55 protein-coding genes (1 of these 55 cut by a window edge) are annotated in these 55435 nt (G+C 73.6%); 26 read left to right on the top strand and 29 right to left on the bottom strand.

From position 1 onward, the window contains the following. On the bottom strand, positions 1 to 291 hold the 5' portion of the coding sequence (fdxA, locus tag ACWENR_RS04400; protein WP_089005361.1) for a ferredoxin. The gene continues 36 nt to the left of window position 1, outside the view; the window shows 291 of its 327 coding nt (coding positions 1-291); the start codon lies at positions 289 to 291; its stop codon lies off the left edge, out of view. A 79-nt stretch (positions 292 to 370) separates the two neighbouring features. On the opposite strand from fdxA, the gene ACWENR_RS04395 reads away from it, so the two are divergent. Further along, entirely contained in the window at positions 371 to 1339 is a 969-nt protein-coding gene (locus tag ACWENR_RS04395) for a GNAT family N-acetyltransferase (RefSeq protein ID WP_452275640.1), read from the top strand. A 262-nt stretch (positions 1340 to 1601) separates the two neighbouring features. On the opposite strand, the gene ACWENR_RS04390 is transcribed toward ACWENR_RS04395, so the two are convergent. From ACWENR_RS04390 to mshB, 3 genes are all read right to left on the bottom strand, one after another. Further along, positions 1602 to 2072 (bottom strand): hypothetical protein, encoded by a 471-nt coding sequence (locus tag ACWENR_RS04390; protein WP_452275639.1) that lies wholly within the window; start codon positions 2070 to 2072, stop codon positions 1602 to 1604. 79 nt (positions 2073 to 2151) lie between these two features. Then, complete coding sequence (locus tag ACWENR_RS04385) at positions 2152 to 2589, bottom strand: hypothetical protein (RefSeq protein ID WP_452275654.1); 438 nt, start codon at positions 2587 to 2589, stop codon at positions 2152 to 2154. 17 nt (positions 2590 to 2606) lie between these two features. Next, entirely contained in the window at positions 2607 to 3533 is a 927-nt protein-coding gene (gene mshB / locus ACWENR_RS04380; RefSeq protein WP_452275638.1) for an N-acetyl-1-D-myo-inositol-2-amino-2-deoxy-alpha-D-glucopyranoside deacetylase, read from the bottom strand. 86 nt (positions 3534 to 3619) lie between these two features. On the opposite strand from mshB, the gene ACWENR_RS04375 reads away from it, so the two are divergent. Then, entirely contained in the window at positions 3620 to 5764 is a 2145-nt protein-coding gene (locus tag ACWENR_RS04375; protein ID WP_452275637.1) for a prolyl oligopeptidase family serine peptidase, read from the top strand. A gap of 187 nt (positions 5765 to 5951) precedes the next feature. Here the strand turns inward: ACWENR_RS04375 and ACWENR_RS04370 are convergent, their stop codons facing one another. The 5 genes from ACWENR_RS04370 to ACWENR_RS04350 all read right to left on the bottom strand — a co-directional run bounded on the left by ACWENR_RS04370 (position 5952) and on the right by ACWENR_RS04350 (position 12065). Further along, entirely contained in the window at positions 5952 to 7694 is a 1743-nt protein-coding gene (locus ACWENR_RS04370; RefSeq protein WP_452275636.1) for an ABC transporter substrate-binding protein, read from the bottom strand. 156 nt (positions 7695 to 7850) lie between these two features. Next, positions 7851 to 8837: an ABC transporter permease gene (locus tag ACWENR_RS04365; RefSeq protein ID WP_452275635.1), complete on the bottom strand. Its 987-nt coding sequence runs from the start codon at positions 8835 to 8837 to the stop codon at positions 7851 to 7853. Positions 8838 to 8846: 9 nt separating this feature from the next. Further along, positions 8847 to 9854, bottom strand: a complete 1008-nt coding sequence (locus ACWENR_RS04360) for an ABC transporter permease (RefSeq protein ID WP_452275634.1) — start codon at positions 9852 to 9854, stop codon at positions 8847 to 8849. After that, a complete protein-coding gene (locus ACWENR_RS04355) occupies positions 9851 to 10954 on the bottom strand; it encodes an ABC transporter ATP-binding protein (protein ID WP_452275633.1) in 1104 nt (367 codons plus the stop codon). The genes ACWENR_RS04360 and ACWENR_RS04355 overlap by 4 nt, the downstream gene beginning before the upstream one ends. A gap of 55 nt (positions 10955 to 11009) precedes the next feature. Further along, entirely contained in the window at positions 11010 to 12065 is a 1056-nt protein-coding gene (locus ACWENR_RS04350; protein WP_452275632.1) for an ABC transporter ATP-binding protein, read from the bottom strand. Between the two features lie 275 nt (positions 12066 to 12340). On the opposite strand from ACWENR_RS04350, the gene ACWENR_RS04345 reads away from it, so the two are divergent. The 4 genes from ACWENR_RS04345 (at position 12341) to ACWENR_RS04330 (ending at position 17170) form a co-directional block, all read left to right on the top strand. Beyond that, complete coding sequence (locus ACWENR_RS04345) at positions 12341 to 12889, top strand: Uma2 family endonuclease (protein ID WP_452275631.1); 549 nt, start codon at positions 12341 to 12343, stop codon at positions 12887 to 12889. A gap of 430 nt (positions 12890 to 13319) precedes the next feature. Further along, complete coding sequence (locus ACWENR_RS04340) at positions 13320 to 14126, top strand: hypothetical protein (protein WP_452275630.1); 807 nt, start codon at positions 13320 to 13322, stop codon at positions 14124 to 14126. A 13-nt stretch (positions 14127 to 14139) separates the two neighbouring features. Continuing rightward, positions 14140 to 16068, top strand: a complete 1929-nt coding sequence (locus ACWENR_RS04335; RefSeq protein ID WP_452275629.1) for a fumarate reductase/succinate dehydrogenase flavoprotein subunit — start codon at positions 14140 to 14142, stop codon at positions 16066 to 16068. 4 nt (positions 16069 to 16072) lie between these two features. Further along, entirely contained in the window at positions 16073 to 17170 is a 1098-nt protein-coding gene (locus ACWENR_RS04330; protein WP_452275628.1) for a succinate dehydrogenase/fumarate reductase iron-sulfur subunit, read from the top strand. Between the two features lie 76 nt (positions 17171 to 17246). Here the strand turns inward: ACWENR_RS04330 and ACWENR_RS04325 are convergent, their stop codons facing one another. Then, positions 17247 to 17687 carry a (deoxy)nucleoside triphosphate pyrophosphohydrolase gene (locus tag ACWENR_RS04325; protein ID WP_452275627.1) on the bottom strand — a complete coding sequence of 147 codons (441 nt, stop codon included), beginning with the start codon at positions 17685 to 17687 and terminating at the stop codon, positions 17247 to 17249. A 183-nt stretch (positions 17688 to 17870) separates the two neighbouring features. Here ACWENR_RS04325 and ACWENR_RS04320 point away from each other — a divergent pair, with 183 nt between their 5' ends. Both ACWENR_RS04320 and ACWENR_RS04315 read left to right on the top strand, forming a co-directional pair. Beyond that, positions 17871 to 18176 (top strand): 4a-hydroxytetrahydrobiopterin dehydratase, encoded by a 306-nt coding sequence (locus tag ACWENR_RS04320; RefSeq protein ID WP_452275626.1) that lies wholly within the window; start codon positions 17871 to 17873, stop codon positions 18174 to 18176. Between the two features lie 180 nt (positions 18177 to 18356). Next, positions 18357 to 18689: a hypothetical protein gene (locus ACWENR_RS04315; protein WP_452275625.1), complete on the top strand. Its 333-nt coding sequence runs from the start codon at positions 18357 to 18359 to the stop codon at positions 18687 to 18689. Positions 18690 to 18759: 70 nt separating this feature from the next. Here ACWENR_RS04315 and ACWENR_RS04310 read toward each other — a convergent pair whose 3' ends face one another. Further along, a complete protein-coding gene (locus ACWENR_RS04310) occupies positions 18760 to 19242 on the bottom strand; it encodes a VOC family protein (RefSeq protein ID WP_452275624.1) in 483 nt (160 codons plus the stop codon). An 86-nt stretch (positions 19243 to 19328) separates the two neighbouring features. Here ACWENR_RS04310 and ACWENR_RS04305 point away from each other — a divergent pair, with 86 nt between their 5' ends. Both ACWENR_RS04305 and ACWENR_RS04300 read left to right on the top strand, forming a co-directional pair. After that, entirely contained in the window at positions 19329 to 20213 is an 885-nt protein-coding gene (locus ACWENR_RS04305; protein ID WP_452275623.1) for a LysR family transcriptional regulator, read from the top strand. A 67-nt stretch (positions 20214 to 20280) separates the two neighbouring features. Next, positions 20281 to 20643 (top strand): PH domain-containing protein, encoded by a 363-nt coding sequence (locus ACWENR_RS04300; RefSeq protein ID WP_091103067.1) that lies wholly within the window; start codon positions 20281 to 20283, stop codon positions 20641 to 20643. On the opposite strand, the gene ACWENR_RS04295 is transcribed toward ACWENR_RS04300, so the two are convergent. The 5 genes from ACWENR_RS04295 to ACWENR_RS04275 form a co-directional block, all read right to left on the bottom strand. After that, on the bottom strand, positions 20636 to 22018 hold the full coding sequence (locus tag ACWENR_RS04295) for an RNA polymerase sigma factor (protein ID WP_452275622.1): 1383 nt from the start codon (positions 22016 to 22018) through the stop codon (positions 20636 to 20638). The two genes, ACWENR_RS04300 and ACWENR_RS04295, sit on opposite strands and share 8 nt — an antisense overlap. Next, entirely contained in the window at positions 22011 to 22346 is a 336-nt protein-coding gene (locus ACWENR_RS04290; protein WP_452275621.1) for a YciI family protein, read from the bottom strand. The genes ACWENR_RS04295 and ACWENR_RS04290 overlap by 8 nt, the downstream gene beginning before the upstream one ends. A 464-nt stretch (positions 22347 to 22810) precedes the next feature. Continuing rightward, positions 22811 to 23326 (bottom strand): pyridoxamine 5'-phosphate oxidase family protein, encoded by a 516-nt coding sequence (locus ACWENR_RS04285; RefSeq protein WP_452275620.1) that lies wholly within the window; start codon positions 23324 to 23326, stop codon positions 22811 to 22813. Positions 23327 to 23335: 9 nt separating this feature from the next. Beyond that, the gene (locus ACWENR_RS04280) at positions 23336 to 24337 is read right to left on the bottom strand and encodes a hypothetical protein (RefSeq protein WP_452275619.1); all 1002 of its coding nucleotides are present in this window, start codon (positions 24335 to 24337) and stop codon (positions 23336 to 23338) included. Between the two features lie 32 nt (positions 24338 to 24369). Further along, a complete protein-coding gene (locus tag ACWENR_RS04275) occupies positions 24370 to 24879 on the bottom strand; it encodes a suppressor of fused domain protein (protein WP_452275653.1) in 510 nt (169 codons plus the stop codon). A gap of 81 nt (positions 24880 to 24960) precedes the next feature. On the opposite strand from ACWENR_RS04275, the gene ACWENR_RS04270 reads away from it, so the two are divergent. After that, positions 24961 to 25170, top strand: coding sequence for a hypothetical protein (locus ACWENR_RS04270; RefSeq protein WP_452275618.1), 210 nt, complete (start codon positions 24961 to 24963; stop codon positions 25168 to 25170). Here ACWENR_RS04270 and ACWENR_RS04265 read toward each other — a convergent pair. The 3 genes from ACWENR_RS04265 to ACWENR_RS04255 form a co-directional block, all read right to left on the bottom strand. Next, complete coding sequence (locus ACWENR_RS04265) at positions 25152 to 25634, bottom strand: DUF3995 domain-containing protein (protein WP_452275617.1); 483 nt, start codon at positions 25632 to 25634, stop codon at positions 25152 to 25154. The genes ACWENR_RS04270 and ACWENR_RS04265 overlap by 19 nt on opposite strands. A gap of 55 nt (positions 25635 to 25689) precedes the next feature. Further along, entirely contained in the window at positions 25690 to 26151 is a 462-nt protein-coding gene (locus tag ACWENR_RS04260) for a hypothetical protein (RefSeq protein ID WP_452275616.1), read from the bottom strand. A 422-nt stretch (positions 26152 to 26573) separates the two neighbouring features. After that, entirely contained in the window at positions 26574 to 27194 is a 621-nt protein-coding gene (locus ACWENR_RS04255) for a TetR/AcrR family transcriptional regulator (RefSeq protein ID WP_452275615.1), read from the bottom strand. Positions 27195 to 27309: 115 nt separating this feature from the next. Between ACWENR_RS04255 and ACWENR_RS04250 the strand changes: the two genes are divergently transcribed. Together ACWENR_RS04250 and ACWENR_RS04245 are read left to right on the top strand one after the other, a co-directional pair. Beyond that, entirely contained in the window at positions 27310 to 28170 is an 861-nt protein-coding gene (locus tag ACWENR_RS04250) for an SDR family oxidoreductase (RefSeq protein ID WP_452275614.1), read from the top strand. Positions 28171 to 28290: 120 nt separating this feature from the next. Further along, positions 28291 to 28884: a hypothetical protein gene (locus ACWENR_RS04245; protein WP_452275613.1), complete on the top strand. Its 594-nt coding sequence runs from the start codon at positions 28291 to 28293 to the stop codon at positions 28882 to 28884. Between the two features lie 178 nt (positions 28885 to 29062). Here ACWENR_RS04245 and ychF read toward each other — a convergent pair whose 3' ends face one another. The 3 genes from ychF to ACWENR_RS04230 form a co-directional block, all read right to left on the bottom strand. Further along, positions 29063 to 30148 carry a redox-regulated ATPase YchF gene (ychF, locus tag ACWENR_RS04240; protein WP_452275612.1) on the bottom strand — a complete coding sequence of 362 codons (1086 nt, stop codon included), beginning with the start codon at positions 30146 to 30148 and terminating at the stop codon, positions 29063 to 29065. 135 nt (positions 30149 to 30283) lie between these two features. Next, the gene (locus ACWENR_RS04235) at positions 30284 to 31018 is read right to left on the bottom strand and encodes a Type 1 glutamine amidotransferase-like domain-containing protein (RefSeq protein ID WP_452275611.1); all 735 of its coding nucleotides are present in this window, start codon (positions 31016 to 31018) and stop codon (positions 30284 to 30286) included. A 107-nt stretch (positions 31019 to 31125) separates the two neighbouring features. Further along, positions 31126 to 31608 carry a hypothetical protein gene (locus tag ACWENR_RS04230; RefSeq protein WP_452275610.1) on the bottom strand — a complete coding sequence of 161 codons (483 nt, stop codon included), beginning with the start codon at positions 31606 to 31608 and terminating at the stop codon, positions 31126 to 31128. A 141-nt stretch (positions 31609 to 31749) separates the two neighbouring features. On the opposite strand from ACWENR_RS04230, the gene ACWENR_RS04225 reads away from it, so the two are divergent. Genes ACWENR_RS04225 through valS form a run of 5 tightly spaced genes read left to right on the top strand, consistent with a single transcriptional unit; the run spans position 31750 to position 40032 of the window. Further along, a complete protein-coding gene (locus ACWENR_RS04225) occupies positions 31750 to 33201 on the top strand; it encodes a DNA-3-methyladenine glycosylase 2 family protein (protein WP_452275609.1) in 1452 nt (483 codons plus the stop codon). Further along, positions 33198 to 33698, top strand: coding sequence for a methylated-DNA--[protein]-cysteine S-methyltransferase (locus ACWENR_RS04220; protein WP_452275608.1), 501 nt, complete (start codon positions 33198 to 33200; stop codon positions 33696 to 33698). The genes ACWENR_RS04225 and ACWENR_RS04220 overlap by 4 nt, the downstream gene beginning before the upstream one ends. A 48-nt stretch (positions 33699 to 33746) precedes the next feature. Continuing rightward, positions 33747 to 35564, top strand: a complete 1818-nt coding sequence (locus tag ACWENR_RS04215) for an ABC transporter ATP-binding protein (protein ID WP_452275607.1) — start codon at positions 33747 to 33749, stop codon at positions 35562 to 35564. Beyond that, entirely contained in the window at positions 35561 to 37411 is a 1851-nt protein-coding gene (locus tag ACWENR_RS04210) for an ABC transporter ATP-binding protein (RefSeq protein ID WP_452275606.1), read from the top strand. Before ACWENR_RS04215 ends, ACWENR_RS04210 begins: the two co-directional genes overlap by 4 nt. Positions 37412 to 37467: 56 nt before the next feature. Further along, positions 37468 to 40032: a valine--tRNA ligase gene (gene valS, locus ACWENR_RS04205; protein ID WP_452275605.1), complete on the top strand. Its 2565-nt coding sequence runs from the start codon at positions 37468 to 37470 to the stop codon at positions 40030 to 40032. Between the two features lie 22 nt (positions 40033 to 40054). Here valS and ACWENR_RS04200 read toward each other — a convergent pair whose 3' ends face one another. Next, entirely contained in the window at positions 40055 to 40768 is a 714-nt protein-coding gene (locus tag ACWENR_RS04200) for a TetR/AcrR family transcriptional regulator (RefSeq protein WP_452275604.1), read from the bottom strand. Positions 40769 to 40867: 99 nt separating this feature from the next. Here ACWENR_RS04200 and ACWENR_RS04195 point away from each other — a divergent pair, with 99 nt between their 5' ends. Continuing rightward, on the top strand, positions 40868 to 41620 hold the full coding sequence (locus tag ACWENR_RS04195; protein WP_452275603.1) for a siderophore-interacting protein: 753 nt from the start codon (positions 40868 to 40870) through the stop codon (positions 41618 to 41620). Between the two features lie 68 nt (positions 41621 to 41688). Then, positions 41689 to 42135: a DUF6640 family protein gene (locus ACWENR_RS04190; RefSeq protein ID WP_452275602.1), complete on the top strand. Its 447-nt coding sequence runs from the start codon at positions 41689 to 41691 to the stop codon at positions 42133 to 42135. A gap of 36 nt (positions 42136 to 42171) precedes the next feature. On the opposite strand, the gene ACWENR_RS04185 is transcribed toward ACWENR_RS04190, so the two are convergent. The 5 genes from ACWENR_RS04185 to ACWENR_RS04165 form a co-directional block, all read right to left on the bottom strand. Continuing rightward, positions 42172 to 42822: a hypothetical protein gene (locus ACWENR_RS04185; protein WP_452275601.1), complete on the bottom strand. Its 651-nt coding sequence runs from the start codon at positions 42820 to 42822 to the stop codon at positions 42172 to 42174. Positions 42823 to 42912: 90 nt separating this feature from the next. Continuing rightward, a complete protein-coding gene (locus ACWENR_RS04180) occupies positions 42913 to 43623 on the bottom strand; it encodes an ABC transporter permease subunit (protein WP_452275600.1) in 711 nt (236 codons plus the stop codon). A 4-nt stretch (positions 43624 to 43627) separates the two neighbouring features. Further along, the gene (locus tag ACWENR_RS04175; RefSeq protein ID WP_452275599.1) at positions 43628 to 44584 is read right to left on the bottom strand and encodes an ABC transporter ATP-binding protein; all 957 of its coding nucleotides are present in this window, start codon (positions 44582 to 44584) and stop codon (positions 43628 to 43630) included. Then, positions 44581 to 45462, bottom strand: coding sequence for an ABC transporter permease subunit (locus tag ACWENR_RS04170; protein ID WP_452275598.1), 882 nt, complete (start codon positions 45460 to 45462; stop codon positions 44581 to 44583). Before ACWENR_RS04170 ends, ACWENR_RS04175 begins: the two co-directional genes overlap by 4 nt. After that, on the bottom strand, positions 45455 to 46369 hold the full coding sequence (locus tag ACWENR_RS04165) for an ABC transporter ATP-binding protein (protein ID WP_452275597.1): 915 nt from the start codon (positions 46367 to 46369) through the stop codon (positions 45455 to 45457). Before ACWENR_RS04165 ends, ACWENR_RS04170 begins: the two co-directional genes overlap by 8 nt. Before the next feature lie 220 nt (positions 46370 to 46589). On the opposite strand from ACWENR_RS04165, the gene ACWENR_RS04160 reads away from it, so the two are divergent. From ACWENR_RS04160 to galT, 5 genes are all read left to right on the top strand, one after another. After that, positions 46590 to 48104, top strand: a complete 1515-nt coding sequence (locus tag ACWENR_RS04160) for a glycosyltransferase family 2 protein (protein ID WP_452275596.1) — start codon at positions 46590 to 46592, stop codon at positions 48102 to 48104. Between the two features lie 159 nt (positions 48105 to 48263). Beyond that, positions 48264 to 48812 carry a DM13 domain-containing protein gene (locus tag ACWENR_RS04155; RefSeq protein WP_452275595.1) on the top strand — a complete coding sequence of 183 codons (549 nt, stop codon included), beginning with the start codon at positions 48264 to 48266 and terminating at the stop codon, positions 48810 to 48812. 94 nt (positions 48813 to 48906) lie between these two features. After that, positions 48907 to 50436, top strand: a complete 1530-nt coding sequence (gene cysC / locus ACWENR_RS04150; RefSeq protein WP_452275594.1) for an adenylyl-sulfate kinase — start codon at positions 48907 to 48909, stop codon at positions 50434 to 50436. 104 nt (positions 50437 to 50540) lie between these two features. Next, positions 50541 to 51365 (top strand): DeoR/GlpR family DNA-binding transcription regulator, encoded by an 825-nt coding sequence (locus ACWENR_RS04145; RefSeq protein ID WP_452275593.1) that lies wholly within the window; start codon positions 50541 to 50543, stop codon positions 51363 to 51365. Beyond that, entirely contained in the window at positions 51362 to 52438 is a 1077-nt protein-coding gene (galT, locus tag ACWENR_RS04140; RefSeq protein ID WP_452275592.1) for a galactose-1-phosphate uridylyltransferase, read from the top strand. The genes ACWENR_RS04145 and galT overlap by 4 nt, the downstream gene beginning before the upstream one ends. Before the next feature lie 745 nt (positions 52439 to 53183). Here galT and ACWENR_RS04135 read toward each other — a convergent pair. Continuing rightward, positions 53184 to 54401 carry an NADP-dependent isocitrate dehydrogenase gene (locus tag ACWENR_RS04135; protein WP_452275591.1) on the bottom strand — a complete coding sequence of 406 codons (1218 nt, stop codon included), beginning with the start codon at positions 54399 to 54401 and terminating at the stop codon, positions 53184 to 53186. 136 nt (positions 54402 to 54537) lie between these two features. Between ACWENR_RS04135 and ACWENR_RS04130 the strand changes: the two genes are divergently transcribed. Further along, positions 54538 to 55344, top strand: coding sequence for an MBL fold metallo-hydrolase (locus tag ACWENR_RS04130; RefSeq protein WP_452275590.1), 807 nt, complete (start codon positions 54538 to 54540; stop codon positions 55342 to 55344). The last annotated feature ends 91 nt before the right edge of the window (positions 55345 to 55435 follow it).

The following is a 55435-nucleotide window of genomic DNA, read 5'->3' as shown; positions in this document are numbered from 1 at the left end:
GAAGGACGCGTCCTTCTCCACCTTGCCGATCTTCGAGGCGCCACCCGGGGAGCCCAGGTCCTCGAAGAACTCGTAGTTGGCGCCGGTGTAGTCCTTCCACTGCTCCGGGACGTCGTCCTCGTAGAAGATCGCCTCGACCGGGCAGACAGGCTCACAGGCACCACAGTCGACGCACTCGTCGGGGTGGATGTAGAGCATCCGGTTGCCCTCGTAAATGCAGTCGACCGGGCACTCCTCGATGCATGCCTTGTCGAGCACATCCACGCACGGCTCGGCGATGATGTAGGTCACCGGTCTTCTCCTCCGCAAGACACGCCGCGATCACCCGCGACGGTAAGAGCCTAGTATCTCGCCGGGGAGGGGGTCGATCGTGCTCCGACAGCAGGATGTGGGACACCGGATCGTGGTTCGCCGGATTGTGGGGATTCGCGAAGGCCGGCCCCTCTTCTCGGATGCCCTCGGCGAGCTGGTCGAGCTGAGCGAGACCCATCTCACTCTCGCCACGGCGCAGGGCCGGCTGCGGGTCCCGGTGGCGGAGGTGCACCGGGCCAAGCGGGTACCGCCGACCCGCCGGCCCACCGCCGCGGCCGTGGTCGAGCTGGAACTGGCCGCCGACGAGGCCTGGCCCGCCGCCGTCCGGGGGCGGCTGGGCGGCTGGCTGCTGCGCGCCGCCGACGGGTGGACGGGCCGGGCCAACTCGGCGCTCCCGGTGGGCGACCCGGACCGGCCGCTGCCCGCCGCGCTCGACGCCGTGGAACGCTGGTACGCCGACCTCGGCCTGCCGGCGATGGTCAACACCCCGCTGCCGCTCGCCGCCCCGGTCGGCGCCGAACTCGACGCGCGGGGCTGGGGCGCGCGCCGGCCCGTGCTGGTGCAGACCGTGCCGCTGGCGGCGCTGGCGGTGCTGCCGCCGGCCACGCCCGCGCCCGCCGGGTCGCCGCCCGTGGAGCTGGCCGCCGCGCCGTCGGACGACTGGCTCTCCGTCGCCGCCGGCCGCAAGGGTGGCCTGCCGGACGCCGCCCGGCACGTGCTCACCGCCGTGGACCAGGTCCGCTTCGCCCACGCGTACGCCGACGGCACGCTGGTGGCGATCGGCCGCGGCACGGTGACCGGGCAGGGGCGCTGGCTGGGGCTCAGCCTGATCGAGGTGCTGCCCGAGGCGAGGCGGCAGGGCCTGGCCGGCCGGATCATCCGGGCCCTGGCCGACTGGGGCGCCGCGACCGGCGCCTCGCGTGCCTTCCTCCAGGTCGAGCAGCGCAACACCCCGGCCGTGTCCCTCTACCGCACCCTGGGCTTCACCACCCACCACACCTACCTGACCCGCACCACCCCCCACTGACCCCCACCCCTGTCCCGGTGCCCCACCCCGCCCACCCCGCCCCCGCCCCCGCCCCCGCCCCCGCCCCCGCCCCACCCCGCCCGCCGTCCCGTTGATCATGGCGTTACCTTTGCCGGAAAGCGCTTTCAGTCACGGTAACGCCATGATCAACGCGGCGGGGTGGGCCCGAGGCGGCGCAGGCGCGCGGGGGTTGGGGTTCCGGGCCCGGGCCGGGGTTGGGCCGGGGCCAGGGTTGGGCCCGGGCCGGGCCCGGGGGGGGCCGTTAGCGGCGGACTACTCGGCGGGGCTTGGTGGCTCGCAGCTCGGCGTAGCGCTTGAGGGACTGCGAGCGGTAGTCCAGGCCGAGCGCCGTGAGCAGCAGGTAGCCGAGCAGCACGCCCACGCCGGCCGCCGCGAGGTAGAACCAGATCTGCGCGAAGAAGGTGCCGGCGCCCCCGCCGAACGGGTTCTGGCCCACCAGCAGCGGCCCCACCAGCACCGTCAGCAGCAGCGCGATCCCGACCGCCGCAGCCAGGTCCGCCCCCCAGGTGGCGACCGGCCGTCGCCTGCCCCAGACGAAGGCGACCGCGGCCAGTGCCAGCCCGATCACCACGAACATCCCGAGCGACACCCGGTCGGCGGCGGCGGTGGTGTCGTCGCCGTCGAAGCCGAACCGGGTGATCAGCCGGGCGACCAAGTTGACCGCGAACAGCGCGACCGCGAGCACCCCGATCGCGCGCCACCGCTCCCTCATCGCACGCCTCCCGCCGTACCAGCCCGCCCCCACGGCGGGCTTCCTGGCAGGAATGTCTACCACCGGAAGCTGGGTGTCGTCAGTCCCCCGGACGGACCGGTGGCGGGGCCAGGATCTGCCGGAAGCCCATCACCGCGAAGGTCATCGCGCCGGCCACGATCATCGTCAGGCCGACCCAGTTGTCGCCGGTGACGAGCAGGTCTCCCTCGGCGGTGCGGACCGCCGCGACCGCCATCAGGACGAACCAGGGCGTCGCCGGCAGCGCCACCGCCCACCGGCGGCCGACGGTCTCGTGCGCGAACCAGCTCAGCGCCACGTTCGCCGCGACGGCGAGCAGCACCGAGACGCCGATCAGGTGCCCGCCGACGCGGAGCGTGGCGAGCAGCAGCTCCAGGATCGCGGTCAGCACGCCGCCGACGACGGCGACGAGCCCGCCGGCCACCCGCAGGGCGAGGTCGAGCAGCGGCCGGGACCGTCCGGGGGGCGGCGGGGCGATCTCCTCGGGGACGACCGACATCGGCGCGGCGGGCGACGTCACCGGAGGCCGGTCGCCCCGACCGGGGACCGGTCCGGGCCGTCCGCGACGTCGAGCCCGGCGAAGAGGTCGTCCTCCCAGCCGTACGGCCCGCTTCCCGGGCCCTTCTCCCCCACGGCGAGGGTGTAGTACTCCACGCCCATGAACTCGCTGCCGAAGTTGCCGGCGATCGAGTAGAGCCAGGAGGTGTCGGGGATCTGGGTGGCGTGCGCCCGCATCGCCGCCTCCTTGGCGGCGTGCTGGTCCGTGGCGTCGATCCGCGCCGCGATCTGCGCGTCCGGGGTGCCGAAGGGCAGCTCGGAGACCTCGCCGATGCCGGCGAAGGGGTTGTCCGACGACTCGGCGAAGTGGGTCATGCCCGCCTCCAGCACGCTGAGCGGCATCGCCGTCCAGTAGACCTTGGCCGGGGCGAAGCCCTCGGCGGCGGCCAGCTCGTGCGCGCGCATCGCCACCCGGTGCGCCTGGATGTGGTCCGGGTGGCCGTAGAAGCCGTTGTCGTCGTACGTGATCATGACCTGCGGGCGTACCTCCCGCATGATCTCCACCAGGTGCCCGGCGGCCTCGTCGAGGTCGGCCTGCCAGAAGGCCCGGGGGTGCTCGTTGGTGGCGAGCCCCATCATGCCGGAGTCGCGGTAGCGGCCGGCGCCGCCGAGGAAGCGGTGGTCGGTGACGCCGAGCGCCGCGCAGGCCGCGTTCAGCTCGGCGATCCGCCACCCGCCGAGCTGGTCCGCCTCGGCGGCGGCGAGCTGGGCCAGCGCCGGCACGTGGATCTCGCCCTCCTCGCCCAGCGTGCAGGTCACCAGGGTGACGTGGGCGCCGGCGGCGGCGTAGTGCGCCATCGTCGAGCCGGTGCCGATGGACTCGTCGTCGGGGTGCGCGTGGACCAGCAGGAGGCGGCGGTCGGGCAGCGTCGTCACGGTGGTCACTCTATCCGGCGGTTCTCCTCCGCCGGCCCTGACGCGTCCAGGCAGGTCGGCCACATCACCACCGGCGCCGCTCTACGATCTGGCGTGTGGACTTTCCGGAGCTGGCCGCCCGCACCCGCCGGTTCAGCCGGGGAGCGCCGCGCGCGGTCTCCGTGGCCGACGACGGCTCCCGGGTGGTCTTCCTGCGCTCGGCCGGCCCGGAGGACCCGGCCGACGCGCTCTGGCTGCTGGACGTGGCGACCGGCGAGGAGCGGCTGGTCGCCGACCCGGCGGCACTGCTCGGCGCGGACGCCGACGTCGACGCGCTGAGCCCGGGCGAGCGCGCGCTGCGCGAGCGGCTGCGGCTGAGCGCCTCCGGCATCGGTTCGTACGCGCTCGACGGCGCCGGCCGGGTGGCGGTCTTCGCCCTGGCGGGCCGGCTGTTCCGGGCCGACCTGGTGCACGGCGACGTGGTCGAGGTGGCCACCGTCGGCCCGGTGCTCGACCCGCGGCCGGACCCCACCGGGCAGCGCCTGGCGTACGTCACCGACGCCGCCGAGGGGGTGCGCCGGGGCCAGCTGCGGGTGGTCGAGGGCGACGGCACCGACACGCTGCTGGCCGGCGAGGACTCCGGGGTGACCTGGGGGCTGGCCGAGCACATCGCGGCCGAGGAGTTCCACCGGTACCGCGGCTACTGGTGGGCCCCCGACGGGCGCTCGGTGCTGGCCGCCCGGGTGGACGAGTCCCGGCTGGAACGCTGGCACCTGCACGACCCGGCCGACCCGGCGAGCCCGCCGGCCACCGTCGCGTACCCGCGGGCGGGCGGCCCGAACGCCGAGGTCAGCCTGCACCTGCTCGACCTCGACGACGGCTGGGTCGACGTGCACTGGGACCGGGAGACCTACCCGTACCTGACGGCGGTGCACTGGGCCGACGGCGGCCCGCTCATCACCGTGCTGCGCCGTTCCCAGCAGCACGGCCTGGTGCTCGCGGTCGACCCGCGCACGGGTGAGACGCAGGTGCACGCGGAGCTGGCCGACCCGCGCTGGGTGGAGCCGATCCCCGGCACCCCGGCCCACCTGCCGGACGGCCGGGTGCTGGTCGGCGGCGAGCTGGCCCACGACGGCTACGACGCCCGCTGCCTCTTCGCCGACGGGACCCTGCTCACCCCGCCGTCGCTCTACGTGCGGCGGGTGGTCGGGCGGCTGCCCGGCGGCACCGGCCCGGCCGACCTGCTGGTGGAGGCGAGCGACGGGGAGCCGAGCGAGCGGCACCTGTTCCGGGTGCGCACCACCATCGGGGGCGGCGTCGACGCGCGCCGGATCACCACCGATCCGGGCTGGTACACCGCCGCGGTCGGCGGCGACGTGCTGGTGGTGGGCAGCGCCACGCTCGACCATCCGGGCACCCGGTGGACGGTGTGGCAGGGTGAGCGCGAGGTGGCCGTGCTGCGCTCGCTCGCCGCCACCCCGCCGTACTCCCCGCTGCCGCTGTTGGAGCGGGTCACCGACCGGCGGCTGCCGGCGGCGGTGCTCTATCCGGACAACTACGTCACCGGGCGACGGCTGCCGGTGCTGCTGGACGTCTACGGCGGGCCGGGCCACCAGGAGGTGCTCGCCGCCCGCTCGGCCTGGCTGGAGCGGCAGTGGTGGGCCGACGCCGGCTTCGCGGTGGTCACGATCGACAACCGCGGTACGCCGGGCGTGGCCCCGTCGTTCGAGAAGGCGATCCACCGTCGGGTGGCGGACGTCGTGCTGCTCGACCAGGTGGAGGCGCTCACCGCGCTGGCCGACAAGCACCCCGACCTCGACCTCGGCCGGGTCGCCGTGCGCGGCTGGTCGTTCGGCGGCTGGCTGGCCGGGCTGGCGGTGCTGCGCCACCCGGAGCTGTTCCGGTGCGGCGTCGTCGGGGCGCCGGTCACCGACTGGGCGCTGTACGACACCGCGTACAGCGAGCGTTACCTGGGCCTGCCGGACGACGGCGCGGACATCTACGCGCACCACTCGCTGGTGGAGCTGGCCGGCGAGCCGGTACGGGATCCGGCAGCGGCCCGGCCGCTGCTGCTGGTGCACGGCCTGGTCGACGACAACGTGGTGGCGGCGCACACGCTGCGCCTGTCGGCGGCGCTGCTGGCGGCCGGCCGCCCGCACTCGGTGCTCCCGCTGACGGGCGCCACCCACATGGCCGCCGGCGGCACCGCGGAACGCCTGCTCAGGCTGGAACTGGACTTCGTCCGCCAGCACCTGGGCTGAGCGCGCCCGCCGCGTCGGCCCGGACACGCGGGCCGCCAGCACCTGAGCGCACCCGCCGCACCGGCCCGGACGCGCGGGCCGCCAGCACCCGGGCCGAGCGCGCCCGCCGGACCGGGCCCGGACGCGCGGAGGCCCCGGCCGACGACGCTGTCGACCGGGGCCCGTCCGTGCGGTTGGTGCCCGCGGGTTACTGCTTGACGTACGCGTTCACGAAGGCCGGGTAGCCGAAGACGCTGGAGACGTAGACCCCGCCGACCTTGGAGCCGTGCACCAGGTAGGCCACGTCGACGTAGAGCGGCACGACCGGGGCGTGCTCCTTCATGATCCGCTCGTCGAGCTTGGCCCACTCCGGGCCCTGGTCGGCCGGCGGGAGGGCCAGGATCCGGTCGAACTCGGCGTTGATCGCCGGGTCGTTGAAGTACGACTGGTTGCTGTTGCCCTCGGCCTTGATGGTGCGGCCGTCGTAGAGCACCGGCAGGATCGAGGCGCCGCTCGGCCAGTCCGCCGCCCAGTTACCGATGTAGAGGTCCCAGGGGTTGTCCTTCTTCTTGACCTCGTCGAGCTTCGAGTCGTCCGGGATGTTCCGGACGGTGATCTTGAAGCCGGCGCGCTCCAGGTTGCCCTTGAGCTGGGTGGCGATCTGCTGCTCGGTCGAGCTGTCGGCCACGCCCAGGACCAGCGCCGGCGTCTGGCCGCCGAGCAGCTCCTTGGCCTTGTCCACGTTGCCGTTGGCGCCGGCCGGGTACGCGTCGTACGCCTTGAAGCCGATCGTCGACGGCGGCATCAGCGTGGTCAGCGGCGAGGCGACGGTCTGGCCGCCGACCGCCTTGATCAGGCCCTCGCGGTCGATGGCGTAGTTCAGTGCCTGGCGGATCTTCAGGTCCTTGACCCGCTGGTTGTTGATGACGAGCTGGTTGGAGCTCGGCGTCGGGGAGAGGATGCTCCGCTGCTTGAGCGCCGGGTCGTTGGCGACCTTGGCGACCAGCGCGGCGGGCACGAAGTTCCAGGCGACGGCGCTCTGGTCCGCGCCGTTGTCGGCGATGATCCGGTTGTTGGCGGCGTCGGCGGTCGGGCCGAAGCTCCAGACGAACTGGTCCGGGTACTGGTGCCGCACCGGGTCGGTCTTCGGGTCCCAGTTCGGGTTGCGGTCCAGGGTGAGCTGCACGCCGACCTGGTTCTTGGCGACCTTGTAGGGGCCGGACGAGAACGGCGCGTTGTCCAGGTTGACGCCGGTGTCCTTGTCCGCCGGCAGCGGCGCGGTGGTCGGCAGCGAGGCCGCGAACGGCAGGTCACAGCGCGGCTTGGCGAACTCGAAGCGCAGGGTCTTCGCGTCCGGGGTGGTCAGGCCCGGGGGCAGCGAGGTCTTGTTCTTCTTGAAGTCCCACTTGGTGTCGAACTGCGGGCTGTCGGCCAGCCACTCCTGGATGTAGGTCGGGCCGCCCGACAGGTCCGGGTCGAACGAGCGGGCGATGCCGTAGGCGACCTCCTTGGAGGTGATCGGCCGGCCGTCCTCGAACTTGACCCCGTCCTTGAGCTTGAACTCCCAGACCTTGCAGTCGTTGTTGACGTTGGTGCCCGGCGTCTCGGCCAGGTCGCCGACGAGGACCAGGCCGCCCTTGCCGTCGTCCTTCCACGTGGTCAGGTAACGGGAGAACAGCGGCGAGGCCATCAGGCCGGCGAACGAGTACGTCCGCTGCGGGTCCAGGTGGGAGATGGGGGTCTCCCGGATGATGGTGAGCGTGCCGCCCTTCTGGGCGCCCGGCACCTCGGCCGCCGGACCCATCGAGTCCTTCGGGTCGCTCGCGATGACCCCGGTCTGCTGCCGGTTCGTGTCCACCGAGGTGCCCTCGCCCGTGTTCTCCGAGCACGCACCCAATGCCACAACCAGTGCGATCGCGCCGCCTGCGGCGGCCGCCACGCGTGGTCGCATCTCCTACCTCCTCCACCCAGGTGCCGCCGGGCGTGAACGCCGACGTCCCGAGGATCGTAAAGAAGAAAACCTACGAGTTGTGTAACAGTTGTCGATAACTTTCACCGTCGTCCGGCGGGCGGACACCCGACCCGGCGCGGCGGCCGGGACGGGCGCTCAGCCCAGCCGTACGCGGGGGTCGATGGCGGCGTAGAGCAGGTCGACCAGCACGTTGGCCAGCACCACGAAGACCGCCGAGATGAGCACGGTCGCCATGATGGTGGGCAGGTCGCCGGCGCGCACCGCCTCCACCGCGGTCCGTCCCAGCCCCTGGATGCCGAAGGTGGTCTCCGTGATCACGGTGCCGCCCAGCGCCGCCCCGACGTCCAGGCCGGCGATCGTGACCACGGGGGTTATCGCCGCGCGCAGCGCGTGCCGCCCGTACACCTTCGGTTTCGCCAGGCCCTTCGCCCGCGCGGTGCGGACGAAGTCCTCCGAGAGCGTCTCCAGCATCTGCGCCCGCGACAGCCGGGCGTAGATGGCGGAGAAGAGGAAGGCGAGCGCGACCCAGGCGAGCACCAGCCCGCTGGCCCACTTCACCGGATCGTCGAAGATCGACGTGTAGCTCGGCACCGGCAGCAGGCGCAGGTTGTAGACGAAGACCATCAGCAGCACCGCGCCGACGAAGTAGAGCTGGAGCGAGGCGCCGGTGAGCGAGAAGCCGATCGCGGCCCGATCCAGCCAGGTGCCCCGGCGCAGCGCCGAGACCATGCCGAGGCCGACGCCGAGCAGCAGCCAGAGGATCGCCGCCGGGATCACGATGCTCAGCGTCACCGGGAGGACCCGGGTGATGGTGTCCAGCACGGCCTCGTTGTTGACGTACGACCAGCCCAGGCAGGGCGCGTCGCACCGGCCGCCCTGGGCGCTGCCCAGGTCCCGGCCGGTGAAGATGCCCTTCATGTAGCCGGCGTACTGGGTGACCAGCGGGTCACGCAGGCCCAACTCCTGGCGGACCCGCTCCAGCCGCTCGGGGTTGCAGTTCTTCGGGCACATGCCGCTGACCGGGTCGCGGGGCAGTGCGAAGAACATCAGGAAGGTCAGCACGCTCACCGCGAACAGGGTGAGCACCGCGGAGAAGATCCGCTTGATCAGGAAGCGCGCCATCGGACACCCCTACCGGGACGACTTCGGGTCGAGCGCGTCGCGCAGCGCGTCGCCGAAGAGGTTGAACGCGAACACGAGCGCGAAGATCGTGACGCCGGGGAAGAACACGAACGCCGGGTCGGTCTGGAGGTAGTCCAGGCTCTGGTAGATCATCCGGCCGAAGCTCGGCGTCTCCTCCGTCAGACCGACGCCGATGAACGACAGCGCCGCCTCGCTGGTGATGAACTGCGGCACCGCCAGCGAGAACGACACCAGGATCGGCGCCCAGATGTTCGGCAGCAGCTGCCGGAAGAGCATGTGTCCCAGCCCGGCGCCGCTGGCCTTCGCGGCCTCCACGAACTCCCGCTCGCGCAGTGCGATCACCTGGCCGCGCACCAGCCGGGCCGTGCTGGTCCAGCCGAAGATCGCGAAGACGGCGATCAGCACGCCGACGCCGAAGGCCGGGTCGACCGCGTCCCGCTCGCCGTAGAAGCGCAGCGTCAGGGTCGGCGTCAGGGCGAGCGCGATGACCAGGAACGGCATGGCCAGCGTCAGGTCGGTGATCCAGTTGATCACCGCGTCGAGCCAGCCGCCCAGGTAGCCGGCGAGGGCGCCGAGCGCGATGCCGAGCGCCGCCGTGATGACCGCCGCCGCGAAGGCGATGAGCAGTGACGTACGCAGGCCGTAGACCAGCCGGATGAAGATGTCCCGGCCGAGGTTGGGCTCCAGCCCGAAGAAGTGCTCCCCCGACACGCCGCCCGCGTAGCCGAGCGGCATGCCGAAGCCGTCCAGCTTGCCCTGGAACTGGTCGCGCGGGCTGATCCCGTAGAGCATCTCGATCAGCGGCGCGGCGAGCGCCACCAGCACGAAGAAGATCAGCAGCACCCCGCTGACCATCGCCGTACGGTCGCGGCGCAGCCTGATCCAGGCGAGTTGGCCGGGCGAGCGGCCGACGAAGCCCTTCGCCTTCGGCGCGTCGGCGTCGCCGCCCGACTCGATCTCGGCGAGCGCCACGCCCTCCACCGGGGACATGCTCATCTCGACACCTCCTCGACGCCCGCGTCCGTGTCCGCCTGCCCGGCGCCCGGGCCCGTCGGCGCGCCGTCCGGGCCCGCCTCGGCGGCCCCGTGCTCCGGGAAGTGGCAGGCCACGGCCTGGTCGCCGCCGTCGCGGGGCACCAGCGCCGGCTCCTCGGTGGCGCAGATGTCCTGCGCCTTCCAGCAGCGGGTGCGGAAGCGGCAGCCCGACGGCGGGTTGAGCGGGGTCGGCACGTCGCCGGCCAGGCGGATCCGGCCGGCCGGGCCGAGCTTGGTGACGTCCGGGATCGCCGAGAGCAGCGCCCGGGTGTACGGGTGCTGCGGGCGCTCGTAGATGTCGTCCCGGTCGCCGATCTCGACGATCTTGCCGAGGTACATGACGGCGACCCGCTGGCAGAAGTGCCGCACCACGGCCAGGTCGTGCGCGATGAAGACGAACGCGAGCCCCAGGTCGCGTTGCAGGTCGCGGAGCAGGTTGACCACCTGCGCCTGGATCGACACGTCCAGGGCCGAGACCGGCTCGTCGGCGACGATCAGCTTCGGCCGCAGCGCCAGGGCGCGGGCGATGCCGATGCGCTGGCGCTGGCCGCCGGAGAACTCGTGCGGGTACCGGTTGTAGTGCTCCGGGTTCAGCCCGACCAGCTCCAGCAGCTCCTGCACCCGGGCCTTGATCCCGCCCGGCGGGTCGATCCCGTTGACCTGGAGCGGCATCGCGATGATCCGGCCGACGGTGTGCCGGGGGTTCAGCGAGGCGTACGGGTCCTGGAAGATGATCTGAAGGTCCTGCCGCAGCGGGCGCAGCTCCCGGCGACCCGCGTGGGTGATGTCCCGCCCCTCGAACTCGATGCTCCCCGCGCTGGGCTCCAGCAGCCGGACCAGCATCCGGCCGGTGGTCGTCTTGCCGCAGCCGGACTCCCCCACGAGGCCGAGCGTCTCGCCCGGGCGCACCTCGAAGTCCAGCCCGTCCACGGCCCGCACCAGGCCCGTGGTGCGCAGCCCGCTGCGCACCGGGAAGTGCTTGGCCAGCCCGCGCACCCGCAGCAGCGGCTCGGCGGCCTGCCGGCCCGCCGCGCCACCGTCCACGACGGTCTCCACACTCATCGGAGTCCACCTCCGTTCGCGACTGCGGGACTCCGCTGCGCTGCGTTCCTCGCGCTCACCGGGCCACTCCCACCTGGGCGATGTCCTCGGCGTACAGCCGGGTCCGGTCGTCGGCGGAGAGGTGGCAGGCCACCAGGTGACCGGGCGCGCCCGCCGGGCGCAGCTCCGGGACCTCCGTGCGCGAGCGGTCGCCGTTGCGGTCGGCGTACCGGCAGCGCGGATGGAAGGCGCAGCCGGACGGCAGGTTGATCAGGCTGGGCGGGTTGCCCCTGATCGGCACCAGGTCCGCGTCCGCGTCGCCGTGCAGGGAGGGCACGCTGGAGAGCAGACCCCAGGTGTACGGGTGCTGCGGCCGGCGGAGCACCTGCTCGACGCTGCCGTGCTCGACGGCCCGGCCGCCGTACATGACCAGCACCTCGTCGGCGACCTGGCTGACCACGCCCAGGTCGTGGGTGATCATAATAATCGCGGAGTGGAACTCGGCCTGGAGGTCGGCCAGCAGGTCGAGGATCTGCGCCTGCACGGTCACGTCCAGGGCGGTGGTCGGCTCGTCGGCGATCACCAGGTCCGGGTCGTTGACCAGCGCCATGGCGATCATCGCCCGCTGCCGCATGCCGCCGGAGAACTCGTGCGGGTACTGGTCGAAGCGGCGGGCGGGCTGCGGGATGCCGACCCGGCCCAGCATGTCCACCGCGCGCTGGCGGGCCTCGCGCTTGCCGGCCTTCGGGTGGTGCACCCGGTACGCCTCGGCGATCTGCCGGCCCACGGTGAAGTACGGGTGCAGCGCGGACAGCGGATCCTGGAAGATCATCGCCATGTCCCGGCCGCGCAGCCGGCGTACCTCCTCCTCCGGCAGGCCGACCAGTTGGCGCCCGCCGACGGAGATCTCCCCGGTGATGGTGGTCCGCTTGGCGTCGTGCAGGCCGAGGACGGCCAGCGAGGTGACGCTCTTGCCCGAGCCGGACTCGCCGACGATGCCGAGCGTGCGCCCGCGCTCCACCGTGAACGACACCCCGTCGACGGCGCGCACCACGCCGTCCTCGGTGTCGAAGCGGACCCGCAGGTCGCTCACCCGCAGGTACGGATCCGCGCCGGCACGCTGTTCCGGCACCCTGGGGCGGCCCGGTCTCCCGGACGACGCCGACTCCGGACTGCCCACGACCGCCTCCCTCAGTGACGAAGAGAACCTACAGGAAATCACTGAGGGTGAAAATAAGCTACAAGGCCGGGACTGTCAGCGGGCCACAGCGTAACGACTCTGCAACGGGCCCGCACCCCCTCACCTCGGCATTCATCGGCGTTGACGTCCCCGCGCCCGCACAACAGGTGCGACGATGGGCGGGGCAGTCCGGGGAGGATTCCCGCCGGCACGAGGTGGAGGTGACCATGACCGCGGCGGTGTTCGGCCACGACGGCCCGTGGAGCGAAGAGGAGTACCTCGCCCTCGGCGAGACGCAGCAGCGCGTCGAACTCTTCGACGGGAGCCTCCACGTGACCCCAGCCCCCACTCCCCGCCACCAGCGCATCTCACGCAGGCTGGGCAACCTCCTCGAACCCGGCGCCGAAGCCCTCGGGCTGGAGCTGCTCGAGGCGGTGAACGTCCGGCTCCGGCCGGGCCGCATCCCGATTCCCGACCTCGTGATCACGGGTCCGATCGACCTCGACGACCCCTGGATCGACGCGGCCGACGTGAAGCTGGTCTGCGAGATCATCTCGCCGGGCAACGCGGCCACCGACAAGGTGCTCAAGATGCACTACTACGCGGCGGCGGGCATCGAGTGGTATCTCCTGGTGGAGCAGGAGACGCTGACCGTGCACCTCTACCAGCGGCAGGGCGCCCACTACGTCGAGCGGTCGGTGACCAAGGCCGGGGAGGCGCTGGAGCTGGCCGAGCCCGTCCGGGCCACCGTCCGGCCGGAGGAGCTGCTCTCCTGACGGATGCCGGTGCGCTGTCCTACCGGACCGGACGGACGGCGTCTGGCGGGACGCGCCCCCCGCTGCGGCTCGCGTCCTGGAACTTCACGGGCGCCTCCGGCCCCACGACGCCCGGCATCGCAGGCGCCGGCGCCGGCGACGCTTCCGGGTGAGTGGCTCCGGTACGCCGGACAGGCGTCCGGTGAAGTTCTTAACATCCAGACATCGATCATCGTTCAGGGGCTTTCCACCGGCCTGGACACACGGGACACTGCCTTGCGCGGACGGCAAGCGAAGATCGGCGTAACGTGTGTCACTTAGCTGCGCCGTATCGCCGGCGCGGTCGTTGGTGTGCGCATGACGTGGCAAGCGGGTGCGGGTTCGCCGGTCCGCGTGCCGACCGGAAACTGATCCGCCCGCGCCAGCGGGCCCCGTCAGGGAGACGACTCGAATGACATCAACGGCAACGAGGCCGCGGGGAGCGCGGGCGCGCGCCGCCATCGCGGCGAAGACGTTGCGTACGGACCGCTGGTGGCTCGCCCCGCTGATCACCGTGATCGGGCTCAGCGCGTGGGTGGCGTACGCGACGGTCCGGGTCTTCCAGCACGACAACTACTGGGTCGAGGACTACCACTACCTGACCCCGTTCTACTCCCCCTGCGTGACCGACCGGTGCGTGCCGGACGCCGCGCACTTCGGACGCTTCCTGCCCGACTGGTGGATCATCCCGGACGCCGCGCTGACGCTGCCGTTCCTGCTGCTGTTCCGGCTCACCTGCTACTACTACCGCAAGGCCTACTACCGCTCGTTCTGGCTGTCGCCGCCCGCCTGCGCGGTGCCGGACGGGCACAAGTCCTACGGCGGCGAGACCCGGTTCCCGCTGCTCGGGCAGAACCTGCACCGCTACTTCTTCTACGCCGCCGCGATCATCTCGCTGATCAACACGTGGGACGCGATCCTGGCCTTCCACTCCCCCAAGGGCTTCGGGTTCGGGCTGGGCAACATCATCCTGCTCGGCAACGTGGTCATGCTGTGGGCGTACACGATCTCCTGCCACTCCTGCCGGCACATCATCGGCGGGCGGCTCAAGCACTTCTCCAAGCACCCGGTGCGCTACCGGGCCTGGACCTTCGTCTCCGCCCTGAACGTCCGGCACATGCAGCTCGCCTGGATCACCCTCGGCACCCTGGCCCTGACGGACTTCTACGTCATGGCGGTCGCGGCCGGCTGGTTCAACGACCTGCGGTTCATCAACTAGAGGGCCCCCTGACATGACGAACACAACGCGAATCGAACGGCACCACTACGACGTCGTCGTGATCGGGGCCGGCGGCGCCGGCCTGCGCGCGGCGATCGAGGCCCGCCTCGCCGGCAAGAAGACCGCGATCATCTCGAAGTCGCTCTTCGGCAAGGCGCACACGGTGATGGCCGAGGGCGGCGCCGCCGCGGCGATGGGCAACGTGAACAGCCGCGACAACTGGCAGGTGCACTTCCGCGACACGATGCGCGGCGGCAAGTTCCTCAACAACTTCCGGATGGCGGAGCTGCACGCGAAGGAGTCGCCGCAGCGGATCTGGGAGCTGGAGACGTACGGCGCGCTCTTCGACCGCACCAAGGACGGGAAGATCTCGCAGCGCAACTTCGGCGGCCACGAGTACCCGCGCCTGGCGCACGTCGGCGACCGGACCGGGCTGGAGCTGATCCGCACCCTCCAGCAGAAGATCGTGTCGCTCCAGCAGGAGGACAAGCGGGACCACGGCTCGTACGACGCCCGGATCAAGGTCTTCGCCGAGACCACGATCACCGAGCTGCTGCTCGACGGCGACCGGGTCGCGGGCGCGTTCGGCTACTACCGGGAGTCCGGCGAGTTCGTCCTCTTCGAGGCGCCGGCCGTGGTGCTGGCGACCGGCGGCGTCGGCCGCTCCTACAAGGTCACCTCCAACTCCTGGGAGTACACGGGGGACGGGCACGCGCTGGCCCTGCGCGCCGGGGCGACGCTGATCAACATGGAGTTCCTCCAGTTCCACCCGACCGGCATGGTCTGGCCGCCCTCGGTGAAGGGCATCCTGGTCACCGAGTCGGTGCGCGGCGACGGCGGCGTGCTGAAGAACTCCGACGGCAAGCGGTTCATGTTCGACTACGTCCCCGACGTCTTCCGCAAGCAGTACGCGGACAACGAGGCGGAGGCGGACCGCTGGTACAAGGACCCGGACAACAACCGGCGCCCGCCGGAGCTGCTGCCCCGCGACGAGGTGGCCCGGGCGATCAACAGCGAGGTCAAGGCCGGCCGGGGTACGCCCGCCGGCGGCGTCTACCTCGACATCGCCTCCCGGCTGCCGGCCGAGGAGATCCGTCGCCGGCTGCCGTCGATGTACCACCAGTTCAAGGAGCTGGCCGACGTCGACATCACGAAGGAGCCGATGGAGGTCGGGCCGACCTGCCACTACGTGATGGGCGGCGTCGAGGTCGACCCCGACAGCGGGGCGGCGTTCGGCCACGTGCGAGGGCTCTTCGCCGCCGGTGAGGTCTCCGGCGGGATGCACGGCTCCAACCGGCTCGGCGGCAACTCGCTGTCCGACCTGCTGGTCTTCGGCAAGCGCGCGGGCGGCCACGCCGCCACGTACGCCGACAGCCTGCCGGCGCGGCCGAAGGTGCACGTCGCCGCGGTCGAGGCGGCGGTGGAGACGGCGCTGGCGCCGTTGCAGCGCGACACCGGCGAGAGCCCGTACACCCTCCAGCAGGACCTCCAGGCGGTCATGGGCGACCTGGTGGGCATCATCCGGCGCGAGGGCGAGCTGGTCGACGCGCTGAGCCGGCTGGCGGAGCTGCGCGAGCGGGTGGCCAAGGTCAGCGCGGCCGGCGGTCGCCGCTACAACCCGGGCTGGCACCTGGCGCTGGACCTGCGCAACATGCTGGTGGTCTCGGAGTGCACGGCGAAGGCGGCGCTGGAGCGGCGGGAGTCGCGTGGCGGCCACACCCGGGAGGACCATCCGGCGATGGACCCGACGTGGCGCCGGGTCAACCTCGTCTGCTCGCTCGAGGGCGACACCGTCCGTCTGGATCGCAAGCCGCTGCCGAAGATGCGCGCGGAGCTGATCGGCCTCTTCGACCGCGCGGAGCTGGCCAAGTACCTCACGGACGAGGAGCTCGCCGAGTTCGACGCCCTCGCCGCGGACGCCGAGACCGAGAAGGAGCGCTGACGCAATGGGAAACCAGGACTCCGCGGCGCCCGGCAAGCCGGGCGCGAAGCGCCAGTTCCGCATCTGGCGCGGCGACGAGAGCGGCGGCGACCTGCAGGACTACATGGTCGAGGTGAACGAGGGCGAGGTGGTCCTCGACGTCATCCACCGGCTCCAGGCCACCGACGCGCCCGACCTGGCCTGCCGGTGGAACTGCAAGGCCGGCAAGTGCGGCTCCTGCTCGATGGAGATCAACGGCAAGCCGCGGCTGAGCTGCATGACCCGCATGTCCACCTTCGCGGAGGACGAGACGGTCACCGTGACCCCGCTGCGCACGTTCCCGGTCATCCGGGACCTGGTCACCGACGTCTCGTTCAACTACGAGAAGGCCCGGGAGACCCCCGCGTTCGCGCCCCCGGCCGACCTCGCCCCCGGCGACTACCGGATGCAGCAGGTCGACGTGGAGCGCTCGCAGGAGTTCCGCAAGTGCATCGAGTGCTTCCTGTGCCAGAACGTCTGCCACGTGATCCGGGACCACGAGGAGAACAAGCAGGCGTTCTCCGGTCCGCGATACTTCATCCGCGCCGCCGAGCTGGACATGCACCCGCTGGACGCGAAGACGGACCGCAAGGAGTACGCGCAGGCCGAGCAGGGCCTCGGGTTCTGCAACATCACCAAGTGCTGCACCGAGGTCTGCCCGGAGCACATCAAGATCACGGACAACGGGATCATCCCCATGAAGGAGCGGGTCGTCGACCGCAGGTACGATCCCCTCGTGTGGCTTGGTAGCAAGATCTTCCGGAGGGGTCAGGTGCCTCAGACCATCGTGACCAGCGGGCACGCCAGCGGTGCGGTGCACGGCAGCGCGGCCCACGGGGGCGTGCACTCGCACGCGGGCGGTTCGCACGACCCGCAGGCCGAGGTGCAGGCGCAGCGCGGCGTGAACTGGCACCGCGAGGTGCCGAAGCCGACGGCGCCGGCCGTGGACGACCACGGCAAGCTGCCGCTGACGGAGCTCACCTTCGACCGGGCGGCGGCGCCGTCGCCGTTCGGCGAGGACGTGAAGTTCCCGCTGCCTCCGGAACACCTGAACTTCGCCCACCCGGAGCAGGACAAGCACTGAGGGCACGGACGATGACGGGGGCCGCGGCTGATGCCGACGGCCCCCGTCCCGTTTCCGCCCGGTTGTCCGCTTCGGCTCAGCCGGGCGCGAGGATCGGGCGGAGGGCCGCCACGATGGGGGCGTCGGCGGGCAGCCAGGTGACGCTGTCCAGTTCGTCGGCGGAGAGCCAGCGCAGCGCCGAGTGCTCCAGCGCCTGCGGCTGGTCGCCGTGCAGCAGGCGGGCCGCGTACACCTTCAGCACGGAGCGGCCGTGCGCCATCCGGACGTTGCGGCCGACCCGGTCGCCGATCTCGACGCGTACGGCGAGTTCCTCGGCGCATTCGCGGGCGAGCGCGGCCGTCTCGCTCTCGCCCGGCTCCACCTTGCCGCCGGGGAACTCCCACATGCCCGCCACCTCGGGCGGCGCGGCCCGCGCGCAGGCGAGCACCCTGCCGTCGCTGATGATCGCCGCCCCGACGATCACCTTCGGATCCCGTCGTTCGGCCTGCCCGCCACCGTTAGCCCGTTCGGTCCGCACGGGCGTCCAGCGTGCCAGATCAATCGGCGGTTTGGGTAGCGTGGCCGACCGTCAGGGCAGGAGAACCCGGAAGTGTGGGCGTGGACACACCCACCGTGCGACGACAGACTAGAGGGCACCGACAAGACACGGGACGGCGACGATTTGGCCACAAGCCGGCAACGGCGCCTGGGAGGTGCGGTGATGCGCGTGCTGTTCAGCGGCCGGGCGAAGCACGACCAGCTCAGCGACGCCCTCACCCTGCTGACGGGTTGGACCCGGGAGGGTGAGCAGATCCGACGGACCCTGGCGATCGACGACACGCAGCACGCGGCCCTCACCGAACGGGTGAAGGTGGTCGCCGACGCGCTGCACCTGCGCCCCGAGATCAGCCGCCGCGCGGACCACACGCACATCAGGGTCGGCCACGGCAACGTCCCGCTCACCGAGCGCGAGGTCCTGCTCGCGGCGCGGATCGAGGACGCCTACCGCGCGGTCACCCAGCCCTGACGTCCCACCGAGCCCGGCGGCGCCCCTCGGGCGGCGCCCCGACGTGCGCCGGGCATCCTGGGAGAAAGCTGAGACTCCTGATGTTTCCCTGAAAGGTGCGTGGGTATCAATTCGGTGCGGGAGCAGACAACAGGCCCGCTTCGGACTGAACCTCTGATAACGCACTTTTTGGGAGCTGACATGAGCACGCCCACCATCAACCGCGTGAGCGACCACGTGGACCACGCCGGCCATCACGTCGAGCACGACGTCCGGCACCCGCACCGGCACGGCGACGAGACCAAGCCGTCGTGGAAGACCACCGAGCTGGCCGTCTACCTGCTCTCCGTGATCGGCGTGCTGATCGCCTCGAACGCCGTCGGCGACGGCGCCGCCGACAACGGCGGCGACTACTTCGCCGCCGACAAGGCCTGGTGGTACATCACCCTGCTCACCATCGGTTACCTCGTCAGCCGGGGCCTGGCCAAGTCCGGCAGCCGCACCCGCGACAACGACCCGCGCACCAGCCGCTGATTCGTCGCACTCCCCCCGGGGCAAGCCCCGCCGGCCGTCGTGCCGGCGGGGCTTGCCGCACGCCAACCCGTTACGCGGCGTCCTGCGGATACCAGCGCAGCTCGACGGAGTTGCCGTCCGGGTCCCGCACGTAGAGTGAGGTGGCGCTGCCCCGCGCGCCGAACCGCCCCACCGGCCCCTCCAGGACCGTGAACACCCCCGCGTCGACGACCTGCTGCCAGTCCAGCGGCTCCACCACCAGGCAGAAGTGGTCCACGTTGGACTCGCCCCGGTCGCGTCGGACGATGTCGATGATGGTCCCCGGGCTGACCCGTACGGAGGGGAAGGGGACCTTGCCGGCCCGCCACTCGTCGACCCGCACCGGGGCGAGACCCAGCACGTCGCAGTAGAAGCCCAGCGCCCGCTCGACGTCGGAGACGTTGAGCACCAGGTGGTCGAAGCCCGTGACCCGCACCGCCGGCTCGCCGCCGCCGGTTCGTACGCCCGGCGCGGAGACCTCCCCCAGCGGGGCGTCGGAGCCGGCGGGACGGTTGGTGACTGTCGTCGTTTCCATGCCCCTCACGATCCGCCGACCCGGCCCGCCGACCAAGACGCGATCGCACTACGATCGTTGATCCGGATTCAACGACGGGACCCCACGTGCTGGAACGCCACGAGCTGGAGACCTTCCTGACGCTCGCCGAGGAGCTGCACTTCGGCCGGACGGCCGAACGACTGCGGGTGACCACCGGGCGGATCAGCCACGTGGTCAAGAAGCTGGAACGCCGCATCGGCGCCCCGCTCTTCGCCCGCACGAGCCGGGTCGTGCAGCTCACCCCGATCGGCCGGCAACTCGCCGACGACCTGGCGCCGCTGGTCGCCGGCATGGACGACGCCGTACGCCGGGCCGTCGAGGCGGGGCGCGGCGTCACCGGGCTGCTGCGGGTCGCCTTCCTCGGCGAGTGGACCGCGCCGGTGCTGCTCAAGGCCGTCGCCCTGTTCGCGGAACGCCACCCGGACTGCCAGGTCGAGGTGCACGAGGTGCAGCTCTTCAACTCCCGGCCGAGCCTGGTGGACGGCTCGATCGACATCCTGATGGCCGCGTTCCCCTTCGACGGGATGGCCTGCGGGCCGGCGCTGCTGGAGGAGGCGCGGGTGCTGGCGGTGGCCGCGGGGCACCCGTTGGCCCGGCGGGAGTCGGTCTCCCTGGAGGTGCTCGGCGACCACCCGGTCGTGCAGTACCCGGCGGTGACCTCGGCGGAGTTCAAGCGCGACCGTACGCCCGAGCACACCCCGTCCGGGCGGCCGGTGCCGAAGGGGCCGGCGGGCAACACCTTCTCGGAGATGCTGACGCTGGTCGCGATGGGGCGGGGCGTGCTGCCCGTCGGCGAGCACACCCGGCGCTACTACCCGCGCCCCGACGTGGCGTACGTGCCGATCCACGACGCGCCGCCGATCCACCGGGGCCTGGTCTGGCGGGAGAGCAACACCACCGCCCGGGTCCGGGAGTTCGTCCGGGCCGCGACCGACGCGAACGGCCGCTGACCCCGCGCCGAGTTCCACCATCCGCGATTGATCTTGGGGCTGGCGGGCCCGGCCTACCGTGAGGGACATGGCCAACGCGACGTACGACCGCAAGGAGCAGTTCCAGCAGATCCAGAGCGGCCTGCTCCAGGGAGAACAGATCATCGCCGTCTACGACGCCGTCGGCACGGGCACCGGCTTCATCGGCCTGACCGACCGGCGCGTGATCATCCAGGACCGCTCCTTCGTCGGCAAGCGGTACGCCATCACCAGCATCCCGTACTCGAAGATCACGAGCGTCAGCGTGGTCAGCAACAAGTCCTGGGGCGGGTCGTTCTTCTCCACCGGCGCGATCGCGATCCACGTCGGCACCCACACCTACGAGGTGGAGTTCCGTGGCGCCCAGAAGAGCCACCACGTGCACAACGTGATCCTGCACCACATCAGCTGAGCCGGTCGGCGCGCTCCAGCAGGGCCCGGCGCTCCGCCCCGGAGTGCGCGTCGGCCGCCCGCCGGAACAGCGCCGCGGCCCGGGCGCGGTCGCCCTGCCGGGCGGTCAGCTCGGCCTCGGCGGCGACGGCGAGGGGATAGCCGTCCAGCGCCCCGCCGGCCCGGGCGGCGGCGAGCAGCGCCAGCCCCGCCGCCGGCCCGTGCGCGTAGCCGTGGGCGACCGCGCGGTTCAGCTCGATCACCGGGGACGGCCGGCACCGGGCGAGCCGGTCGTACGCCTCGGCGATCGCGCCCCAGTCGGTGGCCTCCACCGACGCCGCCGTGGCGTGGCACGCGGCGATCCGGGCCTGGAGGGCGTACGGGCCGTCCGGCGCGGTCCGGGCGAGCACGGCGAGCCCCTCGGCGATCGCGGCGTCGTCCCAGCGCGACCGGTCCTGCCGGTCGAGCGTGAGCAGGTTGCCGTCGCGGTCGCGGCGGGCCCTCCGGCGGGAGTGCTGGAGCAGGAGCAGGGCCAGCAGGGCGGCCACCTCGGGCTCGGCCGGCATCAGCCGGTCGAGCAGCCGGGCCAGGCGGATCGCCTCGTCGGCGAAGGCCGGCTCGCCGTCGGCGTCGTAGCCCCGCGTGAAGAGCAGGTACAGCACGGCGAGGACGCCGGGGAGCCGCTCGGCGAGCATCGGGCCGGTCGGCACCCGGTAGGGGATGCCGGCGGCGGCGATCTTCGTCTTCGCCCGGGTCAGCCGCCGGGTCATGGTCGACTCGGTGACGAGGAAGGCCCGCGCGATGTCCGCGGTCGGCACCCCGCAGACCGTACGCAGCGTCAGGGCGACCCGCGCCTCCAGCGACAGGGCCGGGTGGCAGCAGGTGAAGACGAGCCGCAGCCGGTCGTCCACGAACTCCTCCTCCCCCACGGGTCCGGGCGCCGGCCCGGCCGGCGTGAGCACGGCCAGCTCACGCAGCTTCCGCCGCTCCACCGAGGCGCGCCGCAGCACGTCGACCGCGCGGTTACGGGCCACCGTCGCCAGCCAGCCGCCCGGGTTGGCGGGCACCCCGTCGGCCGGCCACCGCGTCAGCGCGAGCGCCAGCGCCTCCTGGGCGCAGTCCTCCGCCAGGGCCCAGTCGCCGGTCACCCGGATCAGTGACGCGACGATCCCGGCGTACGACTCCCGGCTCGCGGCGGCGACGGCGTCGGCCACCGCGAGCCGGTCCACGACCGCGTCGGCCGCCACGAGCCGGTCCACGACCGCGTCGACCGCCACCGGCCGGTCCACGACCGCGTCGACCGCCGCGAGCCGGGCGTCGAGGGCGTCGGCCGCCACCGGCCGGTCCACGACCGCGTCGGCCGCCGCGAGCCGGGCGTCGAGGGCGTCGTCAGGCATCCAGGCTGACGACCGGGCGAAGCTCCAGCCGCCCCTGACGGGCCATCGGGTGGGCGCGGGCCACCTCGATCGCCTCGTCGAGATCGGCGCATTCCAGCAGGTCGAAGCCCACGATGACCTCCTTGGTCTCGGCGAACGGACCGTCGGAGACCAGCAGTTCGCCGTTGCGGACGCGGACCGTGGTGGCCGCCGTCGTGTCGGCGAGGGCGTCGCCCGTCAGCCGCCGGCCCCGGGCGTCGTTCTCCGCCACCCACTGTTCGATGTCCGGCCAGTCCGCCCGGTCGGTGTCCGGCTCGCTGTCGCTGCAGACGAACATCAGGTACTTCATCGCGTGCTCCTCGGTGTCGGGTTCTCACCAGGGTGACGAACGGGCGGCCCGGATCCGGACAGTCCCGGCCGGAAATCTTCAGACCTTCCGCCGGCAGGCGGAAGCCGGGACCGTCACGGCCGTCGGTCGCCCGAGCCGCCGACGCACGCCCGCCAGCCACCGAAGCACGCCCCACCACGCCCGCCGACCATCAAGGTACGCCGCACCACGCCCCCGACCACCAAGGCAGGACCCGCCGCGCCCGCCAACCACCCAGGCACGCCACACCACGCCCGCCGACCACCGAGGCAGGACCCGCCGCGCCCCGCGAGTGGAACACCATGGGTGTCACGGGCCGTCTTTGACACCCGTGGTGTTCCACTCGTCAGCGGCGAGGCCGAGCGGGCGACGCCGAGCGGGCGACGGGTGAGCGGGCGGCGGGTGAGGGCGGGGCGGAGAAGCTGCGGCGGGCCGACGGGAAGCCCTCAGCCTTCGCGCCGCCAGAACTGCCGGGGAGCGAAGCCCTCGCGTCGCAGCCAGTGTTCGGTGTAGACGACGCGTTCCGCCTCGACCACCACGAGCGTGTCGCGGGGCGGCTCGGCGAGCGAGCCGCCCCGCTCGACGTGCTCGTTCTCCCAGCGGAACGCCGACCAGTAGTGCGCCCGCTCCGGGTCGTCCGGCCCGAGCACCCGGGCCGTGCCGAAGATCTGCGCGCCACGGCTGCTGGCCAGCCCCACCAGCGGGGCGAAGACGCCGATCGACACCCGCGGGTCGGCGGCGACGTTGCGCATCTTCGGCGACCCCGGCGCGGCGGTGAACAGCACCGCGAAGCCCAGCGGGTGGTACCGCACCGGCGTGGCGAGTGGCCCGTCCGGGCCGGCGGTGGCGAGCACGCACATGTTCTGCGACGACAGCAGGTTGAGGATGCGTTCCTCCAGCCGTTCGCGGGGCAGGCGTCCGGTGGGTCTGGGCGCGGCCAGCCACGGGTTGGTCGACGGCATCGTCACTCCTCACTGCTGGTCGAGCAGGAACGGCGCGCCCGGGCAGCTCGGGCACACGAAGACGCGCAGCGCGCCGTGCCGGCCCACGACCACGCCGGTCGGCTCGTCGGCGTCGGGGTCCGGCGCGCCGTCGGCCCGCGTCGGCCGCCACCGCTCCGCCCCGCGCTCGGACGAGTCGACGACGAGGGCCAGCGTGGTGGGGCCGGCGCAGCGCGGGCACGGCGTCGGGTGCAGGTCCGTGAGGCTCCAGTCGGCGTAGCCGCCGACCTTCCAGCCCGGCGCCAGGAAGGTGGCGACGTAGTCGTCGTCCTCCGCCGCCAGCCTCCGCAGGTCGGCCGGCAGCTCCTCCGGGTACGGGTACTCGACGACCTGTTCCGGGTGCAGCCGGCACGGCCGTGGCACGTACCCGTCGACGCCGACCTCGCCGCGCGGCGGCTCGGCGAGCAGGTCGGTCAGCTCCGCCTCCCGCCGCCAGCGCAGCTGCACAGTCGGCCCCCACGGGCCCTCGGGGTGCTCGAACGGGCACCACAGCACCTGCAACAGGTCCGCCCCGCCGGGGCGGGGCAGGTCGGGGACGTCCGGCGCGCGCAGCTGCGCCAGCGCGACCATCGGATTCGGTACGGGGTGCGGCCGCGGCACGTACCGGTAGCCGACGACCGGGCCGCCGTCGCGCGAGCCCCAGCCGACGAAACCCGGGCCGACCAGGGCGGCGATCTCCTCGTGCAGCTCCATCTCGCCCTCGGCCAGGACGTGCCGCTGCCGGCGCCCGCGTTCCGCCGCCCGCAACCGGGTCGCCAGCTCGACCGGGATCGGCACCTCCTCCCGCACGGTGTGCGGCGTGTCGCAGGTGGGCCAGGGCTCGTCGGCCGGCCAGAGCAGTGGCCCGCCGACGTGGCTGTCGACGGCCGTGACCGCCCCGGGGCGCGGGTGCAGCCGGGTGGCCGTCCGGCCGAGCTGCTCCAGGCCGGGATAGCCGGCGAGCGCGTCCGGCGGAAGAGGCGGGGTGATCATGGCGAGATCGTAGGCGGTCGACGGCTGCCCGGTCAGACGGCGCTCGGGCGGGCCGGGTCGAGGCGCTCGCTGACCCCCGCCCCGTCCAGCGCCTCGATCAGGGCAGCGGTGCCCCGGATCATCTTCAGCTCCACCTCGGCGGGATGCAGGGGCACGAGCGCGAGGAGGGAGATTTCCTTACCACCGTCGGTCGTGACGATGCGGGCCTCCGGTCGGCAGTGGAGCATCGGGGTGACCACCACGCCGGCGGACGGGGTGTCCGACGCGTAGGGCTCGGCCGGGTCGCCGTTGGGCACCGAATGCCACTCGCCGATCCAGGTGTCGTACCGGTGCGGCAGGCGGGCGGTCTCCTTCAGAATCCCCACCCGGCCAGTACGCGGACCCGTCGCCGACCGGCCGGAATCCAGCGGCCAGTGGGCCGGCAACGACATCGTCAGTTCGGCGTACGGGCTCACGCCCGCGCCTGCCGGCACCCTCATCGGCAGGTCGCTAATGCCGGACGTGACGAGGGTGAGCCACGGCCGCTCCTCGGTCGGCCGCACGACGCCGGCCACCACCGGTCGGCACCCCCAGGCCCCGCACGGCCACCGCGTTGGTGGCGCCGAGGCCGTACCCTCTGGCACGTGAAGACCATAATGGTGATCATCGGGATCGTCGTGGTGCTCGCCGCGCTGGCGTTCGCCGTCGTGGGCCGGCGGGACCGACGGCGGCTGTCCTCCCCTGAGGACTCCGCCGCCGCGCGCGACGCGGCCGCCACGCAGGAGCGGTACGCGGCGGAGCGCCACGGCGTCCAGGGGGAGGTGTGGCGGCGCGGTCAGGTGGGCGGTGGCTGAGCCGGTCCGGTTACCCGGGGCTCGGTGGCGGCCCGCCTCCTGCCCAGCCGCCATCCCGCCGCCGTCCACGACGCCCCCCAGAGCAGGAAGAACGGCGACCACAGCAGCAGATCCCAGCGCGCGAGTTCGCGGGCCAGCGCCGCGTGCCCGGCCGGCGGCGGGCGTACCCCGGTCAGCAGCAGCGTGTCGCCGACGAAGCCGAACCCGAGCACCCCGATCGACCGCGCGATCATGAAGGCCCCCAGCGTCCACGCGACCGTGAGCAGCAGGCGGCGCGGCAGGGCGGCCCGCCACGGGCGCAGGGTGGCCAGCGCGACCACGACGCCGACCGCCGCGGCGGCGGCCAGCGCCCAGTGGCTCGCCACGAACATCGGGTCCCGGGCGAGCAGCCGCTCCCGCAGTTCCGGCGGGAGCGGGTCCTTGTCGGCCAGCGCGTTGGCGCCGAGCGCCTGCGCGAGCTTCATCGACCCGTAGGCCGTGGCGCACGCCGCCGCCCCGTACGCGCCCCATCGGGCGCGATCAGGCCGGGACACGTCTGGTCGACTTCGCATAGGACCGGATCGTCTCCAGGAGCAGCCCGATCGCGACGAGCCCGACGAGCCCGTGGTACCACTGCCAGCCCACACCGATGCCGACGAACCCGTCCACCGCCATGATCAACGCGCCGGAGCCGCCGGCCAGCAGCATGCCGGCGAGCACCAGCAGCATCAGGGGGCGCGGCACCCTGCGCCCCGGCGTCGTGACGGTGGCGACGGCGAGGCAGGCGGCCAGCAGCCCGGACGCCGCCGCCGACCACTGCGCGACGGCCACGTCCATCACGTCGCGGGCGTAGCTCTCGTGCTCGGCCGCCGACACGACCGGGCCGCCCGGAAACCCGAGCCGGGCCTCCGCGGCGAAGACGGCCTTTCCCACGGCGTACGCGAGGAACAGCGCCGCCACGGCGTACGCGGGCCATCTCCGGCCGCGAACATGATCGTCCATGCCTGCGACCGTAGCGACGCGGGCCGGTCGCCCCACTCCCGTGGCCGGGGGATCCGTCTCCCCCGTTGAGGGGATCAGCCGAGGGACGCCCCGACGTGCCGTGCGACCGGCATGCCCCGGACCCGGGGGCGTGACAGCGGGAGCACGGGCCGGACCGGCCGCCGCCGGCCGGACGCCTAGGATGCCGCCCGTGGGGTTGCGCCTTCTCGCCATCGGCGGACTGCTCTGCGGCGTTCTCGGTTGCCTGGGCGTCTGCGCCGCCCTGGTGGCGTGGGCGGTGAACTCCTCGAGGCGGAGGTGACGGCCGTCGGCCCGGCCGGGCAGGGGGCGACCCGGCCGTTGCCCGGGCCGGTCCGCGTCCGGCCGAGGCGGCGACGACCACCCGGCGGAAGAGCGGCGGCGGGTGTGGGCGCGCCGGCCCGTCAGCCCTGCCCGTCGCGGGGCCGCAGGCCGCGCAGTGCCGTGTCCACCACCTGGTCGGCGTACTCGGGGGTCAGCGGCCCGGTGCGCTGGAGCCACCGGTTGAGCACCGGCCCGAACAGCAGGTCGACGGCCACGTCGAGGTCGACGTCCTCGGCCAGCTGGCCCGCCCGCTGGGCGGCGCGCAGGCGCGCCTTCTTGATCTCCCGCATGGGCCCGTCCAGCCGCTCCGCGTAGTCGGCGGCCAGCGCGGGGTCGTGGACGACCTCGGTGTGCAGGGCGCGCATGGGCAGGTCGTAGCGCGGCTCGTTCAGCTCGGCGACGGTGGCCCGCAGGACCAGCTTCAGGTCGGCTGCCAGGTCGCCGGTGTCGGGCAGGGCGACGCTCTGCTCGTCCTGCCCGTCCGCGGCGAGGGCGAGGAAGGCGTCGAACAGCAGCGCGCCCTTCGACGGCCACCAGCGGTAGATGGTCTGCTTGCCGACGCCGGCTGCGGCGGCGATCCCCTCGATGCTGAGCTTCGCGTAGCCCAGCTCGCCGACGAGATCGAGGGCGGCGGTGAGGATGGCGCGCCGCGCCGTCTCGCTGCGGCGGCTGGAGTCCGGGGCGACCTTCTGCTTGGGCACGGAGACAACCTAGCAAAGACGAGACGGTCCGTCTTGACAGCCGTGCCAAGCCGAGTAGAGTCACTTCCATCAGCAAGACGAGACGGTCCGTCTCGCTAACGGGGAGGAAACCCTGATGGAAGCCTTAGCCACCACCACGTCCCGGGTCTGGTTCGTCACGGGGGCCAGCCGCGGTCTCGGTCGCGCCTTTACGGAGGCCGCGCTCGCCGCCGGTGACCGCGTGGCCGGCGCGGCCCGCGACGTGACGCCGCTCGACGACCTCGCCGCCCGGCATCCCGGCAGCCTGCTGGCGCTGCCCCTGGACGTCACCGACCGCGCGGCGGTCTTCGACGTCGTCGACCGGGCGGTCCGGCACTTCGGCCGGCTCGACATCGTCGTGAACAACGCCGGGTCGCTCCACTCCGGAATGGTCGAGGAGTTCACCGAGGCCGAGGCCCGCGCCCAACTGGACCTCAACTTCTTCGGCGCGCTCTGGGTCAGCCAGGCCGTCCTGCCGCACCTGCGGGCCCAGGGCAGCGGTCACCTCGTGCAGATCTCCAGCATCGGCGCCCTCGGCGGGTTCCCCAGCACGGGGCTCTACAGCGCGAGCAAGTTCGCCCTGGAGGGCATGAGCGAGGCGCTGGCGGCGGAGGCCGCCGGGTTCGGCGTCAAGGTCACCATCGTCCAGCCGGGCGGCTACTGGACTGACCTCTACACCAGCAGCAGGGCGACCACCCCGAACCCCGTCTACGACTCGCTGCGCGAGGAGCTGGCCAGGCAGTGGGCGGACGGGTCGGTCGACAGCGAGCCGCACCTCGCCGCCGAGGCCGTGATGAAGCTGGTCGCCAGCGACGACCCACCGCTGCGGCTCCTGCTCGGCAGCATGGTCTACGACGTCGCCTTCGACATCTCGAAGCGGCGCATGGAGACCTGGGCGGCCTGGGAAGAGGTGAGCCGCGCCGCCGAGAAGGCGGTGCCGGCGCCCGGGACGAAGTGACGTGAGCGGCAGCCGCTGACCACCGTGCCTCTCCCCTGCTCGTCGGTCGCGGAATGACTTGGGGCATGCTGGCCGCGAACGGCCGGTGCGGCATCGGCCTCGCGAGCTCTGGGGGAAGACATGGCGGTCACCGCCGACGATCTCGACGCGACCTTGTCCAGCCTCGTCGCCTGCCTGCGGCCGGCGACCGGACTGGACTGGTCCGCGCCGGCCGACGGTCTGGAGTGGGACTGCTGGCACACCGCCGAGCACATCGGCGACTGCCTGCTGTCGTTCGCGGGCCAGCTCGTGGCCCGGCCGGAGGGGCGCTTCGTGTGCTTCATGGCCTCCGCCGACAAGGACGCACCCGCCGAGCAGATGCTGGAGTTCGCCGAGGCGGGTGGCCGCATCCTGGCGGCCACCGTCCGCGCGTCCGGGCCGGACGTCCGGGCCTACCACCCCAGCGGTCGGGCCGATCCGGAGGGCTTCGCCGCCATGGGGTGCGCGGAGGCGTTGCTGCACGGTGACGACATCGCCCGGGGCCTGGGCCTCGCCCTCGACCCGCCGCGCGAGGTGTGCGCGCGGGTCCTCGCGCGGCTGTTTCCCGAGGCGGCGCGGGAACTGACCAACGTCGACCCGTGGGCCGCGCTGCGCTGGGCCACCGGCCGGATCGAGCTGCCGGGGCGCCCTCGGCTCGACCAGTGGCACTGGCGCGGCGCCCCGCTGGGCGAGTAGGCCAGCGAGCCGCGCTCCGGATCGGAAGCGTGGAGGAGCCGGCCCCCGCCATGACGGCCACCGACGACCCGGGCCCGATCCGCGCCGGCATCGCAGTAGCCGATCCCGTCACCTCGCGCCCGGGCGGCCGGGCGGCCGGGCGGCCGGCACATCCTGCCGACGCGGAGACGGGCCGGGCTCAGACGTTGAAGCGGAACTCCACCACGTCGCCGTCCTGCATCACGTACTCCTTGCCCTCGATGCGGACCTTGCCCGCCGCCTTGGCCGCCGCCATCGATCCCGCCGCGACCAGGTCGTCGTAGGAGACCACCTCGGCCTTGATGAATCCGCGCTGGAAGTCGGAGTGGATCACCCCGGCGGCCTCCGGCGCGGTCGCGCCGACCGGGATCGTCCAGGCCCGCGCCTCCTTGGGGCCGGCGGTGAGGTACGTCTGGAGCCCGAGCGTGCGGAAGCCGACCCGGACGAGCTGGTCGAGGCCCGGCTCGGGCTGCCCGATCGACTCCAGCAGCTCGCGGGCCTCCTCCTCGGGCAGGTCCACCAGCTCGGACTCGATCTTGGCGTCCATGAAGACGGCCTCGGCGGGGGCGACCAGGGCGCGCAGCTCGTCGAGGAACTCGGCGTTGCCCAGCTCGGCCTCGTCGACGTTGAAGACGTAGAGGAAGGGCTTCGTGGTGAGCAGGTGCAGCTCGCGCAGGTGCTCCAGCTCGATGCCCGCGTCCTTGGCGCCCGCGTAGAGGGTGACGCCGGTGTCGAGCAGCTCGACGGCCTGCTTGGCGGCGGTCACCGCCGCGACCCGGTCCTTGCGGAGCTTCGCCTCCTTCTCCAGCCGCGGCACCGCCTTCTCCAGCGTCTGGAGGTCGGCGAGGATCAGCTCGGTGTTGATCGTCTCGATGTCGTCGGCCGGGGAGACCTTGCCGTCGACGTGCACCACGTTCGGGTCGGAGAAGGCCCGGACGACCTGGCAGATCGCCGAGGCGTCGCGGATGTTGGCCAGGAACGCGTTGCCCCGGCCCTGCCCCTTGGAGGCGCCGCGCACGAGGCCGGCGATGTCGACGAACGACACGGGGGCGGGCAGCACCTTCTGCGAGCCGAAGATCTCGGCGAGCTTGTGCAGCCGCTCGTCGGGCAGCCCGACGACGCCGACGTTGGGCTCGATCGTCGCGAACGGGTAGTTCGCCGCGAGCACGTCGTTCTTGGTCAGCGCGTTGAACAGGGTGCTCTTGCCGACGTTGGGCAGGCCGACGATGCCGATGGTGAGACTCACGACGAGCCAGCTTACGCCGGTGCCGCCCCACCCCGGCACGCGGTGCGTCGTCGCCAGGTCAGGCAATACCGGATCTTGGCACGAAACGGCCCCCGGAGGGGCGCCACCGTGCCAAGATCGGCAGCGGTGGCCGGCTCAGGTGAGCAGGCGCGGCGCGATCGGGGTCTCCCGGACGGTGCCGTCCTCGGCGCGGCTGACCTCGTACGCGGAGACGCCCTCGCGGTCCGCGACCGCCTCGACCAGCCGGGCGCCCCGGTAGAGCAGGCCGGTGCCGTCGTCGGTGCAGTACGCGGTCGGCAGCGTGCCGTCGCCGACCAGCCGGTGCATCAGCGGCCGGCGCTGGCCCTCGCTGTCGTAGTGCACGCCGTTGCCGTAGGGCAGCCAGCCGAGCCCGTCGGTGAAGCCGCGCAGGGTGGTGCCGAAGCTGTCGGTGGCGCCGCCGGCGTGCCAGCAGATCGAGCCGGCGGAGACCCCGCCGAGCACGACGCCGGCCTCCCAGCACTCCCGCAGGATCTCGCCGAGGCCGTGCACCCGCCACACCGCGCAGAGGTTGGCGACGCTGCCGCCACCCACCCAGACGACGTCCTGCGCGAGCAGGTGGGCGCGGACGTCGTCGACGTTCGGCATCGGGAAGAGCGCGAGGTGCGACATCCGGAACCGGCTGCCGGCGAACGCCTCGTAGACCCTGGCCAGCGTGGTCGGCTGGTCTCCCTCGGCCTGGTTGAGGAAGCAGATCCTCGGCTCGGCCCCGGCCCCGGCCAGCTCGGCGGCGAGGTCGAAGACGGGGTTGACCCGGCGGGGCTCGCCGGCGCGGCGCGGCGCGGTGATGCCCATGCTGGTGGCGAGGATGGTCGGTTCGCTGGCGGGCACGGTCGTCCTTCCCTTGGGATCGCGCTGCCCATCCTGCCGCGCCGACCGCCGGCCACGAACGCGGGGCACGCCGGCGGTCGGCCCCGAACGCGCAGCCGCGCCGGCGGTCAGTCGCGGGGGCCGGGCTGGCGCGGGACGACCGGCTCGATCCGCAGGACGCCCGGGCCCAGCTCCCCGGCGGCGGCGAGCGGCAGCGTGAAGCGCGCCTCGGCGGCCGGGCCGGCCGCGTAGGACTCGCGGAGCATCCAGCGCACCTCGTCGGCCGTCCAGCCCAGCCCCGGGCGGCCGGCGATCTCCCGGAGCAGGCGCAGCGCCGCCCGGGTGTCGTCGTCGTAGAAGCGCATGCACCAGTGGTGCACCCACATGCCCAGCGCCCGGAGCCCGTCGGCGTCCAGCGAGCGCACCAGCCGGCCGCAGGCGGTGTCGCCGAACGCCCGCCCCGGGTCACCGGCCCGGTCCCGCTCGATGGCGCCGACGGCGGCCGGGGCGACCGCCCGCATCCGGTCGTAGAAGCCCTGCACCACCGCGCCGTCCAGCGGGGGGTGCCCGTCCCGTGTCGACGCCGCTTCCCGACCCGCCACGCTCGCCATTGCCGCACCCCTTCTTGAGTTGGTGGCCGGACGGTACCGGCCACAACCGACACTTTCGGCGCCGGGCGTCCCGTTCCCACCGGTACGACCACGTCCGATTCCCGCGAGCCGGGGGCTCCGGGCAGGGGCATCATCGGTGGTGTGGAACTGGACTTCGAGCGCTGCTACCGGGCCGTCGACAGCCGCGACCAGCGGTTCGACGGCTGGTTCTACACCGGCGTGACCTCGACCGGGATCTACTGCCGGCCGTCCTGCCCGGCGACGACGCCGAAGCGGCAGAACGTCCGGTTCTTCCCGTCGGCCGCGGCGGCCCAGGGCGCGGGGCTGCGCGCCTGCCGCCGGTGCCGGCCGGACGCCGCCCCGGGCTCCCCGCAGTGGGACGTCCGGGCCGACGTGGTCGCCCGGGCCATGCGGCTGATCGCCGACGGGGTGGTCGACCGGGACGGGATTCCGGGGCTGGCCGCCCGGCTCGGCTACACCGAGCGGCACCTGCACCGGATGCTGCGGGCGGAGATGGGCGCCGGCCCCCTCGCGCTGGCCCGGGCGCAACGCGCGCAGACCGCCCGCACGCTGATCGAGACCACCGGCCTGGGCATGGCGGAGATCGCGTTCGCCGCCGGCTTCGGCAGCGTCCGGCAGTTCAACGACACGGTCCGGGAGGTGTACGGCAGGGCCCCGTCCGAGCTGCGCAGCGCCCGCGGCCGGTGCCACGCCCCGGGCGGGGCGGGCACGATCACGCTGCGGCTCGCGTACCGTCCGCCGCTGCACGCGGGGGCGCTGCTGGACTTCCTCGCGCTGCGCGCGCTGCCCGGCGTCGAGGAGGTGCGCGACGGGTCGTACCGCCGGGGCCTGCGGCTGCCGCACGGCCCGGGCGAGGCGACCCTGACCCCGGCGGACGGGCACGTGAGCGCCACCCTGCGGCTGACCGACATGCGTGACCTGGCTCCGGCGGTGGCCCGCTGCCGGCGCCTGCTCGACCTCGACGCCGACCCGACCGCCGTCGACGGCACCCTCGCCGCCGAGCCGGCCCTGGCCGGGGCGGTCGCCGCCGAGCCGGGGATCCGCCTGCCCCGCTCGGTCGACGGCTTCGAGATGGCCCTGCGCGCGATCGTCGGCCAGCAGGTCTCCGTGCGCTCGGCCCGCACCACCATCGCCCGCCTGCTGACCCACCTCCGCCCGCCCGCGCCCGAGGGCTCCGACGCGGCGGTGCCGTGGCTGGCCGGCTTTCCCACGGCGGAGGAGGTGCTGGGGGTGCCGGACGAGGTGTTCGGGATGCCGGCGGCGCGCCGGGACACAATCCGCGCCCTGGCCGGAGCCGTCGCCGACGGATCGCTCGATCTCGCGCCGGGCGGGGACCGGACGGAGACCGTGCGGCGGCTGCTGGCGCTGCCCGGGATCGGCCCCTGGACGGCGGGCTACGTCGCGATGCGCGCCCTCGGCGACCCGGACGTCCTCCTCCCCACCGACCTGGCGGTGCGCCGGGGCGCCGCCGCCCTGGGCCTGCCCGACGACCCGAAGACCCTCGACGCGTACGCCGACCGCTGGCGCCCCTGGCGCTCGTACGCGGTGATCCGACTCTGGAGAGCAGCATGACCATGAACGACAGCACCGTCGTCGACACCCCGATCGGGCCGCTCAGCATCGTGGCCGGCCCGGACGGCCAGGTCCGCGCGGCGGGCTTCACCGGCGACCCCGAGCACCTCCTCCCCCTGGTGCACCCGACGCTGCGGGCGCCCCTGCGGCGCCGGGCGGACCTGGGGGCGGTCACCGCCGCCGTGACCGCCTACTTCGGCGGCGAGTTGACCGCGATCGACGACCTGCCGGTGCAGCAGCACACCGACGGCGTCTTCATGGCGCACGCCTGGCGGGTGCTGCGGGAGGTGAAGCCGGGCGACCCGGTGACCTACACGGCCTACGCCGGGCTGGCCGGTCGTCCCGCGGCCGTACGCGCCGCCGCGGCGGCCTGCGCCCGCAACGCGGCAGCGCTCTTCGTCCCGTGCCACCGGGTGCTGCGCACCGACGGGACGCTCGGCGGCTACCGTTGGGGGCTGGACGTGAAGAAGTGGCTTCTCGGGCATGAGCGGGCGTGACGGGAAGCTGACAGCGGCGTGACTCACGTTTGACGCTACCGTCGGGTAGTGCCTGCGGCGAGCGACGGCAACCCCGCTCCCGGGGTCGAGGCCGGCCCGCATCCGCTGCACGGCCTCTGGCGGCTGCGCCACTACCTGCGTCCCCACGCGGCCGAGTTCGGCTGGCTGCTGCTGGCCGGGCTCGCCGCCACCGGGGCCGGCATCGCCGTACCGCTGGTCACGCAGCGGGTCGTGGACGGCCCGGTGGCCCGCCAGGATCCGGCCGGGCTGCTCCGGCTGGCCGGGCTGGCGCTGCTGCTCGGCCTGGTCGAGGCGCTGCTGATCTTCATCCGGCGGTGGGTGCAGTCGTCGTCCTCGATGCGGATCGAGGCGGCGATCCGCGCCGACGTCTACGCCCACCTGCAACGGCTGCCGGCCGGCTTCCACGACCGGTGGCAGTCGGGGCAGCTGCTGTCCCGGATCACCAGCGACCTGTCGGTGCTGCGCCGCTTCCTCTCCTTCGGCCTCTTCTTCCTGGTCCTCAACCTGGTGACCTACCTGGCCGTGGTGGTGCTGCTGGTCCGGCTGCACCCCGCGCTGGGGCTGCTGGTGGCGGCGAGCGCGGTCCCACTGTTCCTGATCACCCGGCGCTTCGCCCGGCAATACCACGCCGCGTCCCGCCGGATGCAGGACCAGCAGGGCGACGTGGCCACGCTGGTCGAGGAGACCGCCCAGGGGCTGCGCACCATGAAGGCGTACGGTCGGGCGCCGGAACTGGCCGCCCGGTTCGCCGTCGACGCCCGGGCGCTGCACGACACCGGGGTCGGCAAGGGCCGGCTGCTGGCCCGCACCTCCGCCCTGCTCGACCTGGTGCCGAACCTGACCCTGGGCGTGGTGCTGGTGGCCGGCGCGGCGGCCGCCGCCCGTGGCGTGCTGACCATCGGCGAGCTGGTCGCGTTCGTCAGCCTCCAGCTGATGCTGATCTGGCCGGTGCAGTCGCTGGGCTGGATCATCGCCAACGGCCAGGAGGCGGCGACCGCCGCCGACCGGGTCCTCGACGTGCTGGACACCCCGCCCGCCATCGTGGACGCCCCGGGCGCCCTCGCCCCGCGCCGCGCCCAGGTGCGCGGCCGGCTGCGCTTCGAGGGGGTCTCGTTCCGCTACCCGGGGACCGCGGCGCCGGTGCTGCGCGGCGTCGACCTGACCGTCGAGCCGGGCGAGACCGTGGCGCTGGTCGGCGCGACCGGCAGCGGCAAGAGCACCCTGCTCTCCCTGGTGCCCCGGCTGCACGAGGTGACCGGCGGCCGGATCACCCTGGACGGGCACGACCTGCGCGAGCTGCGGCTGTCCGCGCTGCGCCGGCTGGTCGGGGTCGCCTTCGAGGAGCCGACGCTGTTCTCCATGTCGGTGTGGGAGAACCTCACCCTGGGCCGGCCGGAGGCCGGGGAGGACGAGGTCCGGGCCGCGCTCGCGCTGGCCCAGGCGGAGTTCGCGTACGAGCTGCCGTGGGGGCTCGCCACCCGGGTCGGCGAGCAGGGGCTGTCGCTCTCCGGCGGGCAACGCCAGCGGCTCGCGCTGGCCCGGGCGGTGCTCGGGCGGCCGGCCCTGCTCGTGCTGGACGACCCGCTCTCCGCGCTCGACGTGCACACCGAGGCGCTGGTGGAGGCCGCGTTGAAGCGGGTGCTGCGGGACGCCACCGCGCTGCTGGTGGTGCACCGGCCCTCCACGATCGCCCTCGCCGACCGGGTGGCGCTGCTGGAGGGGGGTCGGATCACCGCCGTCGGGCGGCACTCCGACCTGCTCGCCGACGTGCCGGCGTACCGCGCGGTGCTCTCCGCCGAGCCGGCCCCCGCGCCGCCCGACGACCGCGGCCTGGTGCGGTCGTGACCGGCGGGGCCGACCTCACCCGGTGGCGCGGGATCGCCACCGACCCGGACGCCGACCGCAGCCGGGCCGAGGACACGGCGCCGGAGGCGGTGGCCCGGCTCCGGGCCCGCAGCCGCGTGCTGCTGCGCGACCTGCTGCGCCCGCACCGGCGCCGGCTGGGGCTGGCCGTCGCGCTGCTGCTCGGCCAGAACGCGGCGGCGATGGCCGGGCCGTACCTGGTGATGCTCGGCATCGACCGGGCGATCGCGCCGCTGCGGGCCGGCGAGCCCGGCCCGTTGCTGGCGGTCGCCGCCGCGTTCGCCGTCGCCACCGCCGTCGAGTACGCGGCCCGCCGGGGCTTCCTCACCCTCTCCGCCCGGATCGGCCAGGCCGTCCTGCTCGACCTCCGCCAGCGGGTGTACGGGCACTTCCTGCGCCTGTCGGTGGCCTTCCACGAGCGGTACACCTCGGGCCGGATGGTCTCCCGGCTCACCAGCGACCTCGACGCGATCGGGGAGCTGGTCGGCGGCGGCATCGACGGCCTGGTGCTGGCGGTGCTGTCGATCCTCTCGGTGGCCGCCATCCTGCTCTGGCTGGACCTGCCGCTGGCCGCGGCGACCCTGCTCGCGTTCCCGTTCCTGTTCTGGCTGTCGCGCTGGTTCGCGCGCGCGTCGGCGCACGCGTGGCGGCGCACCCGGGAGACGATGGCCCTGGTCATCGTCCACTTCGTCGAGTCGATGCGGGGCATCCGGGCGGTGCAGGCGTTCCGCCGGGAGCCCCGCAACCAACGGATCTTCGCGGCGGTCAACGACGACTACCGGGTGGCGAGCCGGCAGGCGTTCCGGCTGATGGCGACGTACTCGCCGGGCATCAAGGTGATCGGCAACGTGACCGTGGCGGTGGTGCTCTGCTACGGCGGTTGGCGGGTGCTGGGCGGGAGGACCGAGGTCGGCGTGCTGGCGGCCTTCCTGCTCTACCTGCGGCGGTTCTTCGAGCCGATGCAGGAGCTGAGCCAGTTCTACAACTCGTTGCAGTCGGCCACCGCCGCCCTGGAGAAGCTGGCCGGGGTGCTCGACGAGCGGCCGTCGGTGGCGGAGCCGGCGCGGCCCGTGCCGCTGCCGGCGGGGCCGAGGCGGGGGGCGGTCGAGTTCCGGGCGGTCACCTTCGGCTACCGGCCGGACGCGCCGATCCTGGCCGGGCTCGACCTCGCCGTCCCGGCCGGGCAGACCGTGGCCCTGATCGGGCCCACCGGCGCCGGCAAGTCGACCGTGGCGAAGCTGCTGGCCCGGTTCCACGACCCGTCCGCCGGCACGGTCCGCCTCGACGGCGTCGACCTGCGCGACGTCGCCGACGCGGAGCTGCGCCGCGCGGTGGTGCTGGTGACCCAGGAGACCCACCTCTTCGGCGGCACCGTCGCGGAGAACATCCGGTTCGGCCGGCCGGGCGCCGACGACGACGCCGTGGCGGCAGCCGCGCGGGCGATCGGCGCGCACGAGTTCATCGCGGCCCTCCCCGACGGGTACGCCACCGAGGTGCACCGGCGCGGCGGTCGGCTCTCCGCCGGCCAGCGGCAGCTCGTCGCGTTCGCCCGGGCGTTCCTGGCCGACCCGGCGGTGCTGATCCTGGACGAGGCGACGTCCTCGCTGGACGTGCCGACCGAGCGGCTCGTGCAGCGCGCCCTCGGCACCGTCCTGCGGGACCGCACCGCCCTCGTGATCGCGCACCGGCTCTCCACGGTGGAGACGGCCGACCGGGTGCTGGTGCTCGACGCCGGCCGGATCGTCGAGGACGGCCCGCCCGACCGGCTCGCCGCCGCCGGCGGCCGGTACGCCGCCCTGCACCGGCAGTGGCGCGAGTCCCTGGTGTGAGGCCCGCGCCCGGCAATCCCGTGGCCCGGCCGTCGACCGCTGCCTACCATCGACGGATGACCGACACGGCGAGGACGGCCCGCGCCGGCGTCCCCGAGCGTCCGACCCTGGACGGGCTCGAGGAGACCTGGGCGCGCCGCTGGCAGGAGGAGGGCACGTACGCGTTCGACCGCTCGAAGGAGCGCTCGGACGTGTACGCGATCGACACCCCGCCGCCGACCGTATCGGGCGAGCTGCACATGGGGCACGTCTTCTCGTACACGCACACCGACCTGGTGGCCCGGTTCCAGCGGATGCGGGGGCGGGCGGTGTTCTACCCGATGGGCTGGGACGACAACGGCCTGCCGACCGAGCGGCGGGTGCAGAACGTCTACGGCGTGCGCTGCGATCCGACGCTGCCGTACGACCCGGACTGGCGGGCCCCGCGGACCCCGGTGGACGAGGCCGCCCGCCGGGACCCGACGCCGATCTCCCGGCGCAACTTCATCGAGCTGTGCGAGCGGCTGACGATCGCCGACGAGCAGGTCTTCGAGGCGCTGTGGCGGCGGCTCGGCCTCTCCGTCGACTGGTCGCTGACGTACACGACGATCGGGCGGGCGGCCCGGGCCGCCTCGCAGCGCGCGTTCCTGCGCAACCTGGCCCGGGGCGAGGCCTACCAGGCGGAGGCGCCGACGCTGTGGGACGTCGGCTTCGCCACCGCCGTCGCCCAGGCGGAGCTGGAGGACCGGGAGCGGCCCGGGGCGTACCACCGGCTGCGGTTCGCCGGGCCGGGCGGGCGCGAGGTGCTGATCGACACCACCCGCCCGGAGCTGCTGCCGGCCTGCGTGGCGCTGGTCTGCCACCCCGACGACGAGCGGTACGCCGACCTGGTGGGCGGCACCGCGCGTACGCCGGTCTTCGGGGTGGAGGTGCCGGTGCGGGCGCACCCGCTGGCGGACCCGGCCAAGGGCACGGGCGTCGCGATGGTCTGCACGTTCGGCGACCTGACCGACGTGACCTGGTGGCGCGAGCTGCGGCTGGACACGCGCGTGGTGATCGGCCGAAACGGCCGGCTGCTGCCGGACGCGCCCGCCGGGGTGCCGGCGGGGCCCTACGCGGCGCTGGCCGGGCAGACCGTCAACGGGGCCCGGCGCACGCTGGTGGGGATGCTGGCCGACGCCGGCGACCTGGTCGGCGAGCCCCGCCCGATCACGCACCCGGTCAAGTTCTACGAGCGCGGCGACCGGCCGCTGGAGATCGTCTCGACCCGGCAGTGGTATCTGCGCAACGGCGGCCGGGACGTCGCCCTGCGCGAGGAACTGCTGGCCCGGGGCGGGGAGCTGCGCTGGGTGCCGGAGCACATGCGGCACCGCTACGACCACTGGGTGGGCGGGCTGACCGGCGACTGGCTGGTCAGCCGGCAGCGCTTCTTCGGCGTGCCGGTGCCGGTGTGGTACCGGCTCGACGACGCTGGCGAGCCGGACCACTCCCACCCTCTCACGCCGGACGAGTCCGCGCTGCCGGTCGACCCGTCCAGCGACGCTCCGCCCGGGTTCGACGAGTCCCGACGGGGGCGGCCGGGTGGCTTCGTCGGCGACCCGGACGTGCTCGACACCTGGGCCACCTCGTCGCTGACCCCGCAGATCGTGGGCGGCTGGGAGACCGATCCGGACCTGTTCGCCCGGGTCTTCCCGATGGACCTGCGCCCGCAGGGGCAGGAGATCATCCGCACCTGGCTCTTCTCCACCGTGGTCCGCTCGCACCTGGAGCACGGGGTGCTGCCGTGGCGGGACGCGGTGCTCTCCGGCTGGATCCTCGACCCGGACCGCAAGAAGATGTCCAAGTCCAAGGGGAACGTGGTCACCCCGATGGCGCTGCTGGAGCAGCACGGCTCCGACGCGGTGCGGTACTGGGCGGCGAACGGCAAGCCGGGCATGGACCTCGCCTTCGACCCGGCCCAGATCAAGGTCGGCCGGCGGCTGGCCACCAAGCTGCTCAACGCGTCGCGGTTCGCCCTCGGGCTGGGCGCGGCCGACGCGCTGCGGGCGCCGGCGACCGAGCCGCTGGACCGCGCCATGCTCGCCGAGCTCTCCGGCGTGGTCGCCACCGCGACCTCCGCCCTGGAGGCGTACGACCACACGGCGGCGTTGCAGGCCGCCGAGAGCTTCTTCTGGCGGTTCTGCGACGACTACATCGAGCTGGTGAAGGAGCGCGCCTACGGCTCCGGGCCGGGTGCGGACTCGGCCCGGGCGGCGCTGGCCACCGCGCTGTCGGTGCAGTTGCGGCTGTTCGCGCCGGTGCTGCCGTACGCGACCGAGGAGGTCTGGTCGTGGTGGCGGTACGGCTCGGTGCACCGCGCGCCGTGGCCGACCACGTACGAGGTGGACCGGGCGGTCGAGGGCGCCGGCGAGCCGGCGCTGCTGCGGCTGGCCGGCGACGCCCTGGGTCAGGTGCGCCGGGCCAAGTCGGAGCGGAAGCTGTCGATGAGGGCGGAGGTGCCGCTGGCCGAGGCGCTCGGCCCGGCGCCCCTGCTGGACCAGCTCACCGCGATCGCCGGCGACCTGCGCGCCGCCGGCCGGATCACGAAGCTGGACCTGCTTCCCGACCGCACGCCCGAGCTCGTGATCGCCTGCGCGTTCTGACCGGGGCGCCCCGCCGCGCCTGCTACGGCGCGGCGGGGTCCAGGGCGAGTCGGGCGGAGAGGTCGCGCAGACACTCCTCGAAGACGGGCTCGACGTCGGTGTAGGCGAAGTCCAGCTGGTGCAGGACCTCCATGCACAGCAGCCCGTACAGCCGGATCCAGCAGTCGAGGAAGACGTGCGCGGCCTCGGGCGGCAACTGCCCGTCGATGGCGGCGGAGTAGGCGACTAGCTGTTCGCGCTGGGACGGGGGCAGGGCGGCCAGGTCCGGCGTCGGGAACGGCCGCGTCCGCCACAGCTCGACGGTCAGGTCGAGCAGCACCTGTTCGAACCGCAGGGCCGCCTGGTGCCGCGCCGAGTCCGGCCGGCGGTTCGGCGCGGCGATCGGGCTGGCGAAGATCCAGCCGAACTCGGCCGGATGGGCTACGGCCCAGGCTCGCATGGCCCGGCAGGCCGCCAGGATGCGATCGCCGACAGGGGCGTCGGCACGGGCGTCGCGGGCCTCCTCCATCGCGGCGGTCATCTCGCGGAAGAAGCCGGCGGTGACCGCCCCGACCAGCTCGTCGTGCCCGGCGAAGTAGTGGTAGAGCGCCGGCCCGCTCATGCCCACCTGACGGGCCACCGCGTTGATGGTCACCGCGGCCGATCCCTGCTCGACGAGCAGCCTGCGCGCGGCCGCGTGGATCTCCTCCAGGGTCGCCTGGCGCAGTCTCTCCCGCCTGCTCGCCGGTGCCGGCATCGCCGCCCCTCCCGTGTCGCCCACCCTCGCCGGTTGACATCCTAGAGCACCTATGATTATTTATGGCCTCTAAATAATCTAGAGACTCTAGGAGGAGCCATGGCCCGCACGACGCGCAATCCCCTGAACGCCGTCTTCGGCAAGTACGCCCACGAGGCCACCGTCACCGTCGCCGAGCAGGTCACGCCGACGATGCGCCGCCTCCGGCTGGCGGCCGACCAGCCCGTCACCTTCCCCTGCGCCCCGGGTCAGCACATCCGGATCCAGCTGACGGACCCGCTGTCGGTGGCGGGCATCCTGCGTCCGTCCGCGACGCTGCGCACGTACACGATCTGGGAACTCGGTCCCGACCGGCGGGCCGTCGAGCTCCGCGTCCACCTCTATCCGGGCGACGGCATCGGGCTGCGGTGGGCCAGGGCGGCCCGGGCCGGCGACCGGGTGACCTTCTGGTGGGCGCAGGGCCACTTCTTCACCGAACCGGCGCCGTACCACGTGTTCGTCGGGGAGGAGACCGCCAGCGCCGCGTTCGGGCCGATGATCCGGGCGCTGGACGCCTCGGCCAGGGTGTACGGGGTCATCGAGAGCGAGGGCCCCGAGCACGACCTGCCCATGCCCGGAAACCGGCCGTTGCGCCGCGTCCACCGGCACGGCCGGCCGGCGGCCTCCTCCCAGGTGCTGCTCGCGGCCGTGGCCGACCTCGACCTGCCGGACGACGCCGGGGCCGCCTACGTGGCCGGCGAGGCCAGGACCTGCCAGCTGGTGCGCGACCACCTGGTCCGCGAGCGCGGCTGGCCGCGCGCCTCCGTGAAGGTCAAGCCGTTCTGGGCCCCCGGCAAGCGGGGCCTGCACTGAGCCGCCGCCGCCCACGCCTACCCCGACGCCCTGACGAGACCGACTGCTGCCGAGAGGTGGAACCTCCCATGACCCTGCCACGAACCCTGACCGCCCTCGTCGCGACGGTGACGACGGTCGGCGCCGTCCTCGCCGACCTGGTCGTCCCCGACCTGGCGGCGCAGCACGTGCACAACCCCGGCTGGCCGCCGCACGCCAGGTTCCACGACGCCCAGTACGTGGTGATGACCGTTCTGCTCGGCCTCATCGGTCTGGCACTCGCCGCCCGGCCGGGCCCGACCCTGCGGGCGCGGCTGCTCTGCGCCGACGCGGTCGTGGCCACCCCGTGGCTCGGCATGCTCGGCGCGCTGCTGTTCCCCGGGACGGCCGCCTACGATCCGGAGTTCGCCGACCGGACCGTCTTCGTCCTCGGCCTGCACGGGCAGATCTTCATGGCCGTCGTCCTGCTGCTGGTCCTGCTCGGCGCGGCGGCGGGGGCCCTGCGCATGCCCGTCCGCCATCCGTCGCCCCGGTGACCGGGGAAGGCGGCCGAGGGCCCGCACCTGCCGCCGTCACCAGCCGCGCAGCAGCCGCAGGCCCAGGAGGAAGGCGACGACGGCGGGGCCGACCAGCAGGGTGATCGCCTGGAGGCGGTACGGCATCCGGTGCCGGGTCAGCTCCACGGCGTTGCCCAGCACGATCACCCCGGCCAGCATCAGGAACGCGCCCCACATCGGCGCGGCCCCGACGTCGACCAGGTCGACGCGGACCAGTTGCAGCGTCCCGCCGAGCAGCAGCGCGCCGGCCAGCGCCAGCAGGGCCACCGCCCGGTGCAGCCCCCTGGCCAGCGGGTGCACCAGCCGCCAGCGGTAGGTCCCGGCGACCGCCAGGCACGGCAGGATGACCAGAAGGGGCCAGCCCCGACCGACCACACCGAACATCAGCAGCGCCCCGACCGCGAACACCAGCCCGCCGAGGCTGGCGACCACGTATCCGGCGAAGGCCCGCCCGCCGCCCCTGGCCAGCAGCGGCCCGCCGGCGGCGGCGATCAGCGCGCCCGGGATCAGCACGAACCCCGCCCACCAGTGGAAGTGCCCGCTGGCCTGGGCGGCCGTGGTGGTCGCCGCCGCCGCCAGCCCGGCCACCGCCAGGCTGATCAGCCGGTGCCGACCGGCACCGGGATAGGAACCGCGCGACATCGCCAGACCCGCCTCCGCACTCACCCCCACAGCCTCGCCGGGCGGCGCGGCCCAGACCATCCGGCCAGCCCTACCATCGCGCGTCGGGCCGCCCGGACGGCCGCCGCGCGACGGTCAGCTCGTCTCGCCGGCCACGCTGAAGGAACGCAGCCGGTCGATCGCCAGCACGGTGAAGCCCACGCTGATCAGCGCGGCCATCACCGCCGCCACCGGCACCGAGACGCCGGCCTCCAGCAGCCCGGTGGGGGCCATCCGGTCGGCGAGGGTGATCACGTACTGCTGGATGGAGAGCACCTTGGTGCCGCTGACGACGTTGCCGAGCAGCCCCTCCCAGATGAGCACGTAGACCAGGCCCAGCAGCACCGGTCGCCGGGTGACCATGCTGAGCGCCACGAACAGCGCCGAGTACGCCAGCGCGCCGACCGCCGACGCGGCGGCGAGCGCCAGCCCGAGGCGTACCGAGTCGGCCAGCACACCCGCCACGTAGAGCGGCACGGCGACGGTGACCGCGGTGACGCCGGTTGCCACCGCCAGCTTGGGCAGCACGATCTGCCAGCGCGGCAGCGGCTTGGTCAGGATGTGCACGACCGTGCCGTCGTCGATCTCGGCGCCGAGCACGCCGGTGCCGACGATCAGCGCGACCACCGGCAGCACCACGGCCAGGCCGAGGCCGACCAGCACCGGCGGACCCCACTGGCCCGGGTCCACCCCGAGCGAGCGGGAGAGCACGGCGAGCAGCACCAGCACCACGGGCAGCGGCAGCAGCATGAGGAACCGGCGACGCCCGAACAGCCCCCGCACGGTGATCCAGGAAACGGTAGACATGGGTTCAGGCCTCCACGAGGTAGGAGAAGACGCTCTCCAGGGATTCGTCCTCGGGCACCAACTGCCGCACCCGGATGCCCTTCGCCAGGGCGATCTTCGGCAGGACGCGGGTGAACGCCCCGTAGTCGCCGGCCCGCACGGTGAGCCCGGTGCGGCCCAGCTCGACGCCGGTCACCGACGCCTCGGCCATCAGCGCCACGGCGAGCGCCCGGTCGTCGGTGGAGTGGACGGCGAAGACGTGCGGCCGGTTGGTCATCAGCCGGCGGATGGTGCGGAAGTCGCCCGAGGCGGCCAGCCGGCCGGCCACCATCACCTGGACGGTGCCGGAGACCTGCTCGACCTCCTCCAGGATGTGGGAGCTGAACAGGATCGTCCGGCCCGCGTCGCCGAGGCGGTGCAGCAGCTCCATCATGTGCAGCCGCTGGCGCGGGTCCATCCCGTTGAACGGCTCGTCGAGCAGCAGCACCTGCGGCTCGTGCACCAGCGCCGCCGCCACCCGGGCGCGCTGCCGCATGCCCTTGGAGTACGTGCCGATCCGGCGGTCCTGCGCGCCCTCCAGCTCGACCAGGGCGATGGCCCGGCGGGCCGCCTCCGCCGGGTCGGGCAGCCGGTGCAGCTTGGCGCTGGCCAGGACGAACTCGTGCGCGGTGAGGAAGGTGTGCACCGCCTCCCGCTCGCTCACCAGGCCCAGCCGGCGGTAGACCTCCGGATTGCGCCAGGTGGGCCGGCCGTCGAGGGTGACCGCGCCCCGGGACGGGGCGAGGAAACCGGCCATCATGTGCAGCAGGGTGGTCTTGCCGGCCCCGTTGGGGCCGAGCAGCCCGGTGACGCCGGGGCCGAGGCGCATGCTGACGTCGTTGACCGCGACCACGTTGCCGTACCAGCGGGAGACGCCGGCGAGGTCCAGGGTGCTGGTGGCGGCGGGAGTGCCCGTCGCCGGGTCGGCGCTGATCGTGGTCATCGGGCGGCCACCTTCCGGTATCGCAGCAGCAGGAGGGCCACGCAGCCGGCCACGAGCAGCGCGGCGGCGGCCGCGTAGACGGGGCCGAAGTCGCCGATCGGCAGCCCGCCCTCCCCCTCGAACAGCAACAGGTCGCCGAGCGCCCAGGTGCCCACGCCACCCACGAGCGTCGAGGGCGAGGCGAGGAAGGCCAGCTCGTTGACCGCCTGCGAGGGCATGATCGTCAGGGTGCCGACGATCGGGGTGGTCATCAGGAACACGGCCACGATCCCGCCGGCCGCGAACGCCCGCTTGCCGGTGAGCGAGGCGACCAGCAGGCCGATCGAGGCGAAGACCGTCGCCCAGAGCCCGGCGTAGAGGAGGCTGGGCAGCAGGTCGAGCAGCTCGTTCCAGACGCCGCGCATGCCGTCGCCGGTGGTGAAGGCGGCGCCCAGGAACATCAGCAGCTGCGGCCCGCCGAGCAGCAGCCAGAGCGCGGTGGCCAGCGCCAGCAGCTTGGCCAGCGGGTAGTCCGAACGCGGCAGCGGCCGGGAGAAGTAGAGCGGCAGCACCCCGCTGCGCAGGTCCCGCGAGACCAGCTCGGGGGCGACCACCGCGACGAAGAAGATGACCAGCCAGCTCATGTTGTCGGCGAACTGCGCGTACGTCATCACCGCCTCGCCGATCTGGCTGCGCACGGCGGTGAGCCCGGCGGCCACCACCGTGACGATGCCGACCACCAGCCAGGGGAAGATCTTGGCCTTGGCGCTGCGGCCCAGCCCGAACGCCGTCCGCAGGCCGTGCAGGTAGAGCGCGCCGAAGACGGCCCGACGGCCAAGCCGGGGGCCGGTGTAGCGCTGGTAGCCGATGTCGTGGATGACGCCGGTGGGCTCAGGCATGGCTGGGCTCCCTCGTGGCGAAGAGCTCGGCCACCCGGTGCCGGCGCTGGTCCAGCCGGTGCAGTGGCAGGTCCAGCTCGGCGACCGCGCCGAGGATCAGGTCGTAGGTGTCGTCGTCGGCCAGCTCGACGAGGAGCAGCCGGCCGTCCCGGCGTACCGGCAGGTCGAGCGCGGCCAGGCGGGCGGCCAGTTCGTCGGTGCCCTCGCTGACCTCGACGGCGAGCACGTCGGTGGCGGAGGTCATGGCGGAGATGTGGTCGGCGCGCAGCAGCCGCCCGCCGTCGATGGCGACGAGCGTGTCGCAGATCCGTTCCACCTCGCCGAGCAGGTGCGAACAGACCAGTACGGAGATGCCGAACTCCGTGCCGATCCGGTGCACCAGGGCCAGCATGGCGTCGCGGCCGGCCGGGTCGAGGCCGTTGGTCGGCTCGTCGAGCAGCAGCAGGTCGGGGTCGTGCACCAGGGCCTGGGCGAGCTTCACCCGCTGCTTCATGCCGGTCGAGTAGCCGCCGACGGGGCGGTAGCGCTCCTCGTAGAGCCCGACGTGCCGCAGCGCCTCGGAGGCCCGCTCCCGGGCCACGGTGCGCGGCAACCCGCTCATCCGGCCGAGGTGGGTGACCAGCTCGGCGGCGGAGAGGTCGGGCGGCAGGGCGTCGTGCTCGGGCATGTAGCCCACCCGGGCGCGGACCCGGGCGGAGTCGGTGGCCGGGTCGAGGCCGAGCACCCGGACCCGCCCGCTGGTCGGGGCGAGGAGGCCGAGCAGGATCTTGATCAGCGTCGACTTGCCGGCGCCGTTCGCGCCGACCAGCCCGATGATCCCCGGCTCGACCGCGACGGTCAGGTCGGCCAGCGCGGTGACCCCACCCCCGTACGTCTTGGTCAGCGACTCGGTCGCTATCAGTGTCACGACGTCAGCCTAGGAGGCGGAAGCTCCCGTGGGCAGCGGCTCGCCCCGGGCGCTCCCCTGATCCTCGCCGCCCGTGTCCCCTAGGGTCCGCGCGGTCGCCGCGCAAATTTCGTGGAAATCTACCCGCAACCTAACGGGTGGGCGGAACGTCCACCATAGAGCGGTTCACCGCTGCCCGGCGACCGGAGCCGACCGGGGCCGACCGACCACGGGGAGAAGCATGACCGGCGGTACGACGTCACCCAGGGTGAGCGTGGTGGTGCCCACGCACGACACCGGGCCGCACATCGACAGCCTCGTCGCCTCGCTGCTGCGCCAGTCGTTGCCGCCGACGGAGTTCGAGGTGATCTTCGTCGACGACGGCTCGACCGACGACACGCCCGCCCGGCTGGAGAAGCTCGCCGCCGAGCACCCGCACTTCCGGGTGCTGCGCATCGAGAACTCGGGCTGGCCGTCCCGGCCGCGCAACCTCGGCGTCGCCGAGGCCCGAGGCGAGTACGTGCTGTTCGCCGACGACGACGACTGGCTCGGCGACGAGGCGCTCGAACGGCTGCACGACTGCGCGAAGGCCCACGGCGCGGATGTGGTGATCGGCCGGATGGCCGGGCACGGGCGCGGCGTGCCGCGGGAGCTGTTCCGGCGGAACCGGTTCGACGCCACCCTGGCCAACTCGCCGCTGATCGACAGCCTGACCTGCCACAAGATGTTCCGTCGCGCCTTCCTCGACGAGCACGGGCTGCGCTTCCCGGAGGGCTGGCCGCGGCGGCTGGAGGACCACCGGATGGTGGTGCGGTCCTACCTGCTGTCCCGGCGGACCTGCGTGCTGGCCGACTACACCTGCTACCACCACACGCGCCGCGGCGACGCCGGGAACGTGACGGCCAACCGACTGGACCCGGCGGAGTACTACGCCAGCCTGCGGGAGGCGCTGGACATCGTCGACGCGCACACCGAGCCGGGGCCGCTGCGCGACCGGCTGCACCGCCGCTGGCTGCGCAACGAGATGCTCAACCGGGTACGCGGCAAGCGGCTGCTCGACGCCCCCGACGACTGGTTGGCAGAGGTCGTACGGGAGATCCAGGGGGTGATCCGGGAGCGGTTCGCGCCCGGCGTCGCCGCCGGCCTGCCCCCGCTGCAACGGGTGCTGACGCACCTGCTCGAACAGGGTCGCACGGCGGACCTGCGCCGGATGGCCGAGTGGGAGGCCGGCGTCCGCGCCGTCGGCGCCGTCGAACGGCACCAGCTGTCCGGCGCCACGCTGACGATCGCGGTCTCCGCCCGGCTGGAGTCGGCCGGCCGGCCCGTCGCCTTCACCGCCGACGGCGACCGGGACGTCCTGGTGCTGCCGGTCGACGGCGTCGATCCCGCGCTGCGGGAGGTGCCGGCCGTCCTCGACCGGAGCAAGCTCGACCTGGTCGCCCGGCACGAGGTGACGAGGGAGGAGCTGTTCCTGCCGGTCACTGTCGAGCACAACTGGATGCCCGGTCCCGCGGGCGTCCGGCACCTGCGGCACCGGGCCGTCGCCACGGTCGACACCGCCACCCTGAACGGGGGCCGCACCGCGGGCGCCTGGACGCTCAAGGCCCGCGTCACCAGCGCCGGCTGGGCCGAGGACGGCCCCCTGCGGCTGCGGCTGCGGTTCCCCGCCGACGGCGCCGCCCCGGTCGTGGAGGACTACCAGAGTTTCTGGCCCCGCCTGCGCCGGGCCGTCCGGCGCCGGATCGGGCGTCGCTGACCGGAACGCCGCTCGGGGTGGGCCGGCGGACGAACCTCCGACCGGTACCGCCGGGCGGTCCGCCCGGACGAGCCCCTGACGGCAGCGACGCCGGGCGGGCCGGCGGAAGGGCTTCCGCCGGCCGGTGACAGGGCGCGGCGGGGCCGGCACACTGTCCACATGCTCACCAGACTGCTCCGTGGGCCGCTGACGTGGGCCGTGGTCGTCGTCCTGGCGGCCGGGTCGGCTTTCGGCCTCTACTGGTTCCAGCCCTGGAAGGCGGTCACCGACGCCGAGGTCGACGAGGCGCTCACGAGCGTCGAGCCGGCACCGGCCTCCTCCTCCGCCGCCGGCACGCCCGCCCCCACCGGCCCCGTCCTGGTCAGCCGCGGTGACTTCGTGACCCACGAGCACGACACCTCCGGCAGCGCCCGGATCGTCCGCACCCCCGACGGCCGGCACCGGCTGGAACTGGTCGGGCTCACCACCTCCAACGGCCCGGACCTGCGGGTGTGGCTCACCGACCAGCCGGTGCGCACCGGCACCGCCGGGTGGCGGGTCTTCGACGACGGCCGGTGGGTCGAGCTGGGCCGGCTCAAGGGCAACCGGGGCGACCAGGGGTACGAGATCCCGGCCGACGTCGACCTGGCCGGCCTGACCAGCGTCTCCATCTGGTGCAAGCGGTTCGCCGTCTCGTTCGGCGCGGCGCCCCTGGCGGCACCCCGCTGATCCGCCGGCCGCACCCCCTGCGAGTGGAGTGGCGCTCTCGACCGATCGCCGACGGGCTGAGAAACTGTGTGCCGGTCAGTGGGTTGGGGGATGGATGAGCAACGGCTGGGTGCTGCCCGACGAGGTGCTCCGGGACGCGCCGGCGTACACGCCGCGCCCTGGTGAGCTCGCCGACCTGGAGCTGCTGCTGACCGGGGCGTACGCCCCGCTGGCCGGCTTCATGACGCGCGCCGACCTGGTCTCCGTCGCCCGCCGGGGCCGGCTCGCCGACGGCGCCCCCTGGCCGGTGGCGGTGACGCTCCAGGTGCCCACGGCGCTCGCCGCGGGCCTGGACCCGCGCGACGAGACGCGCCGCCTGCTGGTGCTGACCGACGGCGAGGGCGCGCCGGCGGCGGCGCTGGAGGTCGCCGACGTCTGGCAGGTCCGCGACGGGGTGGCCGGCGTCGGGGGCTCGGTGCGCCGGCTCGGCGACGGCGGTCACGGCCCGTTCCAGCGGCTGCGCCGCACCCCGGAGGAGGTACGCGCGCTGCTGCCCCCCGGCCGGGTGCTCGGGGTGATCGCCGACCGCCCGCTGCACCGGCCCCAGCTCGCGCAGATCGCCCACGCCGTCCGGACGCTCGGCGCCCACCTGCTGGTGATGATCCCCGTCGGCGAGGACGGCACCGGTGGGCTGCCCCCGGAGGCGCTGGTGCGCAGCGTCTTCGCCGCCCGCGACCGGATGCCGCCGGCCACCCTGGTCGCCGTGCCGCTCACCCGGCGCCGCGACGAGATCAGCGACGCGCTGCTGCGTGCCCGGGTGTCGGCGGCGTACGGCGTGACGCACCTGCTCTCGACGGGCGAGACGCTCTCCGGCGCGGGCCTGCGGGTGCTGGTGCCGCGCGAGCTGGCCTACGACAACCGCGACGGGCAGTGGCGCTGGCGGGAGGACATCCCGCCGCGCAACCGGCGCCTGGCGCTGACCCAGGCGGAGATCGAGGACCTGCTCGACCGGGGCTTCCCGTTGCCCGAGTGGCACACCCCGCCGGCGGTGGCGAGGGAGCTGGCCCGGGCCCGGCCGCCCCGGCGGCACCGGGGCCTGGTGGTCTTCCTGACCGGGCTCTCGGGCTCCGGCAAGTCGACCATCGCGCGCGGCCTCGCCGACGCGCTGCGCGAGCAGGGCGACCGGACGATCACGCTGCTCGACGGCGACGTGGTGCGCCGCGAGCTCTCCGCCGGCCTGGGCTTCAGCAAGGCCGACCGCGACCTCAACGTACGGCGGATCGGCTGGGTGGCCGCCGAGATCGCCCGGCACCGCGGCGTCGGCATCTGCTGCCCCATCGCCCCGTACGCGCAGGCCCGCGCGACGGCCCGCGAGATGGCCCTGGCCGCCGGGGCGGGCTTCCTGCTGGTGCACGTCGCGACGCCGCTGGAGGTCTGCGAGCAGCGCGACCGCAAGGGCCTCTACGCGCGGGCCCGGGCCGGCCTGCTCACCGGGATGACCGGCATCGACGACCCCTACGAGGAGCCGACCGACGCGGATCTCGTCGTCGACACCAGCGACCTGACGGTCGACGAGGCGGTCCAGGCCGTCCTGCACCACCTCACCGAGACCGGTTGGGTCGAGCCCCGGCTCCAGTCCACCTGATCCGCGCCCTTCTGCTTCCGTGGGTCACCCGCGCGCGCTAGTGTTCAGCTTTGTTCGAACACGTTTGACCGCGTGAGAGCGCGGGAGGCACGGAGGTGCGGCAGGTGCTCGCTCAGCAGCGTCAGGCGGCCATCCTCGACCGGGTACGCGCCACCGGCGGCGTGCGGGTCACGGAGCTGGCGGCCGAGTTCGGCGTCTCCGACATGACCATCCGGCGCGACCTGGAGGCACTGGACGAGCGCGGCCTGCTGGCCAAGGTGCACGGCGGCGCGACGGTCGCCGGCTCGACCGACGAACCGGGGTTCCGGGCCAAGTCGGTGCGGCAGCTGGCGGAGAAGGCCGCCATCGCCGGGCGCGCGGCGGAGCTGGTCCGGCCGGGCGCCGCGATCGCCCTCTCCGCCGGCACCACCACCGCCGAGCTGGCCCGCCGGCTGGTCGACGTGCCGGGCCTGACCGTGGTCACCAACTCGCTGCCGGTGGCCGAGATCCTGCACGCCGGCGGCCGCCCGGACCAGACCGTGGTGCTCACCGGCGGGGTGCGTACGCCCTCCGACGCCCTGGTCGGGCCGCTGGCCGTCGGCGCGGTCCGTTCACTGCACCTCGACCTGCTCTTCCTCGGCGTACACGGGATCACCGAGCGGGCTGGCTTCACCACCCCTAACCTGATGGAGGCCGAGACCGACCGGGCGCTGGTGGCCGCGGCCGACCGGCTGGTGGTGCTGGCCGACCACACGAAGTGGGGCACGGTCGGCATCTCCTCCATCGTCGAGCTCTCCGCCGCCCACGTGCTGGTCACCGACGACCGGTTGCCCCCGGACGCGCGGCGGGCGCTCGACGACCGGGTCGGCGAGCTGGTGATCGTGCCGGTCGCGGACGGGGAACGGGCGGCCGCCCGCACGGCCGCCACCGCGGAAGGGGTGACCCGGTGAAGCGCACCGCGATCGAGCTGGCCGACGGCCGCGAGCTCGTCTACTTCGACGAGCGCGACGACGCCGTCCGCGACCAGCCGGACCGCCGCGAGCTGCCCCCGCCGCCGCCCGCGTCGCAGCTGCGGCTCGACCCGCTGACCGACGAGTGGGTGGCCGTCGCCGTGCACCGGCAGACCCGCACCTTCCTCCCGCCGGCCGACCAGTGCCCGCTCTGCCCCAGCACCGCAGAGCGGCACAGCGAGATCCCGGCCCCCGACTACGACGTCGCCGTCTTCGAGAACCGGTTCCCGTCGCTCAGCGGCCGGGTGGCCGACGAGCCGGCCGAGATCACCCCGTTCACCCCGGTCCGGCCCGGGCTGGGCCGCTGCGAGGTGGTCTGCTTCACCGACGACCACCACGCCTCGTTCGCCAGCCTGCCGCCGCGCCGGGTGCGCACCGTGCTCGACGCGCTCGCCGACCGCACCGCCGTGCTCGGCGAGCTGCCCGGCGTCGAGCAGGTGTTCTGCTTCGAGAACCGGGGCGTGGAGATCGGCGTGACCCTGCACCACCCGCACGGTCAGATCTACGCGTACCCCTTCGTGACGCCGCGCACCCGGGCGCTCCTGGCCGCCGCCCGGCGGCACGCGGACCGCACCGGCGGGCGCAACCTCTACGCCGACGTGCTCGCCGCCGAACGGGCCGCAGGCGACCGGGTGGTCGCCGCCAACGAGCACTGGACGGCGTACGTCCCGGCGGCGGCGCGCTGGCCGTTCGAGGTGCACGTCGCCCCGCACCGGCCGGTGCCGGACATCCCGGCGCTCGACGACGCCGAGCGGGACGCCTTCGGGCCGCTCTACCTCGACGTGCTGCGCCGCTTCGACGGGCTGTTCGACATGCCGATGCCCTACATCGCCGCCTGGCACCAGGCCCCGGTACGCGTCGACCGCGAGCTGGGCCACCTGCACCTGCAGCTGTTCAGCATCCGGCGGGCGAAGGACAAGCTGAAGTACCTGGCCGGCTCGGAGTCCGGCATGGGCGTCTTCATCAACGACATCGCCCCGGAACGCGCCGCCGAACTCCTCCGCGCCGCCTGAGCGACCGGGCCGCCGGACGCGCGGGGCGCGGGCCTGAGACAGTACGCGGCGCGCGACGCGCGGGAAGAGCGCTGGGCGCGGCACGGGGCCCGGGCAGGGCGCGGCACGGACAGAGCGCGCGGGGCACGGACCTGAGACAGTGCGCGGCGCGCGACGCGCCGGAAGAGCGCTGGGCGCGGCACCGGCCCCGGACAGGGCGCGGCACGGACAGAGCGCGCGGGGGCACAGGCCTGAGACATTGCGCGGGGCGCGCAAGCCCGGACAGGACGCACGGGGCCGGGACGGGACCCACGACTGCGGAGACAGGGCGCGGGGGGCCCGGGACAGGGCCCCCCGCAGGGAAGGGACGGCTGGCTGTGCGCGACAGCCGGGAAGGTTGGCTGATCGGCACGCCTGCCGCGAGGCGACCGCGGTCAACCTTCCTGGACGCGACTGGCATCTCGTCCACCCAGGTCAACGAGGCGCGCCGAGCCAGGTGACGCGGCCCGGCGCGTCACCGCCCGACACGCCGCCAGCCGATGACGGCCGAACAGATCTTGGTAGGAAACGGCCCCCCAAGGGGCCCTCCGCTACCAAGATCCAAAATCGGCGGGACGGCAGGAGCCCGCCGGTGCCACCCGCGGAACGGCAGGAGGCCCGCCGGTGCCACCCGCGGAACGGCAGGAGCCCGCCGGCGGGTGCCGGCGGGCTCCTGGGTGACACGGCGGCGGCACCACGACGGTGCCGCCAGGGTGTGCCCGGAGGATCAGGCGGAGAGCCTGCGCGCCAGGTTCTCGTCCAGCGCGGTCATGAACTCGTCGGTGGTCAGCCACGGGGCGTCCCGCGAGATGAGCAGCGCGAGGTCCTTGGTCATCTGGCCGCCCTCGACGGTGTCGACGATGACCTGCTCCAGGGTGTTGGCGAACTCGGTGACCGCCGGGGTGCCGTCCAGCTTGCCCCGGTGGGCCAGGCCCCGGGTCCAGGCGTAGATCGACGCGATCGGGTTGGTCGAGGTCTTCTCGCCCTTCTGGTACTGCCGGTAGTGCCGGGTGACGGTGCCGTGCGCGGCCTCCGCCTCGACGGTGCGGCCGTCCGGGGAGAGCAGCACCGAGGTCATCAGGCCGAGCGAGCCGAAGCCCTGCGCCACGGTGTCGGACTGCACGTCACCGTCGTAGTTCTTGCAGGCCCAGACGTACCCGCCCTCCCACTTGAGCGCGGCGGCGACCATGTCGTCGATCAGCCGGTGCTCGTAGGTGAGGCCGGCGGCGTCGAACTCGGCCTTGAACTCGTTCTCGAACACCTCGGCGAAGATGTCCTTGAACCGGCCGTCGTACGCCTTGAGGATGGTGTTCTTGGTCGACATGTAGACCGGGTAGTTGCGGTCCAGGCCGTAGCGGAACGAGGCGCGGGCGAAGTCCCGGATCGACTCGTCGTAGTTGTACATGCCCATGGCGATGCCGCCGCCGGGGAAGTTGGCGACCTCCATCTCCATCGGGGTGCCGCCGTCGGCCGGGGTGTAGGTGATGGTCACCGTGCCCGGGCCGGGGACGACGAAGTCGGTGGCCTTGTACTGGTCACCGTGGGCGTGCCGGCCGATGATGATCGGCTTGGTCCAGCCGGGGACGAGCCGCGGCACGTTGGACATGATGATCGGCTCGCGGAAGACGACGCCGCCGAGGATGTTGCGGATGGTGCCGTTCGGCGACCGCCACATCTTCTTCAGGCCGAACTCCTCGACCCGGGCCTCGTCCGGGGTGATGGTCGCGCACTTGACGCCGACGCCGTGCTCCTTGATGGCGTTGGCGGCGTCGACGGTGACCTGGTCGTCGGTCTCGTCGCGGTGCTGGATCGACAGGTCGTAGTAGTGCAGGTCGACGTCGAGGTAGGGCAGGATCAGCTGCTCCCGGATCTGCTTCCAGATGATCCGGGTCATCTCGTCGCCGTCGAGCTCCACGACCGGGTTGTTTACCTTGATCTTCGCCATCGACCGGCGCTCCTCTCGGGGGACACGTGCTCAAGCAGTACGAGCGTACTGGAAACGGGCCGGCAGCCCCCAGCCGGCCTCGGTCGGGCCGGATAACGGGATGCACGGCGCGGGATTTCGTTGGCATCATCGCCCGATGCCACCGCGCCGCACCCTCGGGTCTATCACGGTCACCGCGCTCACCGACGGGGAGGGGCCGTTCTTCCAGCCCCGTGAGGAGGCCTTCCCGGACGCCACCGGCGAGCACTGGCGCGCGGCCGATCGGCGGGACCCGGACGCCGTCACCGCGGACGGCCGGTGGTGGCTCCGCTTCCGCAGCTTCGCCATCCGCGCCGGGGACGGCCCGGTGACCCTGGTCGACGCCGGGATCGGCCCGGCCGACTCCCCCGCCGCGAGCTGGGCGCCGGTGCCCGGGCGGCTGCCCGCCGAGCTGGCCGCCGCCGGCATCGACCCGGCCGACGTACGCACGGTGGTGCTCACCCACCTGCACTCCGACCACATCGGCTGGGCGGTCACCGGCTCGCCGGGCACGCCGTACTTCCCGAACGCCGACTACGTGCTCCAGCGGGCCGAGCTGGCCGCCGTGGAGAGCATCAACCCGGCGCTGCCGGCCGGCCTGGTCGCGCCGTTGCGCGCCGCCGGCCAGCTCCGGGTGGTCGACGGCGAGGAGCGGATCGGCCTGGGCGTACGGCTGCTGCCGACGCCCGGCCACACTCCCGGACATCAGTGCGTGCTGCTCGACGACGGCGACGAGCGCCTGCTGTTCACCGGTGACCTGCTGGTTCACGCCGTGCAGCTGGTCGACCCGGAACTGGGGTACGCCCACGAGACGGACCCGGAGACCGCCCGCGCCTCCCGGGTGGCGCTCCTGCGCGCCCTGTCCACCCAGCGCCCCACCATCCTGGCCACCCCCCACCTGACGCCCCCTTTCCTCCCCCTCTAGACGAGTAATTCCTAAGTCCATCCAGGGCTGCGGACGCAGCGAAGGGTGTTGATGATCCGTTTGTGACGACAGACCTCAACACCCTTCTCAC

The sequence above is a fragment of the Micromonospora sp. NPDC004336 genome (assembly GCF_053602615.1).
This window is presented reverse-complemented; position numbering and strand designations above follow the sequence as displayed.

Excerpts from the sequence above, each read along its gene's own strand:
- ACWENR_RS04390 (WP_452275639.1), bottom strand. The coding sequence starts at position 2,072 with ATGAGGGAGCGGTGGCGCGCGATCGGGGTGCTCGCGGTCGCGCTGTTC.
- ACWENR_RS04385 (WP_452275654.1), bottom strand. The coding sequence starts at position 2,589 with ATGTCGGTCGTCCCCGAGGAGATCGCCCCGCCGCCCCCCGGACGGTCC.
- ACWENR_RS04370 (WP_452275636.1), bottom strand. The coding sequence starts at position 7,694 with ATGCGACCACGCGTGGCGGCCGCCGCAGGCGGCGCGATCGCACTGGTT.
- ACWENR_RS04365 (WP_452275635.1), bottom strand. The coding sequence starts at position 8,837 with ATGGCGCGCTTCCTGATCAAGCGGATCTTCTCCGCGGTGCTCACCCTG.
- ACWENR_RS04360 (WP_452275634.1), bottom strand. The coding sequence starts at position 9,854 with ATGAGCATGTCCCCGGTGGAGGGCGTGGCGCTCGCCGAGATCGAGTCG.
- ACWENR_RS04355 (WP_452275633.1), bottom strand. The coding sequence starts at position 10,954 with ATGAGTGTGGAGACCGTCGTGGACGGTGGCGCGGCGGGCCGGCAGGCC.
- ACWENR_RS04345 (WP_452275631.1), top strand. The coding sequence starts at position 12,341 with ATGACCGCGGCGGTGTTCGGCCACGACGGCCCGTGGAGCGAAGAGGAG.
- ACWENR_RS04340 (WP_452275630.1), top strand. The coding sequence starts at position 13,320 with ATGACATCAACGGCAACGAGGCCGCGGGGAGCGCGGGCGCGCGCCGCC.
- ACWENR_RS04335 (WP_452275629.1), top strand. The coding sequence starts at position 14,140 with ATGACGAACACAACGCGAATCGAACGGCACCACTACGACGTCGTCGTG.
- ACWENR_RS04330 (WP_452275628.1), top strand. The coding sequence starts at position 16,073 with ATGGGAAACCAGGACTCCGCGGCGCCCGGCAAGCCGGGCGCGAAGCGC.
- ACWENR_RS04320 (WP_452275626.1), top strand. The coding sequence starts at position 17,871 with ATGCGCGTGCTGTTCAGCGGCCGGGCGAAGCACGACCAGCTCAGCGAC.
- ACWENR_RS04315 (WP_452275625.1), top strand. The coding sequence starts at position 18,357 with ATGAGCACGCCCACCATCAACCGCGTGAGCGACCACGTGGACCACGCC.
- ACWENR_RS04310 (WP_452275624.1), bottom strand. The coding sequence starts at position 19,242 with ATGGAAACGACGACAGTCACCAACCGTCCCGCCGGCTCCGACGCCCCG.
- ACWENR_RS04300 (WP_091103067.1), top strand. The coding sequence starts at position 20,281 with ATGGCCAACGCGACGTACGACCGCAAGGAGCAGTTCCAGCAGATCCAG.
- ACWENR_RS04295 (WP_452275622.1), bottom strand. The coding sequence starts at position 22,018 with ATGCCTGACGACGCCCTCGACGCCCGGCTCGCGGCGGCCGACGCGGTC.
- ACWENR_RS04290 (WP_452275621.1), bottom strand. The coding sequence starts at position 22,346 with ATGAAGTACCTGATGTTCGTCTGCAGCGACAGCGAGCCGGACACCGAC.
- ACWENR_RS04285 (WP_452275620.1), bottom strand. The coding sequence starts at position 23,326 with ATGCCGTCGACCAACCCGTGGCTGGCCGCGCCCAGACCCACCGGACGC.
- ACWENR_RS04280 (WP_452275619.1), bottom strand. The coding sequence starts at position 24,337 with ATGATCACCCCGCCTCTTCCGCCGGACGCGCTCGCCGGCTATCCCGGC.
- ACWENR_RS04265 (WP_452275617.1), bottom strand. The coding sequence starts at position 25,634 with ATGAAGCTCGCGCAGGCGCTCGGCGCCAACGCGCTGGCCGACAAGGAC.
- ACWENR_RS04260 (WP_452275616.1), bottom strand. The coding sequence starts at position 26,151 with ATGGACGATCATGTTCGCGGCCGGAGATGGCCCGCGTACGCCGTGGCG.
- ACWENR_RS04250 (WP_452275614.1), top strand. The coding sequence starts at position 27,310 with ATGGAAGCCTTAGCCACCACCACGTCCCGGGTCTGGTTCGTCACGGGG.
- ACWENR_RS04245 (WP_452275613.1), top strand. The coding sequence starts at position 28,291 with ATGGCGGTCACCGCCGACGATCTCGACGCGACCTTGTCCAGCCTCGTC.
- ACWENR_RS04230 (WP_452275610.1), bottom strand. The coding sequence starts at position 31,608 with ATGGCGAGCGTGGCGGGTCGGGAAGCGGCGTCGACACGGGACGGGCAC.
- ACWENR_RS04220 (WP_452275608.1), top strand. The coding sequence starts at position 33,198 with ATGACCATGAACGACAGCACCGTCGTCGACACCCCGATCGGGCCGCTC.
- valS (WP_452275605.1), top strand. The coding sequence starts at position 37,468 with ATGACCGACACGGCGAGGACGGCCCGCGCCGGCGTCCCCGAGCGTCCG.
- ACWENR_RS04200 (WP_452275604.1), bottom strand. The coding sequence starts at position 40,768 with ATGCCGGCACCGGCGAGCAGGCGGGAGAGACTGCGCCAGGCGACCCTG.
- ACWENR_RS04195 (WP_452275603.1), top strand. The coding sequence starts at position 40,868 with ATGGCCCGCACGACGCGCAATCCCCTGAACGCCGTCTTCGGCAAGTAC.
- ACWENR_RS04190 (WP_452275602.1), top strand. The coding sequence starts at position 41,689 with ATGACCCTGCCACGAACCCTGACCGCCCTCGTCGCGACGGTGACGACG.
- ACWENR_RS04180 (WP_452275600.1), bottom strand. The coding sequence starts at position 43,623 with ATGTCTACCGTTTCCTGGATCACCGTGCGGGGGCTGTTCGGGCGTCGC.
- ACWENR_RS04175 (WP_452275599.1), bottom strand. The coding sequence starts at position 44,584 with ATGACCACGATCAGCGCCGACCCGGCGACGGGCACTCCCGCCGCCACC.
- ACWENR_RS04170 (WP_452275598.1), bottom strand. The coding sequence starts at position 45,462 with ATGCCTGAGCCCACCGGCGTCATCCACGACATCGGCTACCAGCGCTAC.
- ACWENR_RS04160 (WP_452275596.1), top strand. The coding sequence starts at position 46,590 with ATGACCGGCGGTACGACGTCACCCAGGGTGAGCGTGGTGGTGCCCACG.
- ACWENR_RS04155 (WP_452275595.1), top strand. The coding sequence starts at position 48,264 with ATGCTCACCAGACTGCTCCGTGGGCCGCTGACGTGGGCCGTGGTCGTC.
- cysC (WP_452275594.1), top strand. The coding sequence starts at position 48,907 with ATGAGCAACGGCTGGGTGCTGCCCGACGAGGTGCTCCGGGACGCGCCG.
- ACWENR_RS04135 (WP_452275591.1), bottom strand. The coding sequence starts at position 54,401 with ATGGCGAAGATCAAGGTAAACAACCCGGTCGTGGAGCTCGACGGCGAC.
- ACWENR_RS04130 (WP_452275590.1), top strand. The coding sequence starts at position 54,538 with ATGCCACCGCGCCGCACCCTCGGGTCTATCACGGTCACCGCGCTCACC.